General features: G+C 66.7%; 36 protein-coding genes, 1 tRNA gene and 1 pseudogene (1 of these 38 running past the window's edge). 19 read left to right on the top strand and 19 right to left on the bottom strand.

The window, feature by feature from the left end:
- Positions 1 to 85 precede the first annotated feature (85 nt).
- Positions 86 to 1,387, bottom strand: coding sequence for an aminotransferase class V-fold PLP-dependent enzyme (locus tag V3B46_RS07920; RefSeq protein ID WP_329891604.1), 1,302 nt, complete (start codon positions 1,385 to 1,387; stop codon positions 86 to 88).
- Positions 1,387 to 3,789, bottom strand: a complete 2,403-nt coding sequence (locus tag V3B46_RS07915) for a TonB-dependent receptor plug domain-containing protein (RefSeq protein ID WP_329891603.1) — start codon at positions 3,787 to 3,789, stop codon at positions 1,387 to 1,389. The genes V3B46_RS07920 and V3B46_RS07915 overlap by 1 nt, the downstream gene beginning before the upstream one ends.
- A gap of 201 nt (positions 3,790 to 3,990) precedes the next feature.
- On the opposite strand from V3B46_RS07915, the gene V3B46_RS07910 reads away from it, so the two are divergent.
- Genes V3B46_RS07910 through V3B46_RS07900 form a run of 3 tightly spaced genes read left to right on the top strand, consistent with a single transcriptional unit; the run spans position 3,991 to position 6,637 of the window.
- A complete protein-coding gene (locus V3B46_RS07910) occupies positions 3,991 to 4,818 on the top strand; it encodes an AraC family transcriptional regulator (RefSeq protein WP_329891602.1) in 828 nt (275 codons plus the stop codon).
- Between the two features lie 13 nt (positions 4,819 to 4,831).
- Positions 4,832 to 5,911 carry an alpha/beta hydrolase family protein gene (locus tag V3B46_RS07905; RefSeq protein ID WP_329891601.1) on the top strand — a complete coding sequence of 360 codons (1,080 nt, stop codon included), beginning with the start codon at positions 4,832 to 4,834 and terminating at the stop codon, positions 5,909 to 5,911.
- A gap of 54 nt (positions 5,912 to 5,965) precedes the next feature.
- The gene (locus V3B46_RS07900) at positions 5,966 to 6,637 is read left to right on the top strand and encodes a VOC family protein (RefSeq protein WP_154264710.1); all 672 of its coding nucleotides are present in this window, start codon (positions 5,966 to 5,968) and stop codon (positions 6,635 to 6,637) included.
- Between the two features lies 1 nt (position 6,638).
- Here V3B46_RS07900 and V3B46_RS07895 read toward each other — a convergent pair whose 3' ends face one another.
- The 3 genes and pseudogenes from V3B46_RS07895 to V3B46_RS07885 form a co-directional block, all read right to left on the bottom strand.
- Positions 6,639 to 7,976 carry a TPM domain-containing protein gene (locus V3B46_RS07895; protein ID WP_329891710.1) on the bottom strand — a complete coding sequence of 446 codons (1,338 nt, stop codon included), beginning with the start codon at positions 7,974 to 7,976 and terminating at the stop codon, positions 6,639 to 6,641.
- Positions 7,977 to 8,044: 68 nt separating this feature from the next.
- Entirely contained in the window at positions 8,045 to 9,883 is a 1,839-nt protein-coding gene (locus tag V3B46_RS07890) for a M3 family metallopeptidase (RefSeq protein ID WP_329891600.1), read from the bottom strand.
- A gap of 73 nt (positions 9,884 to 9,956) precedes the next feature.
- Positions 9,957 to 10,469 (bottom strand): annotated as a pseudogene (locus V3B46_RS07885) (hypothetical protein).
- Between the two features lie 82 nt (positions 10,470 to 10,551).
- Here V3B46_RS07885 and V3B46_RS07880 point away from each other — a divergent pair.
- The gene (locus V3B46_RS07880; RefSeq protein ID WP_329891599.1) at positions 10,552 to 11,178 is read left to right on the top strand and encodes a YiiX/YebB-like N1pC/P60 family cysteine hydrolase; all 627 of its coding nucleotides are present in this window, start codon (positions 10,552 to 10,554) and stop codon (positions 11,176 to 11,178) included.
- A 54-nt stretch (positions 11,179 to 11,232) separates the two neighbouring features.
- Here V3B46_RS07880 and V3B46_RS07875 read toward each other — a convergent pair whose 3' ends face one another.
- The 3 genes from V3B46_RS07875 to ubiA form a co-directional block, all read right to left on the bottom strand.
- Entirely contained in the window at positions 11,233 to 11,394 is a 162-nt protein-coding gene (locus V3B46_RS07875) for a hypothetical protein (RefSeq protein WP_167796845.1), read from the bottom strand.
- A gap of 272 nt (positions 11,395 to 11,666) precedes the next feature.
- Positions 11,667 to 13,091 carry a short-chain fatty acid transporter gene (locus V3B46_RS07870; RefSeq protein ID WP_005411492.1) on the bottom strand — a complete coding sequence of 475 codons (1,425 nt, stop codon included), beginning with the start codon at positions 13,089 to 13,091 and terminating at the stop codon, positions 11,667 to 11,669.
- A gap of 125 nt (positions 13,092 to 13,216) precedes the next feature.
- Positions 13,217 to 14,110 carry a 4-hydroxybenzoate octaprenyltransferase gene (ubiA, locus tag V3B46_RS07865; protein WP_053451059.1) on the bottom strand — a complete coding sequence of 298 codons (894 nt, stop codon included), beginning with the start codon at positions 14,108 to 14,110 and terminating at the stop codon, positions 13,217 to 13,219.
- 149 nt (positions 14,111 to 14,259) lie between these two features.
- Here ubiA and V3B46_RS07860 point away from each other — a divergent pair.
- The 3 genes from V3B46_RS07860 (at position 14,260) to V3B46_RS07850 (ending at position 17,493) form a co-directional block, all read left to right on the top strand.
- Positions 14,260 to 14,336 (top strand) — tRNA-Arg (locus V3B46_RS07860).
- 9 nt (positions 14,337 to 14,345) lie between these two features.
- Complete coding sequence (locus tag V3B46_RS07855; RefSeq protein WP_329891598.1) at positions 14,346 to 15,533, top strand: helix-turn-helix domain-containing protein; 1,188 nt, start codon at positions 14,346 to 14,348, stop codon at positions 15,531 to 15,533.
- 82 nt (positions 15,534 to 15,615) lie between these two features.
- Positions 15,616 to 17,493, top strand: a complete 1,878-nt coding sequence (locus V3B46_RS07850; protein ID WP_154264715.1) for an aspartyl protease family protein — start codon at positions 15,616 to 15,618, stop codon at positions 17,491 to 17,493.
- 77 nt (positions 17,494 to 17,570) lie between these two features.
- On the opposite strand, the gene V3B46_RS07845 is transcribed toward V3B46_RS07850, so the two are convergent.
- The 5 genes from V3B46_RS07845 to V3B46_RS07825 form a co-directional block, all read right to left on the bottom strand.
- A complete protein-coding gene (locus tag V3B46_RS07845; RefSeq protein WP_154264716.1) occupies positions 17,571 to 18,029 on the bottom strand; it encodes a hypothetical protein in 459 nt (152 codons plus the stop codon).
- Positions 18,014 to 22,723 carry an RHS repeat-associated core domain-containing protein gene (locus V3B46_RS07840; RefSeq protein ID WP_329891597.1) on the bottom strand — a complete coding sequence of 1,570 codons (4,710 nt, stop codon included), beginning with the start codon at positions 22,721 to 22,723 and terminating at the stop codon, positions 18,014 to 18,016. Before V3B46_RS07840 ends, V3B46_RS07845 begins: the two co-directional genes overlap by 16 nt.
- 314 nt (positions 22,724 to 23,037) lie before the next feature.
- Positions 23,038 to 24,393, bottom strand: coding sequence for a Gfo/Idh/MocA family protein (locus tag V3B46_RS07835; RefSeq protein WP_329891596.1), 1,356 nt, complete (start codon positions 24,391 to 24,393; stop codon positions 23,038 to 23,040).
- Between the two features lie 65 nt (positions 24,394 to 24,458).
- Positions 24,459 to 27,434, bottom strand: coding sequence for a TonB-dependent receptor (locus tag V3B46_RS07830; protein WP_329891595.1), 2,976 nt, complete (start codon positions 27,432 to 27,434; stop codon positions 24,459 to 24,461).
- Between the two features lie 133 nt (positions 27,435 to 27,567).
- Positions 27,568 to 30,927, bottom strand: coding sequence for a TIM-barrel domain-containing protein (locus V3B46_RS07825; protein WP_329891594.1), 3,360 nt, complete (start codon positions 30,925 to 30,927; stop codon positions 27,568 to 27,570).
- 322 nt (positions 30,928 to 31,249) lie between these two features.
- Here V3B46_RS07825 and V3B46_RS07820 point away from each other — a divergent pair, with 322 nt between their 5' ends.
- The 6 genes from V3B46_RS07820 (at position 31,250) to V3B46_RS07795 (ending at position 38,663) form a co-directional block, all read left to right on the top strand.
- Positions 31,250 to 32,404, top strand: a complete 1,155-nt coding sequence (locus V3B46_RS07820; protein WP_329891593.1) for an SIS domain-containing protein — start codon at positions 31,250 to 31,252, stop codon at positions 32,402 to 32,404.
- Entirely contained in the window at positions 32,397 to 33,335 is a 939-nt protein-coding gene (locus tag V3B46_RS07815) for an ROK family protein (RefSeq protein WP_154264721.1), read from the top strand. The genes V3B46_RS07820 and V3B46_RS07815 overlap by 8 nt, the downstream gene beginning before the upstream one ends.
- Positions 33,336 to 33,351: 16 nt before the next feature.
- On the top strand, positions 33,352 to 34,686 hold the full coding sequence (locus tag V3B46_RS07810; protein ID WP_154264722.1) for a D-tagatose-bisphosphate aldolase, class II, non-catalytic subunit: 1,335 nt from the start codon (positions 33,352 to 33,354) through the stop codon (positions 34,684 to 34,686).
- A gap of 33 nt (positions 34,687 to 34,719) precedes the next feature.
- Positions 34,720 to 35,496, top strand: coding sequence for a DeoR family transcriptional regulator (locus V3B46_RS07805; RefSeq protein WP_014038836.1), 777 nt, complete (start codon positions 34,720 to 34,722; stop codon positions 35,494 to 35,496).
- Positions 35,493 to 36,620 (top strand): N-acetylglucosamine-6-phosphate deacetylase, encoded by a 1,128-nt coding sequence (gene nagA / locus V3B46_RS07800; protein WP_329891592.1) that lies wholly within the window; start codon positions 35,493 to 35,495, stop codon positions 36,618 to 36,620. Before V3B46_RS07805 ends, nagA begins: the two co-directional genes overlap by 4 nt.
- Before the next feature lie 240 nt (positions 36,621 to 36,860).
- The gene (locus V3B46_RS07795) at positions 36,861 to 38,663 is read left to right on the top strand and encodes an MFS transporter (RefSeq protein WP_329891591.1); all 1,803 of its coding nucleotides are present in this window, start codon (positions 36,861 to 36,863) and stop codon (positions 38,661 to 38,663) included.
- 52 nt (positions 38,664 to 38,715) lie between these two features.
- Here the strand turns inward: V3B46_RS07795 and V3B46_RS07790 are convergent, their stop codons facing one another.
- The 5 genes from V3B46_RS07790 to V3B46_RS07770 form a co-directional block, all read right to left on the bottom strand.
- Positions 38,716 to 39,132, bottom strand: coding sequence for a SecDF P1 head subdomain-containing protein (locus V3B46_RS07790; RefSeq protein ID WP_154265007.1), 417 nt, complete (start codon positions 39,130 to 39,132; stop codon positions 38,716 to 38,718).
- Between the two features lie 50 nt (positions 39,133 to 39,182).
- Entirely contained in the window at positions 39,183 to 39,734 is a 552-nt protein-coding gene (locus V3B46_RS07785) for an HdeD family acid-resistance protein (protein ID WP_154264725.1), read from the bottom strand.
- A gap of 58 nt (positions 39,735 to 39,792) precedes the next feature.
- Positions 39,793 to 40,482 carry a ComF family protein gene (locus V3B46_RS07780; protein WP_329891590.1) on the bottom strand — a complete coding sequence of 230 codons (690 nt, stop codon included), beginning with the start codon at positions 40,480 to 40,482 and terminating at the stop codon, positions 39,793 to 39,795.
- Between the two features lie 96 nt (positions 40,483 to 40,578).
- Entirely contained in the window at positions 40,579 to 41,748 is a 1,170-nt protein-coding gene (locus V3B46_RS07775) for an L-dopachrome tautomerase-related protein (RefSeq protein ID WP_329891589.1), read from the bottom strand.
- Positions 41,749 to 41,895: 147 nt separating this feature from the next.
- Positions 41,896 to 43,221 (bottom strand): chloride channel protein, encoded by a 1,326-nt coding sequence (locus V3B46_RS07770; protein ID WP_329891588.1) that lies wholly within the window; start codon positions 43,219 to 43,221, stop codon positions 41,896 to 41,898.
- A gap of 341 nt (positions 43,222 to 43,562) precedes the next feature.
- Between V3B46_RS07770 and V3B46_RS07765 the strand changes: the two genes are divergently transcribed.
- The 6 genes from V3B46_RS07765 to bioC all read left to right on the top strand — a co-directional run bounded on the left by V3B46_RS07765 (position 43,563) and on the right by bioC (position 49,966).
- Positions 43,563 to 44,969, top strand: a complete 1,407-nt coding sequence (locus V3B46_RS07765; protein ID WP_329891587.1) for a hypothetical protein — start codon at positions 43,563 to 43,565, stop codon at positions 44,967 to 44,969.
- Positions 44,970 to 45,127: 158 nt separating this feature from the next.
- Complete coding sequence (gene bioB / locus V3B46_RS07760) at positions 45,128 to 46,171, top strand: biotin synthase BioB (protein ID WP_329891586.1); 1,044 nt, start codon at positions 45,128 to 45,130, stop codon at positions 46,169 to 46,171.
- Between the two features lie 67 nt (positions 46,172 to 46,238).
- Positions 46,239 to 47,462 (top strand): 8-amino-7-oxononanoate synthase, encoded by a 1,224-nt coding sequence (bioF, locus tag V3B46_RS07755; protein WP_329891585.1) that lies wholly within the window; start codon positions 46,239 to 46,241, stop codon positions 47,460 to 47,462.
- Positions 47,463 to 47,480: 18 nt separating this feature from the next.
- Positions 47,481 to 48,260, top strand: a complete 780-nt coding sequence (bioH, locus tag V3B46_RS07750) for a pimeloyl-ACP methyl ester esterase BioH (RefSeq protein WP_329891584.1) — start codon at positions 47,481 to 47,483, stop codon at positions 48,258 to 48,260.
- Positions 48,261 to 48,289: 29 nt separating this feature from the next.
- Positions 48,290 to 49,069, top strand: coding sequence for an SDR family oxidoreductase (locus tag V3B46_RS07745; protein ID WP_329891583.1), 780 nt, complete (start codon positions 48,290 to 48,292; stop codon positions 49,067 to 49,069).
- 12 nt (positions 49,070 to 49,081) lie between these two features.
- Complete coding sequence (gene bioC / locus V3B46_RS07740) at positions 49,082 to 49,966, top strand: malonyl-ACP O-methyltransferase BioC (protein WP_049400863.1); 885 nt, start codon at positions 49,082 to 49,084, stop codon at positions 49,964 to 49,966.
- A 169-nt stretch (positions 49,967 to 50,135) separates the two neighbouring features.
- Here bioC and V3B46_RS07735 read toward each other — a convergent pair whose 3' ends face one another.
- Positions 50,136 to 50,607: the 3' portion of a YdcF family protein gene (locus tag V3B46_RS07735; protein WP_329891709.1), read on the bottom strand. 173 nt of this gene lie beyond the right edge of the window; 472 of the gene's 645 nt are visible here — the last part of the coding sequence; its start codon lies off the right edge, out of view — the gene reads right to left on this strand; the stop codon is at positions 50,136 to 50,138.

Genomic DNA, 50,607 nt, shown 5'->3' with positions numbered 1-50,607 from the left:
GCTCCGCCGGGGGCGCCGGGGTGGGCCGGGCGCGGGGCGGCCCGGGGCTGCCGCGGGGGGGGGGGGCCCCCCCCCCCGCCCGCCACTACCCCAACGCCGCCAGCGCCTGCACCAGCGCATCCATCTGCTCCGGCCGGGTGAACACCGACGGCGTCACCCGCACGCAGGCGCCGGAGTCCAAGCCATCGCGATGGGTGGTGAACACGCGATGCTCATCCAGCAGGCGCTTCTGCAGCGCCAGGTTGTCAGCCACGCTGGTGCGCCCGCGCAGGCGGAAGCTGGCCAGCGCACTGGCCAGCGCCGGGTCCGGCGAGGACAGCACTTCGATATGTGCCATCTGCCGCGCCGGCACGGTCCAGCGCTCACGCAGGAAGCGCAGGCGCGCCTGCTTGTTGGCCACGCCGATGCGCTGGTGCAGGGCGATTGCTTCCGGCAGTGCCAGGTAGGCGGCGAAGTTGACCGTACCGGTGTGCACACGGCTGCCCACCCGGCCATCGTCGGTCTCTCCCATGTAGGGGTCCAGGTCGGTCACGCGCCCCTTGCGCACATACATCGCGCCGACACCGACCGGCGCACCGATCCACTTGTGCAGGTTGATGCCAACGAAATCGGCCTTCAGCTGCGGCACCGCGTAGTCGATCTGGCCAAACCCATGGGCCGCATCAACGATCACATCGATACCGCGCGCTCGCGCACGCTCGGCGATCTCGGCCACCGGCAGCACCAGCCCATGACGGTGGCTGACCTGGGTCAGCAGCACCAGTTTCAGGCGCGGCAACCGCGCGAATGCGGCCTCGTAGGCCTGCAGGATCTGCGCGTGGTCGGGCACTGCCGGCAGCGCGATGCGCTCGACCTGCACGCCACGGCGCTGCTGCAGCCAGCGCATCGCGCCGATCATGCTGTCGTAGTCGATGTCGGCATACAGCACCTGGTCGCCGGGCTTCAGACGGTTGTAGCCGCCGATCAGCGCCAGCATCGCCTCGGTGGCGCCACGGGTCAGTGCGATCTCGTCGGCACCCACGCCCAGCAGGTCGGCCACCTGCCGCTGCACCGCCATGTACTGCGCCGGAAAATCGCGACGGCCATACCACGCGTTGCCACGGTTCACCTCGGCGGTGTGGTGCTGGTAGCTGGCCAGCGTCTCGCGGCCCATCGCCCCCCAGTAGCCGTTCTCCAGGTGGTTCACTTCGTCGGTGATATCGAAGTGGCTGGCCACGGCGGCCCAGTAGCCTTCATCGCGGGCCAGCACGTCCGGCGCCACGGTCGTTGCGGGAATCTGCATGGGCGCAGCGTAGCGCGTGGCAGCCATGGCCGGCAGTGAAGACAGTGCGGCTGCGGCCGGCAGCAGGGTGCCGGCACGTAGCAGGGAGCGGCGCGTGCGATCCATCAGAAGCTCAGCCGGTACTGCGCGTACAGGTTGGCACCATCGGTGTCGTACGGCGCGTTGCGCGAGTAGACCAGGCCGCGGCTGGCCTGGAACACCGCCTCATCCGGATAGCGGTCGAGCACGTTGTCGGCACCCACGCGCAGGCTGTGGTGCTCGTTGATGCGATACCCCACGGCGAAGTCGAGGAAGCTCATCGCGCCGAAGCGCTGGTAGATGTCGCCCACCGCATTGCCGCTGGCGTCGGTCCAGGCACCGTAGTAGCGCATGCGCGCCATCAACGACCAGGCACCGACGTCCCAGCTGCCGGTCAGGCTGCCCTTGTGCTCGGGCAGGCGGTCTTCGAACAGCACGCGCTGGGTTTCGTTGGTGGCCACCGAGGTGCTGCCATTGTCCACCCGCGTACGGTTGTAGTTGTAGGCCAGGGTCAGGGTCATGCGGCCGGCGCCGAGGTCGCGCAGGTAGTTGCCGACCACGTCCACGCCCGTGGTGGTGGTATCGAAGTCGTTGGTGAAGTAGTTCACCGAGGTATAGCCCAGCGGATTGGGAGTACCAGCCGGAATGGCGAAACTGGCCGACTGGCTGAAGCGGTCGGTGAGCTTGATCTGGTAGACGTCCACCGAACCGGACAGGCCCAGGTCGGTGCGCCAGGTCAGGCCCAGCGACGCGGTACGCGATTCTTCCGGCTTCAGCGGCCTGGCGCCGAGCAGCTGCGCCAGCGGATCGTTCGGCGACAGGCGGCCACTGGTGAAGATCTGCAGGGTGCGCGTATCCAGGCCCTGGGTGGTGCTGGTGGTGTTGAGCTGCGCCGGTGTCGGTGCGCGGAAGCCGGTGGACACCGTGCCGCGCAGGGCCACGTCCGGGGTGATCGCGAAGCGTGCCGACAGTTTGCCATCCAGCGTGCTGCCGAAGCTGGAGAAGTCCTCGTAGCGGCTGGCCGCGCCGATGCTCCAGCGCTCGCCCAGCGGCATTTCCATATCCACGTAGGCCGCCTTGCTGCGCTGGCTCCACTGCCCGGCCTGGCTGGCCGAGAAGCCCGGCGCACCGTTGGAATTGGCTTCCAGGCCAGCGGCAGCGCCCGGGCCCACCGCGTACGAAGCCGGATCACCGGCACGCACCTGGTAGGTCTCCTGGCGGAACTCGCCACCGAAAGCGACGTTGATCGGCTTGGACAGCGCAGCCACATCCCACTCGTAGTTGAAGTCGGCGTTGGCGTTCTTCTCGGTCTGGGTCAGGCGGCCGAGATCGAACGCGGTCGGGCTGGCCGGGCCGAGCGAAGCGTTGATGGAGTTCTTCAGGCTGTAGTCGATGGCGTTGCGGCCGTACGACGCGCTGACATCCCAGCGCAGCTTGGGCGTGATCTCGCCACGCAGGCCACCGACCAGCTGCAGGTCATTCTGGACGTTGCCGTACTGCGGGCTGAAGCCCACCGGATAGATCGAACGCAGGTTCCAGCCGGGGAAGATCGCCGTGGTGCGGTAGGCACCGGTGGTGGTGTCCGGGTTGCGCCAGTTGAAATCGCTGACGCCATCGCTGTGGCTGTACAGGCCAAAGGCATAGAGCTCCAGCGTGTCACTGGCATTGGCCTTCACGTTGAAGCCGGCGCGGCGGCTTTCCAGTTCCGGTTGGCCCCAGCGCTGCACCGGGTTGGGTACGTCCAGATCCGGATGCGCGGCCTGGAAGGCGATGGCATCCGGGCGCTGGCGGGTGCGCGAGGTGGCATCGGAGTTGGACGATTCGGCGAACAGCACCAGGCTGCCGTAGTCACCCAGCGACCAGCCGGTGCGTGCACTGAAGTCGCGCGAGGCGCCATCGCCCTGTGCGTACTGCGAGTAACCGGCAGTAATCTCGGTACCGGGGCCATCTTCGAGAATGATGTTGATGACACCGGCGATGGCATCCGAACCGTACTGCGCCGAGGCACCATCGCGCAGCACTTCGATGCGCTTGATCGCACTGGTCGGAATCTGTGCCAGATCGGCCGCCTGCGCGCCACGGTTGCCGAGCAGCGCGCTGCGGTGGAAGCGACGACCGTTGACCAGCACCAACGTCTGATCCGGCGACAGGCCACGCAGCGTGGCCGGGCGCACGAATACCTGGCCGTCCGCCATCGGCAGGCGCTGCACCACGAACGACGGCACCAGCTGCGCCAGCACGTCCTTCAGGTCGGTGGATTCAACGGACTTGATGTCTTCCTTGGTGAACACGTCCACCGGCGCCAGCGTTTCGAACTGGGTGCGGTTGGAGGCGCGGGTGCCGGTGACCAGCATCGCATCGAGCTGGGTGGGCGCCGTACGGCTGCCCGCCGTGGCATCGACCGCATCGGCCTCCGCTGCAATCGCGCCTCCTGCGCTGGCCATGGAAAGGGCAAGGAGGATGGAACGCGAAAGCTTCGAACGATGCACGGCAGGGCTCCGGGAGGACGCGACAGGGCCAGCACCTGCTCGGACACAACAGGCGTGGACAAGGCGCGCAGTCTCGGCGCGATCTGTGAAGGAGCCATGACGTCAGTGCGACAGCTTGATGCCGCTGGAGCGCAAGAACTGCTAAACGAAGCGCCACGCGATCCGCTACTGTGCCCTGCATCGGATTCGGGGAATTGCAGGATGAGCGCGGCAGGCAAGGCGTTGTGGTACATCGAAACCCATGCGGACCAGCCATTGGCACTGGCCGATATTGCCGCCGCAGCGGGGCTTTCGCCGTTCCATCTGTCACGCCTGTTCCAGGCCCGTACCGGCACCTCGGTGGTGCGTTATCTGCGGGGACGGCGCCTGACCGCTGCCGCGCAGCGGCTGGCCAACGGGGCGGGCGACATCCTGCAGGTGGCACTGGGCGCGGGCTACACCACCCATGCCGCGTTCACCCGCGCCTTCAGCGAACAGTTCGGACAGACCCCGGAGCGGGTGCGCGAACAGGGCACCGATGGGCTGGCACTGGTGCAGGCGATCCGCGTGGACGATGCACCGACTGCCTGCGGCGAAGCGCCACGCCTGTTCGATACCCCCGCCTTCCAGGTCGCCGGTATCGGCATGCGGCATACCCGCGACAGCGGTGGTGCGATACCCGGACAGTGGGCGCAGCTCAACCGCGAATGGCCGACGCCAGCACCGATCAGTTTCGGCGTGTGCTGCAACAGCGATGACGACGGTGGCTTCGACTACGTCGCCGCACTGCCGATCAGCGCGCTGTCCACCGTGCCCGCGCATTGGCAGCGGATCGACGTACCGACACGTCGCTATCTGGTGGCGTGGCACGGTGGGCATATCTCGACCATCCGCTCGACCTGGTTCTGGCTGCTGGACCATTACCTTCCCGGTTCCGGGCTCAGCCTCGCCGATGCACCGGATCTGGAACGCTACGACTCCCGCTTCGATGAGCATACCGGCAACGGTGGCGTGGAGATCTGGCTGCCGGTGGACGGACGTCCTCACTGACAAGGAGTTGAAGATGCGCATGATGGACGTTGTGCTGGGAATGTTCCTGATGGCCTCCGTAGGTGTCGCCAACGCCAGCGGGCTCTGGATGGCAGGCGAACGCCACGGCACCACCACGGTGGCCAGCGCCGCGGTGCGCGATGCGCAGCACCGCGACGCCCTGCGCTACACGGTCTGGTATCCGGCGCCCGCTGGCAGTACGGAAACCGCCCTGACCATCGGTCCGCCCGATGCGCCGCTATTCGACGTCGGCCGCTCAGCCATGGATGCCCCGATCGCGGGCAAGCGCCTGCCGACCCTGCTGCTCTCCCACGGCAACGGCGGCAGCGCGCGCATGATGGGCTGGCTGGGCACGGCATTGGCGCGCGCCGGCTATCTGGTGATCGCGGTCGATCATCCCGGCAACAACGGCGTGGAGGAGATGACCCTGCCCGGCAGCGTACTGAGCTGGTTGCGTGCGGATGATCTGCGGGCGGCACTCGCTGCAGTACAGGCCGATCCGCTGCTGGGTCCGCATGTCGACCCTGAGCGACTGGGTGTGGCCGGGTTCTCGGCCGGAGGCTACACCGCGCTGCTGGCCGCCGGTGCACGCCCCGACCTGCAGCGGCTGTTGGCCTTCTGCCGCGCGCATCCGGATGACGGCGTCTGCCGGCCACAACAGGAAACCGCCACGCACACGATGGACGCGCGTGTTGCCGCTGCGAGCTCACCCGCGCTGTCTCCCTGGATCTCCCACGCCAACGACTCGCGCGCGATCCCCGGCGTGCGCGCCGTATTCCTGCTGGCGCCAGCGATCGTGCAGGCGTTCGCGCCCGAGCAGCTGTCCTCGCTGAGGCAACCGGTGTCGATCGTGCTGGGCGAGGCTGACACGGTTGCACCACCGCAGCGCAATGGCGAGGCTGCACAGGCACTGATTCCGGGCGCTGCGCTGCAGCGTCTACCGGATGTCGGTCACTACGACTTCCTGGCGGCCTGTACAGCGATGGGTGTGCAGAGGCTGCCCGAGCTCTGCAGCAGTTCGGTTCCGAAAGCGGGCACCCACGCGCAGGCAGTGGATGCCGCAGTGCGCTTCTTCGCCGAAGCACTTCGGTAGTGGCCGCCGGGCATGGCCCGGCGCTACAGTGGGCGCATCCAAGGAGGATCGGCCATGCGCCTGCTTCACCTCACCCTGCCGGTGTCCGACGTCACCACCGTCGCCGCGTATTTCCACGATGTGCTGCAGCAGCGCGTGGTCGGCAATCACGTGCACATCGGCTGGAGCACGATCGAGCTGCAGCCGGCGGGTGATCATCCGGTCGGTGGCGTGCACCTGGCCTTCAACGTACCGGACAACCGCTTCAGCGAGGCGATGACCTGGTTGCGTGAGCGCACACCGCTGCAACGCAATCCGGCGGGACTGGACTACTTCGCGCTGGAAAGCAGCTGGCAGTCGCAGTCGGTGTACTTCACTGGTCCTGACGGCCTGATCCTGGAACTGATCGGCCGCCGCCGGTTGGCGGCCAGCGCGCGCGAAGGCGCGTTCCACGGCAGCGAACTGACCTGCCTGAGCGAGGTTGGCCTGCCCAGCCACGATGTCGACGCTGTGCGCGAACAGTCCAGCCTGCGGTTCGGCCTGCAACCGATCAGCCCGCCGTCGCCGCAGTTCGCGCCGATGGGCGACGACGAGGGCCTGCTGATCGTGGTTGCGGCGGATCGTCGCTGGTTCCCCGAGCAGAAGGACCTGCCGAACGCGCGCGGCTTGCAGCTGCAGGTCGGCGACGTGGCCGGCCCGGGTGTTGTGGAGGACGCCGCGCTCGGCTGGCGGGTACAGGCGACCTGAACTACCAGCTGCCGGACGCGCCGCCTCCGCCGCTGCAGCCGCCGCCTCCAGACCAGCTGCTGGAGCTGCTCGACGACGAACTGCTTGATGACGAACTGGACGGGCTGCGCTCACGGCGTGACGAAACCCGGCCACGTGCGCGCTCGCCCGGCAACATGGTGAACAACCATACGAAGTACAGCAGCACGCCACACACACCGGACACGATCATTGCCAGCAGCCGTGGATCGTCACCTTCGGCACGATGGATCGCCAGCAAAGCGCCCGCGGCATAGCCGAGGGTCAACAGCACCAGCACCGTCATCCGCACGACGAAGCTGCTGCGGTTCTTCTTCCAGCGTGTGCGACAGGCCTGCACCAGCAGGAACACCATCAGGGTGACAATGCCCGCGGTGACCTGCAGCAGCAGGTGCCGGGCCAGGCTCGGTGGCAGCTGGCCACGAAGCAACGCCTGCACCAGGAAGACCGCGCTGAGCATCAGCATGCCGCACAGGACGATGCGCACCCCGCGGCTGCGACGCCAGCACCAGCCGAGCAGGGCCGCCACCGGCACGCCCAGCACCATCACGAAGCACAGGCCCGGCAGCAGGTGGCGTGGCAGCAGCAACGCCACGGAGAGCACGCCCGCACCCACAACAGCGGTCACCAGCATCGGGCGGCCCCAGGCCGGCAAGGTCGGCCAGCTCGGCCTCGGTGCCGACGCATTGGCGGCCAGTGCCTTGCGCCGCCGCTCCCGACGGCTGCCGCTGAAATCGTCCTCGGTCTTCGCCGGCGGGAGGGGCGGCGGCGAGCGCCACAGCCCGGCCAGGAAGCCGGCCAGCAGGGTCAACGCCACCACCGAGTCTGCGCGTCGCCAGTTCGCAGGCAGCACATTGTTGGCCGTCGGTTCTTCCCATGCCGGCAGGTCCTCGCCATCGATCAACGCCACCATGATCGTCGTGCCATCGAGCACGCCCTGGTTGAAATCACCCTCACGGAAGCGCGGCACGATCGCGTTATCGATGATGCGAGCGGCGTACGCGTCCGGTAGCGCTCCTTCCAGGCCATAGCCGGTCTGGATGCGTACGCGGCGGTCCTGCACCGCCACCAACAGCAGCACACCGTCGTCGACACCGGCGCGACCCAGCTGCCACTGATCGAACACCCGCTGTGCATAGGCCTCGATGCCTTCGCTGCCCACGCTGGGTACCACCAGCACCTGCAGCTGTGCACCTTTCCGCGCCTGCAGCTGCAGCGCCTGCCTGCGCAATGTGGCGCGGGTGTCGGCGGACAACGCGTTGGCCGCATCCACGACCGGATCGTCCAGCGCAGGAACCGGGGTGACCGCCGTCGCCGCCATCGGCAGCAGGCACAGCAGCAACAGCAGCCACACGGTGGCGGCCGCCTGCTGCAAGGGGCGCGCCGGGTTCACGTACCCTGCCCTGCCTCGATCCGCGCATGCAGCGCCTGCAGCTGTGCCGTCGTCTGGTTGAACACCTGCAGATCGGCATCCACCAGGGCCGCCCAGTCAGGCGCGTGCCCCAGCAGTTGCGCCACCTGCTCGTTCGGCTCGCGGTCGAAGCCCTCGCCAAGCACGGCAAGATAGCGCTCACGGAAGCCTTCGGGGTCGCGCTGGTCCTGCACATACAGCTGCACGGCCAGCAGCCCTGCATACAGGTAGTTCACCAGGTAGTTCGGGTCTTCATACATCAGGCGCTTGCCTATCCAGGTGTTGCGCAGCTGCGGGTAGCGCTCCGGTTGCTGGCCGAAGCGCGCCAGCACCTGCCCGGTCAACTCATCCAGATCATCGGCGGTGCCCAAGGTGCCTGCGGCCACACCCCGATAGATCGACTGCTCCAGCTGCGCCTCCTCGGAAGAGGTAAACAGCTGCAGCACCATGTCATCCAGCAGCGACTTCAGGTAATAGGCCTTGGCACGCGGGTCCTGCGCCTGCTGGTACAACTGGTCGCGGAAGCGCAGCTCGTTGTAGATCGCAAACGCCTCGGTCAGCCACTGGCTGCCATTGCGCTGCAGCGACGACGCATGACCGCGCTGCATCCACTCGCCGTGCACGGCATGACCGGCTTCATGGGCGATCTCGACGTCGCTTTCCAGATCACCACGGCGCACGCCAACGAACAGCATTGCCGGCACACCGGGAGCGCTCACCGGGAACGCGTCCTGGCTGCGGTCACCACGTTCGGTGGCCAGATCCATGCGCTGGTTGGCCGGATCGAGCAACGCGCGCAGTTCGGCGACGTACGCCGGCCCCAGGTGCTGCATGGCATCGGCGGCGTTGTCACGCAGCTGCGCCAACGTCAGCACCGGTGGTGTATAGCCGGCATCGGGCACGGTGGTGTCCCAGATCTGCGGCGCGTCGATGCCGGATCGCGCAGCGTGGTGCAGCAGCATCTCCTGGTAGGCGCGGCGGTCTCCCGCGTGCTGTTCGATCGCCACCAGCGTTGCATCCACTACGGCGGTATCCAGCCCCATGCGCTGGTAGCCGTGTGCCGGCGCCGAGCCATCGCCCTGCAGGCGTGCAGCGGCGTCATTCACCTGCACCAGCCCCAGCAGCACCGAGGCCATCGGCTCACGGCGCGAGTGCAGCCCCTGCCAGTAGCCCTTCCAGCCGGCCTCGCGCAGGGCGCGGTCGGGCTGCTGGGCCAGCAGCTGCTTGTCGCGTCCGGTGTCCCAGTGACGCCCGCCGTGCTCGATCTGCGGGTACTCGGCGCTGCGCAGGATCTGCCCGCGCAGGCGCGCGAAGCTGTCCAGCGCCGGATCGGCCAGTGCCTCCACGGCCTCATCCAGCGCGGCGTTGGCCGGGGTGGCAGCCTCCTTCAGCGCCCGAGTGCGCAGGAAGCCATACGGTGCTGCCCACGCCGCATCTGAGGACGCCTCCCGCAGTGCGGCGCGACCACTGCGAGCGATGCGGCTGCACAGCCCCGCTGCCTGCTCCATCGCCTGTGCCAGGCGAAGATCGCGCGCGTTGCGGGCGGACTGCAGATGCAGGTAGCCGAGATGACGCAGGCACTGCGCCTCCAGTGCCGCGGCCTGCTGGAAGCGTTCCACCGGTGCGAGGGTGGACGCCTGCTGCAGGGCCTCGACGCGCTTGCCCAGCGCGTCACGCGCGGTCTGCTCGGCGGTGGCATTGGCGAAGTAGGCGCGGTCATCGGCATGCACCGACTGTGCCTGGGCGCCGCTGAAGGGGGCTATCGCCAATACGGCGGCGACGGCGGCGGTGGTGGTGCGCTTCCTGAAAGCCTGCATCGGCGTCTCCCTGCCTGGACCAGGGATCGAGCCTAGCAGCCGCTGGCCCGCCGCGCCTGTGCCGGATCAGGCTTCAGATCGACTCGTCCTCACGCTTGACCAGCGTCCAGCACGGCGCCTGCGCGAAGATGTAGGTCTGCTGGTCGCTGCTGTCCGGCGTACGGATCTGCACCTGCCGCTACCCATCGGCCAGGGGGCTGACCTGCATTTCGCGGCCCTGCTCGGCCAACGCGGCAGGATCGGGCATCACCGGCCACTCGACATCGGCCAGCGCCAACCGGCTTTCCACCTTGCGCGGTTCTGGCTCGGCCTCGGCATCAATGTAGCTGTCCACCAGCGGATCGGCGGTGGTCTTTTCCTGCAGCGCGATCTCGTTGCCGAAATGCTTCAGGAACGTATCGAATTCCGGGTAGGGACACTCACTGCGTGCAGCCACAGCTTTGGGCTCGGCGGGGGTGGTCGCCGGCGCCGCTGCGGCAGGTGAGGCTTCGGTCGCGGTCTGCGGTGGCTGCGGCGCTGGCGTGCAGGCAACCAGCACCGCGCCACAGACAAGCATCAGCGGTGCGGCACAACGGTAACGAAGCATGGGCTCATCCTGAATCCGGTCCGGTCGCTCCATGCTACAGCGCACCTTACAATTCCGGCATTCCGCCTGTCCGAGAATGCTCATGCATCGCCTCCTGCTCCTGATCGGCCTGCTGCTGCCCACCCTTTGGCCGGCCGTGGCGATAGCCGTCGATGTCCACGAAGGCGACCTGCTGTTCGTCACCGCCGGGCACAGCGGTCTCAGTGCGGCCATTGACGATGCCACCGGCAAGCAGGGCGCGCCCAGCTTCGATCACGTCGCGCTGGTCGCTTCCGCGCCGAAGGGCTGGGAGGTATTGCATGCAGACGAGAAAGGATCTCGCCGGCAATCGCTGGTCGAATTCCGCCAGGAGGCGCGCGCCAAGCAGCGGCAGATCGTGGTCTATCGCCTGCGCGCACCGCAGCAGGCGACGATCAAAGATGCGGTCGCCACCGCGCGCACGATGCTGGGCAAGCCGTACAACACGTCGTATGTGTTGAACGAGGACAGCTATTACTGCTCGGACTTCATCGAGCGCGCCTTCCGTGCGCACCACGTCTTCGCATTGCAGCCGATGAACTTCCGCAACCCGCAGACCGGGGAGATCGCCCAGCACTGGGTGGATCTGTACCGCGGCATGGACATGGAGGTGCCGCAGGATCAGCCCGGCAGCAATCCGAACGACATGTCGGCGGCGCCGGTGTTGCAGCGCATCGGCGTGCTGGAATAAGCAAAGCCCCGCACGGGGCGGGGCTTCGCCGGTCACGTTGCACGCGCAACGCGGTCATTCTTCTTCGTCGTTGCCGCCCTGCTGCTGGTTCTGGTTGCGCTTCTGCTGTTCCTGCTGCTGTTGCTGCTGCTGGTCGCGGCCACGGCCCTGCTGCTGATCCTGCTGGTTCTGCTGGCCCTGCTGCTTCTGGTTCGGGTTCTGGTTCTGCTGTGCCATGTCCGATCTCCAAAGCCACTCGCGGAATGCGGTGGACGTGGCCATCGTCTGCAGCGAATGGTTAATCACGCGTGGGTGGGCGGCTACATCTGTGTGTACGCCTGTGAATGAACGCGCGGAAGCCCTTGTGGCACAAGCGGCTGAAGGATTCATGCGGGTTCGGCATGTGCTCATGCCATCGTCAGCCTGCCCGCATTCATGGCGTTCGCAGCCGGAAACACGCGCTGAACGAGGTTGGCTTCCCCACTGACGCAGGGAAGCCAACCCCGCATTCAGGGCATCACCGGTGGCACATACGCCAGAGTCATGCCCAGCAGCCACAGCAGGCCCAGCACCAGCGGGATGTGCACCAGCAGCTGGATGAAGGTGAAGCCCACGATGTCGCGTGCCTTCAGGCCCAGCACGCCCAGCAGCGGCAGCATCCAGAACGGGTTGATCAGGTTCGGCAGCGCTTCGGCCGCGTTGTAGACCTGCACCGCCCAGCCCAGGTGCGCCTTCAGTTCGTTGGCGGCCTGCATCACGTACGGCGCCTCGATGATCCACTTGCCACCACCGGACGGTACGAAGAAGCCCAGCACCGCCGAATAGACGCCCATCACCAGCGCGAACGTATCGGTGCTGGCCACGTGCACGAACAGGCTCGACAGCCGGTGCGCCAGCGTCTGCCCATCACCACCGGCAGCGTGGGTGAGAATCATCGCGATACCCCCGTACAGCGGGAACTGGATCAGCACGCCGGTGGTGCTCGGCACCGCCTTGGCCACCGCATTGAGGAAACTGCGCGGCCGCCAGTGCAGCAGCAGGCCCAGCGAAATGAACAGGAAGTTGTAGGTGTTGAGGTTGGCGATGGCGGTGACCACCGGTTTGTTGGCGAACTCGTTGAACAGCCAGCCGAACGCCAGGAGCGAGAGCAGCACGGTCAGCAACGGGCTGTACTCCAGCCATTCGCCCGGGCGCGTGCGTCGCTGCAGCGGTTCCGGTTCGGCCTGCGCGGCGCCGGGGAAGTCTTCAGCCGTACGGGCACTGCCGGCGGCCGGCGCGGTCAGCCAGGCGATAAGCAGCGAGACCAGGATCAGCACCGCCGTCAGCGCAATCGACTGCCACAGGAAGATGGTTTCGGTGAACGGCAGAACGCCGGTGATCTCGACCAGCCCCGGCGGCATGCTGGCCGGGTTCGCCTGCAGCTGCGCGGCCGACGAACTCAGCCCCATCGCCCACACCGCACCCAGGCCGAGATACGCCGAGGCACCGGCCGCGCGATAGTCCATGCGCAGTTCGGTACGGCGGGCCAGCGCGCGTACCAGCAGGCCACCGAATACCAGCGAGAAGCCCCAGCTGAGCAGCGAGGCGAGCATACTGACCAGGCCCACGTACACCACCGCACCGCGGCCGGTGCGCGGCACCCGGGCGAGGAAATCGATGAAGCGTGCGACCACCGGCGCCGTCGCCACGGCGTAGCCACCGATGACCACGAAGGCCATCTGCATGGTGAACGGGATCAGGCTCCAGAAACCGTCACCAAAGGCGCTGGCGGTGGCCTGTGGGGTCGAGCCGAAGCCCATCGCGGCCAACGCGACGATGACCACGCCCAGCACCGCGAACACATACGCGTCGGGGAACCACTTTTCCGCCCAGGCGGCCGAGCGCAGCGCAGCGCGCGCCATCCAGCCGTCCTGTACTGCTGCCGTCGAGGCCATCGCCTACCCTCCCAGGTTCGATGGACCGATTCTGGGCGGTGGGGTGCGGGCTGTCAGCCACCTATTGGTCGTAGGTGGCGGGGTCGGATCCCTCTCCACAGGAAAAGGGATCCGACCCCGGGCAATCAACGCAGCGCCAGATCCACGGCGATACCGGCAAACAGCGCGGCGCCCACCCAGTTGTTGTGCAGGAACGCCTTGAAACACGGGCCGCGCTCGCGATTGCGGCAGATCCAGAACTCGTACACCACCAGCACAGTGGCCACGGCCACGCCGGCCAGATAGTAGCCGCCCAGGCCGCCGCGCACGCCAACCAGCGCCATCGTGGCCAGGAACAGCGCGTACAACACGCCCTGGATGACCAGGTCGAGATCACCGAACAGGATCGCGGTGGAGTGCGAGCCCATCTTCAGGTCGTCCTCGCGGTCGACCATGGCGTACCAGGTGTCGTAGGCGGTGGACCACAGGATGTTGCCGGCATACAGCAGCCAGCCCAACATCGGCACTTCGCCCTGCACGGCGGCGAACGCCATCGGTATGCCCCAGCCGAACGACATGCCCAGGTAGACCTGCGGCAGGTGGGTGTAGCGCTTCAGGTACGGGTAGCTGGCGGCCAGGAACACGCCGATGAAGCTCAGGCCGATGGTCAGCCCGTTCAGGGTCAGCACCAGGCCGAACGCCACCAGCATCAGCACGGCGAACAGCACCAGCGCGGCGCGGCCGCTGATAGCGCCGGTGGCCAGCGGACGCGCCTTGGTGCGTTCCACATGCGGGTCGAGCCAGCGGTCGGCGTAGTCGTTGATGACGCAACCGGCCGAGCGGGTCAGCCACACGCCGGCGGTGAACACGAACAGCGTCCACAGCGGCGGCAGGCCGCCGGCGGCCAGCCACAACGCCCACCAGGTGGGCCACAGCAGCAGCAGCGTGCCGATCGGGCGATCAGCGCGCATCAGACTCCAGTAATGCCGCCAACGCGGCGTCGCCGGCGACTGCGGCGAAGTGAGGGGGGTATCAGCCATGGCGATAGGATACTCCTGCCCCTCCGGCAGGGCTTTGCCCGTGGGGGGAGATTTGTTCGGCGAAACTGGATAGAATGCCGATCCCGCACCGCCTCATGGCGCTGCGATGCCCGCTCCGGCACTGGTCGGTGGCGCGGCGGTTCTACAACGCGCCCGTAGCTCAGCCGGATAGAGTAGTGGCTTCCGAAGCCATTGGTCGGGGGTTCGAATCCCTCCGGGCGCGCCATCTTTCCCAGTGTTGCCTGCATGCCGCCAGCCCGCGCTGGACGTTGCCGCGCGCTTCATCAACACTGCGCGCATGGCGCCAGCGGATCTGCTGCAGCTGGCGGCAGGCGCTGCGATTCTGGGCCTGGCCGCCTTGTCCACCGGCGTGAGCTTCGGTCGCGCTCGGCGTGGCAGTCATCTGCTCACCACCTTCTTCGCCTGTTTCGCCGCCGCCAATCTGTTCGGACTGGTGCTGTTGGGTGGCCAGACCTGGCTTTCGCCCGATGCGGTGCGCTGGCTGCGGGTCATCGAAGTGCCGCTGGTCTATCTGCTCGGTCCGCTGCTGTATGGCCATGCGCGTGCGCTGCTGTTGCCCGCATCGGGCCACACTTCGTTGCTGCCGCTCGCGCATCTGCTGCCGGCTGGCCTCGCATTCGTCATTTCCCTGTTGAACGCACTCGCGCCTTTCGAGGGCTCGCCGCTGGGCAAGGTCCTGTTCCCGCTCAGCTTCCATGGCTGGCTGCTGCAGGGCTCACCCTACCTGCTGGCCACGCTATGGCTCTCGCTGCGCACGTCTTCGGCCCCGCGCGGAACCGCCATCCAGCGCAGCGGACTGCGCGGGCTGGCGATCGTGATGGCGGGCTGCTGGCTTGCCAGCGCGATGAACCGGTGGCCGCCGGACGCCGCTCCGCTGCTGGCCAGCATCGGGCTCAGCCTGCTGACCACCGCCGGCATGTATCTGCTGGCGTGCCGGGTCGTACGTCATCAGCTGCGCGTACGTGCGAGCACTGCGGCACCCGTCATGGTGGACATGACCGCGTCCGCCGAGGATACGACCCACGCACGCTACGAACGCTCGGGCATCGACGCAGCACAATGCGCGGCCATCGCCAGCGCGCTGACCGCATTGATGCGGGACGAACGCCTGCATGAAGCGCCCGGGCTGGACCTTCAGTCCCTCAGCCAGCGCAGCGGGTGGTCACCCAACCAGGTCTCGCAGGCGCTCAACCAAGGCCTCGGCCAGAGCTTTTCCGAGTTCGTGAACAGCTTCCGCGTCGCTGCCGCGAGGGCGTGCCTGTCCGATCCGTCCGACTTCCGCAGCGTGCTGGACATCGGCCTGGCCGCCGGGTTCGGCAGCAAGTCGACCTTCAACAGCGCGTTCAAGCGCGCCACCGGGCAGACACCGAGCGAGTACCGCCGCCGCGCCACCGCCGGCTGAACGTCCAATCCTTCACGCCCGGTCGAATATCCCCGGTCCGGGCGCTGCCATCACCTCCTGACCCAACGAAAGAGGTGACGCGATGCGTTTGCGATGGATGCTAGGTGGCCTGCTGTGGATGCTGGCGATTCCGGTACACGCCGCGGGGGTGGATGCTGCCGATGTGCTGGCCCGGGCCCGTGCAGCCAGTGGCGGCGAGCCGTGGCTGTCGGTACAGCGCCTGCAGGCGGAGGGCGAGCAGTCGGTGGGCGGCCTACACGGGCGCTGGCAGCTCAACCAGGACCTGCGTGCCGGGCGCTATGCCGAACAGGCGCAACTGGGAGCCTTCACTGTCGCCCAGGGGTTCGACGGGCACCTCTCCTGGCGGCGCGACTACGGCGGCGAGGTTGGCCTGCTGGACGGCAGCGTGCCACGCCGCACCGCGCGCACGCAGGCGTGGCTGGCCACCCGCGCCTACTGGTCCAGCGCCTATCCGGCCTCGCGCTTTGCGGGCCCACGCACCGAGGCCCACGACGGGCAGCGCTATGACGTGCTGTCGACGACGCCGGAGGGCGCGGACCCGATCGAACTCTGGTTCGACACCCGCAGTGGCCTGCTAGGCCGGGTGGTCATCGCCTCCGCGCGCACACCCACCGCCACCACGCTGGAAGACTACCGGGCGGTCGATGGCCTGCTGCTGCCCCATCGCCTCATCACCGACACCCTCGATGCCCAGGGCCGTGCTGATCCGCGACTGCGCAGCGACGTGCAGGTGCAGCGCTACCGGGTGGATTTCCCTGTGCCGGATGGGTTGTATGCACCACCAGCGATGGCCGACGACAGCTACATCGAGGATGCCAGCGGCACCACCCGCGTCCCGTTCGACCTGATCAACAACCATGTCTACATCGAGGCCGAAGTGGACGGCCAGCCGGCGCGCTTCCTGGTGGACACCGGCGCCATCAACCTGCTGACACCGATCGCCGCCAAACGCTTGGGGCTGACCACAGCGGGCCGCCTGAGCGTGCATGGTGCCGGTGACAACGCCAGCGACCTGGGCCTGGCACAGGCCCGCCACCTGCGCATCGGTGGCGCGCACCTTGCAAACCCGGTGTTCCACATCATCGACCTCGGCCAGCAGATCAACTCGATGGGCGTGCCGCATGACGGCTTCATCGGCTACGAGACCTTCCTGCGCTTCGTCACCACCTTCGACTATGGCGCGCGCGTGCTCAGCTTCACCCGGCCGGGCCACTACCAGCCACCCGCCAACGCGGTGGTGCTGCCGTTCGAACAGGACGACCGCTCACCGGTACTGAATGGCGAGCTGGACGGTATCCCGCTGCGGCTGTGGCTGGACTCCGGCTCACGCAATTCCCTGAGCCTGAGCAGTCCGTTCGTGCGTACCCATGGTCTGTTGGAGAAATACCACGCCAGCGAGGAGGCAGTGCTTGGATGGGGCCTCGGCGGCCCGGGGCGGGCGCGACCGGCCCGGCTCGGTGTGCTGCGCATGGGCAGCATCGAGGTCACCGGCCTGGTCGGTGACTTGTCCAGCACCGACAAGGGCGCGCTGGCCCTGGCCGACTATGGCGCGATTCTCGGTGGCGGCGTGCTGCGGCGCTTCTCCATGGGCATCGACTACGACGCCAAGCGCCTTTATCTGGTGCCCAACGCTGAAAGCACGCAGGCCGATGCCTTCGACCGCAGTGGGCTGTGGCTGCAGGCCGAGGACGCTGCACTGCGTGTGGCCGATGTGGCGCCGTCCAGCGCTGGTGCGCGCGCGGGGCTGCGCAGGGATGATCGCATCGTCATGATTTCAGGCGAGTCGATTGCCACGCGGAGACTGGCGGACTGGCGTGCGCTGCTGCGTGAGCGCCCGGTTGGGACGCGCGTGGGCATCCGTTATCTGCGCGATGGCCGGCAGGCGGATACCGAGCTGGTGCTGGCGGACCGGGTGGCTGCGGGTTGGCGTGCAGATTGAGTAAGTACTGGCGCTATCCCTGCGGAGCACCCGCCACTCACGTGGCGGATGCTCACGCACCACAAAGGCAGTGCCAACTATTTGTCTCTTAAGAAGTTCCTGGGCCGAGCGCCAAGTCTGATGATTTTTCGCGCGGCACCAAGATAGAAGTCACTGAATACAAATGAGAAGGCGGCAGCTGTATAGAAAACAAGTAGTGCCCCAGGAATGGGAATCGCGCGAACGAAGCTATCGCATTCGAGGTTGCGGGCGACCAGCAACCCAATCATGAACATCTCGGCCAGGAAAGCCATAGCGAATGCGAATCGCACTCGCCTAACCGCAACCGACAGAATTCCCCTTCTCGCCAGTTCGAACTTGGAATACACAAGCAGCACCAGCAATGCCACAAAAAGAGCAAACATAACTGATGGAGAGTATCCAACGACTGGACAGCCCATACTCATCATGGACGCAACCAGCGCGCAGCAGATTGCCAATGCTCCAACTGCAGCTGCGCCCTTCATGCACCTTATGAAGATCAATTCGCCGGACATTGGCATTTATTGTAGTTTGACCTGTAGTTCACCATTGCTCCAAGAGGCCCTAGAATCTTCGATCCGCCCCGCAAGAGATTAGCGTTCCCCGCATGCGCCGCAGCTCGATTTAGTCGACCGTTGGCAACCGAGTAATGAATTCCGCGCTCAGCTGCCCCGCGCGTCCTTCTAGCCGCTTTGCCATCCTGACGCGACGCTGCCGCATCCAGCATGTGGCCTGCCGCCGCATACGGAGTCTTTGCACCGTACTCGCCAAAGTGAACGCCGGGATTCTCGTAGAAGTTTATGTCAACACCCACAGAATCCATTGCAAAAGACACCATTGAAGTCAGGGGCACGAGATCTATGAGCAGATCGGCAACAGCCTCCCTCTCGCAGTCGTTGGCGGGAACATAGCCGGTGACGTTGTTCATTTCACCATTATTCCATGGCCCAATGCCCTCGAGACCTTCTGGATCAATCGCCGACTGAGGATTGCTTCCAGCATATGTGAACGTGCTTATTCCCCCCATCAACCCAATCGGATCACTCTGCGAATAGCGCCCCACAGCCGGGTCGTATTCCCGCTGGTAGTTATAGAACAGCCCACTTGCAGCCGTCGCCTGCTGGCCCGGGAAGCGCAGCGCCAACTCGAACGCCACACCATCCCCATCCGGGTCGGCACTCGGAATCTGGTTGCCGAACACCTCGCTCTTGTTGCTCCACTCCCAGACTGCCACATCACGCACCGGGTCGATCACCACGCGCGGTGTGCCCAGATGATCCGGTTGGACATAAGCGAGTTCCGGCACGCCGGTACCAGGCACATTGATCAGCGCCACCGGGTAGTTGTCCAGCCAGATCGCCTGTTGTTGCGCCTGGCCCGTGGCCGAGTAGTTGCCCAGCCACTGCCCAGCCTCGTCGTACAACGTCATCTGTGCTGCGCCATCGGCCGGGGTACGCAGTGCGCGCTCGCCACGATGGTTGTAGCCGTAGCTCTCCAGTGTGGCGTCACCCTGCTTCACCGCGTTCATGCGGTTGGCATCGTTGTAGGTGAACGCCTTGCTACCGATGCTAGTGGTGTTGCCCACCGCGTCATGGTTGCGCGCTTCGCCATCCACTGCGGTCAGCCGGTGGCTGATTGCGGGATAGGTGTAGCTGGCGGTGCCTGCCGAGGTGGTCAGCGCGGTGCGATTGCCGGTGGCGTCATACGCATAGGTTTCAATCGGCGTGCCGGTCGTGCCGTCCTGGGTCTGGGTCAGGCGACCCAGCGCGTCGTAGGCGTACTTGGCCAGCACCGTCGAGCCTGCACCGTTCTTCAGCTCGGTGATCGAGCCGACCGGGTCATAGCCGTAGCCCAGCGACAGGCCGCCCGCGGCCGAGTCGTGCACCGCCTGAGGGCGATAATCCAGATCCAACGGGCGCTGCAGCTGGCGACCATTGCCGTAGGTCCAGCCGGTCGCCGGGCCGAAGGCCGCGTAGGTCACGTTGTTCACCACGATCTGCCGTGCCTGGCCGGGCCGGGTCAGGCCGATCTGGCTGATGCGGCCCTGGGTGTCGCGTACGTAGTCGGCCACGCTGCCGTCGGGGTAGGTCAACGCGGTCAGGCGGCCCGACTTGCTATAGGCGTAGCGCAGCGTGCTGGCAACGCCGTTGACGGTCTGTACCTTGCGGGTGACCTGGCCGAAACGGTCATAGCAGTACTGGGTACTGCCATTGGCGTGCAGCACCTGCCCCAGCCGTCCCTTAGCGAAGCGCTCGTCGGCGGCACAGGCGGCAGGCGCCACGTCATAGCTGTAGCCCGCGTCCAGATTGGGATCCGGGTAGGCGATGCCGATCAGGCGGTTGAGTGCATCGTAGTGATAGGTGGCGGTGACGCCACGCGCATCGGTAGCGGTCTTGCGATTGCCGGCCGCGTCCACGGTGTAGCTGCTGGCACCGCTGTCCGGGCTGACTTGCCCGGTCAGATCACCGAAACCGTTATAGGCATAAGTAGTGTGCAGACCCTTCGGGTCGGTGACCTGGGTGACCTGATCCAGCGCGTTGTACTGGCTGCGGATCTCCGCGGCCACGCCGCCGACGTCCTGCAGGGTCTGCGCCAAGCGGTTCAGCGGGTCGTACTGCTGGCTGGTCACGCGCTGCAGTGCGTCGGTGATCGTCTGCGGGTTGCCGTTGGCATCGTAGGCAAAGCCGGTGGCGTGGTTGCCTGCGTCCTTCAATGCGGTCAGCTGACCAAGCGTGTTGAAGGTGCGTGCCAAGGTGCGACGAAGGGTGCCAGCAGCATCCAGCGTGTCCTCCCTGAGGCGGTTGCCGGCGTTGTCCAGCGCATAGTGAATGGTGTTGCCCGCACTGTCCGCGATGTCCGTCAGCCGCTGGGCGGCGTCGTAGAGATAGGTAACGCTGCTGCCGTCAGGCTCGGTGATCTGTTGCACCTGGCCGGTCGGCCAGTAGCTGATCTGGGTTACCCGGTGCTCGGCTGTGGTGGCACCGCGCACGGTGACCGAGGTCGGCCAGCCGCGCGCATGGTAGGTGTAACCAGTGACCACGCCGTTGGCGTCCTTGACCGACAACGGCCGCCCGAACGCGTCGTAGGCCAAGGTCTCGACCGTCTGGCCCAGCGCATTGGTCACGCTGCGCAGGTCGCCCTTGCGATAACTGCAGGCGCCATTGGCCATGCATCCCGCGTCGTCCGCGGTGTAGTAGGCATAGGTGGAGACATCCGCCACATCACTGCGCGGGCCATCCACGCTGCGCAGCAGTCCCACCAGCGGACACTCCGGCCCTTCGCCCTCACAGTAGGCCTGAGTGGTGACGCGGGTGTCACCGGTCACCATGTCGCGCACGGTAATGGTGGTTGGCTGGAGGCGCGCATTGCGTGTGATGCGGATCTCACGGTTACCGACGGTCTGCTGCACCAGCCGATTGCTGTCCATGGCCACGCGCGTTTCGCTGACGCGCTGGTCCGGAGTACCGGCCGCTTCGGTGGTGGTGGTCACGCTGACAGCACCTGCGGCAGCGTCGCTGGCCTCCGCATAGGCGTAGTTGGTGACGACGCCACGGCGGTCGGTCGCCGACTGCAGCCGGCGCCGGAAATCGGTGCCCTCGGGCAGATAGGTGCGGCTTATGCTGCCGTTGCTCTCGGTGATGCCATTGACCTTGCGCGGAAGACCACTGGAGCCGATGGCGGTCAAGGCGTAGGTGCTCTGCTTGCCCAGTGCGTCGGTGACGATGGTGGTTCCTGCCGGGGTGTACTCCAGGCGCACGCCATCAATGCCTACGTCGGCCTGACTGCAGTCGCCGGAGTGACGGCTGCAGGTGACCCGTCCCTTGGCGTCGTAGCCGTACCAGCTGTAGCGCCGGGTGTCTTCGGCGGTCACGCCGGTCAGGTAACCCGGGAAGCGGGTGTCCTCATAGTGATAGGCGCGGCTGGCGCCGTCTGCATAAGTCGCTCTGATCAGTTCGCCGACCGGTGAATAGGCGTAGCTCACCACAGGCTGGCCGGCGACCACCAGCGCAGAAATCAGTGAATCGTCGCCCGACACCAGGTACTGGACATCCACGCGCCGACCGGTCGAATGGGTGATACTGAGCAGGCGGCCGCGGCCGTCGTGTGCATAGGTCAGCGACGTTCCGTCTTCGAAATCGCGGCGCTGCATCAGGCCGGTGGCATCGAACTGAATGCGCTCCCCGGCACGTGAAAGCTGCCAGCTGGCGCCCTGCTGGACAGCACGATCGCCGCTTCCGTCCATGGCTTCGTAGCCTGCTCCCACCTTCTGGAATGCCGTCTGCCCGCCATCGGCGCCGATCAGCCCAACTTTCAGTTCAGGGCTGGGAGGGAAGGTGGCGTCGTCTACGCCTGCGGTAAGCCGCAGATTGTGGGAATGGGTCCAGCCCGTACCCAACGCGCCGCCCGCCGTGCTTGTCAGGGAGTGATAGTGGCGTTGGAAGCTCACCCATCCAATGTTGAAGTCAGGCTCAGGCTGGGATTTGTCGCCAGTGGTCGGGTCGCACGGGTTGCCCACAGGGCACTGCTGCGGCGGCAGCGGCGTGCTGGTATAGGACAGCATGGGCGCCATGTGCGGTTCGTCCTGCTGGGCCAGGGAGCACATCTGCAGGCCCTCATTCCACGTCAGGGACGGACGATTCGGACAGAGCGCCGTTCTGGCCCGGCGCACATGCTCCCACCCCACTATCGACGAGCATTCTTGAGTGCTCTGGTGATAGAAGTTCAAGGTGTAATGGAAATCCTTCTCCTCGTTGGTGACGCTACCGTCGTCGCCCCTGCCAAGTCCAAGGAGCTCCACCCAAGGATCCTCCGTGAGTGAAGTCGCCGGGCACTGCGGGTCGCTGACGCGGGTAGCGAGGATCACGCTACGAATCTGATCTTCGGTTGAGTACTCCTGCCCTGAGTGGGTGTAGACCCAGTCAGTAGTAACGATCTTCTCGGGTCTCACCCGGTAATCGTAGATGACCTTCTTTCCAAGGACGCGTTGGCGTTTGACATGCCAATCGAAGGGTTTGTCCTTTTCGTACTGGGAAAAGAGCGACTTGATGTCCTTCTGCACCGCCGCTTCGGTGGCTCGCGGCTGGCCCATCGACAGGTAGCTCTCCCACTTCTTCTGCACCTCCTGCGCCTGCGCAACCCAGGGAGCCAAGCTCCCCAGCGCGATTATCGCCAGTGCGGCACACGAAATGGTCTTCAGTCGCTCCAACATCCCTGTTCTCCTTCCTGGACGAACACAGCACCGGCGGGAACGAGAACGTGGGGCCAATGCCTCACCACGTCATGTTTCGGATCGTCCCTGTTCCGGAATGCGGGCTGACCGCACGGGGAACGTTATCTCCGATGTGGTTTACACATTCAAGTCAGAAACTGTGGAATAGGTCGGATTTCAGAGTTTTCTGATAAAGCGGGCGGCCGACCGAACAGGCGGCCGAGCGTGGGCTCGGCGCTACAGGGGCACTACGCCATATACAGCAACGCCGGGCATGGCCCGGCGTTTCCGTCACAGCATGGAAGGGATGAACCTCAGTACTTACCGTCAAACGCGAAGATCGGCTTGCGCGTCTTCCACGCACCGGCGGTGAAATCCGGGAACTCCAGCGTCTGGAAACTGTTGGCGATCGACTGCTCGCTGAGCGGCGTGATTGCGCTCCAGGTCACCGCATCGTAGATGTCGATTGGCATCGGTGCCTTGGCCTTCAGCGCCTCGACAAACGCGTGGATGACGAACCAGTCCATGCCGCCGTGGCCGGCGCTGGCGGCGGTGTCGGCATTCTGCTTCCACAGCGGGTGCTCGTATTCGTCCTGGTACTTCTTGAACTCTTCCCACTGGTGCGGCGGGCTGCGGCCTTCGATGTGGATCGAATGGTTCACGTCCATCCACAGGCCCTTGGTGCCCTGCACGCGGAAGCCCATCGAGTACGGGCGCGGTAACGACGTGTCGTGCTGCAGCAGGATGGTCTCGCCGTTCTCGCAGGCCAGCGTGGTGGTCACGATGTCACCCAGCTTGAACTTCACCTTGGTGCTGGGGTGGGTGGTGCCGCCACTCTTGGCCACGGTGTATTCGTGCAAGCCACGCGCCTTGGTCGCGAAGGCGTTGATGTGGGTGAAGCGGTTGCCGCGGTTGATGCCGGTATACATCGCGCACGGGCCGATGCCGTGGCTGGGGTACAGCTCGCCATTGCGCTCAACCGAATGCTCGGTGCGCCAGCGGGCTTCGCTCCAGCCCTTGGGGCCGAATTCCACGCCGCTGTCGTAGGGCTGGTTCGGGTCGCCGGAATTGAACTTCACGCCGCGCAGGTCGTGCTGGTAGCCGGCCTGCAGGTGCACCAGTTCGCCGAACAGGCCCTGGCGCACCATCTGCAGCGCGGCCATCACGTCGCGGCGGTAGCAGACGTTCTCCAGCAGCATGTATGGGGTGCCGGTGCTCAGTTGGGTCTTCAACACGTCCCAGTGGTCTTGCAGGGTGATGCCGGCCACCACTTCGCAGCCCACGGCCACGCCAGCCTGCATTGCGGCAATCGCCATCGGCGCGTGGTACTCCCACGGCGTGGCGATGATCACGCCATCGATGCCCTTCTGTTCCAGCAGGTGCTTCCAGGCATTGGTGTCGCGGTCCTGGCCATAGGTCTTCGGTGCCGGCTTTCCGGCCTTTCTGACCATCTCCACGGCGCGGCCGAGCATGATCGGCTCGATATCGCAGACGGCGACAACCTCGACGTCATCGCGGCGCACCAGTTCCTTCAGCAGCACCAGGCCACGCATGCCGGTACCGATCATGGCCAGGCGCACCTTGCGCCCGCGTGCCCATGCCGGGGTCTGCGGCAACAGGCTGCTGGCGGCGACAGCGGCACTGGCCGCGATGAATTCCCTACGCTTCATGGCAAACATCTCTCCTCTTGGCAGCGTGCCGGCCACAGCCGGCACGCCAGGTCACGCAAACGGAATTACTTGAACCGGTAGCCGATGGTCACACTGTAACCACGACCGAAGATGGTCGCGTAGTCACTGGAGTCACCCAGGAAGCTGTTCGGATCGTAGAACGGCAGGCGGTTGAACAGGTTCTTGACCGTGAAGCTCAGGTTCCATGCATCATCCGGGCGCCAGGTGACGCTCATGTTGGCGGTCCACCACGACGGTGCACCATCACACTTGCTCTTCTGCAGGGCCAGGTAGCCGCCGGTGCAGGTTTCCTTGTTGTTGCTAACCTCATCAACCTGGTCGGTGGCCCACTTGGTGCCGCCCACGTAGTTCACGAACATGCTGGTGGTCACCTGCTTGTAGGTCCAGTCCGCATTGAGCGTGGCACGCAGGCGCGGGTTGTTGTAGTAGCCCACCACGTCGCCGTAGTACCAGCCGTTCTCGGCGTCCATGTAGAAGCGGTTGCGGTTGGCGATGGTGGCGGCCAGGCCGATGTTCAGGTTGCCCCAGTCACCCAGCGAGAAGCGGCTGCGCGCATCGATGTCGAAGCCGTCGATCAGGGTCTTGCCGCGGTTCTTGTACTGGCCCACCACGCTGGCCACGTTGCCGGCGGAGTAGCCCGGCAGGTTCGCCGGGCAGCTCACGCCGCTGGCCGGGTCGGCACACATCGCCGCCAGCTGCGCCAGGTTGGCACGGTCGCTGTCGGTGATCGGCGAGCGCGACATCGAGATGATGTCTTCCATGCGGCGGTAGTCCGGCGCAACGATTTCATTGTCGCGGTAGATGAACCAGTAGTCGGCCGACACCGACAGCCAGGTCGCCGGCTCGTAGACGAAGCCGAGGGTGGCGATCTTCGCCTTCTCGGGCTTCAGGTCCTTGTTCGGCTGGGTCATGCGGGCCACGGTGCGGCTGCAGTCGACGTTCAGCAGGGTCTTGCCCAGGTCGACATCACCCGGCCGCTGCGAGCGCAGCAGCAGATTGGCAATGGCATTGGTCTCGTTGCAGCGCAGCTCGTCACGGAAGCCGCCGAGCTGTGCGAACACACCGCCATTGCCGGATTCGGCCAGGCTCGGTGCACGGAAACCGGTCGAGTAGGTGCCGCGCAGCATCAGTTGGTCGAACGCCTGGTACTTGAAGCCGACCTTCGGCGCGACGTTGGCGCTGAAGTTCGGGTACTTGTCCACGCGCACCGCCGCATCCAGTTCCAGCTTGTCGGTGATCGGTGCCACGGTCTCGGCGAACAGCGCGTAGGTGTTGCGCTTGCCATCGAACCACGAGCCGCCCTGCTGGGTGATCAGGCCGTTGGCCGCGTCGGCGTTGCCCGGGGTGTAGAAGGTTTCGCGGCTGGCGTTGAAGCCGAACGCGGCGCGCATTTCACCGGCCGGCAGCTGGAACAGTGGGCCCTCGATCTTGCCGTCCAGGGTGTGCAGGCGGGTCCAGGACTGGATGTCGAAGGTCGGGAACGCTTCACGGATCAACGCAGCGTTGGCTTCGCTGATCTCGCCGAACTTGTACGCCGGGTGGTCGGAGATGATCACGCGGCCGGTACCCGGATCGATCGTGTACGGACCGAAGGCCTTCTCGAAGCCCTTGGTGTTGACGTTGATCGTCTGGTAGGTGGTGGAGTGGGTACCGGCGCTGGCGAACGCGGTCTCCCAGTTCCAGTCACCCCGGTTGCCACGCGCACCGGCCAGCACGCGGTAGCTCTTGTCGGTGTTTCGCTGGCCGAAGTAGTTCGGGCCGGCATCCTGCAGCAGGTAGTTCAGGCCGACCACGCCACCCATCATCGCCTTCATTTCCGGGCTGGCGTGGTTGTACTCGTTGTTCGGGCCCAGGAACGGGTACAGGAACTGGTTGACGTTGTTGCCGGTGTTGCGCGAGAACCAGCTGGTCGGGTTGCCGGTGGTGGTGCCGTAGGTGCGCGGCGTACCGCCGTTGGCGCGCAGGTCGATGTCGGTGTAGGTCGCCTCGGCGAAGATCTCGGTGCTGTCACCGACCAGGAACGTGCCGTTGAGGTAGGCGGTGTTGCGCTCGGACTTGGCGCCAGCATCGATCTCGTTGTTCATCCAGGTTTCCCAGACGCAACGCGGACCGGCCGCTTCACTGGTCAGCACGTTCTTGCAGCCCGGTGCGGCTTCCTGCACGCGGCGGCCGGTGACCGGATCGAAGGCGAAGTAGCTGCCCGGGTTGAACTCGCCCGGCTTGCTGCCCACGCCCAGGCGCAGGTTGTTGAGGTAGTTCGGGTTGTTGACGTAGTACTGGTCGGGCCGCTTGTCGTAGAAATCGCTGAGCGGGATCGCGTCCCGGCGGTACATGTTCACCGCGCCGTAGATGTTGAAGCGGTTTTCGGTCAGATCGCCGAAGCCGGCGGTGATGCTGGCCTGGCGCTCGCCGTAGGAGTCGATGCGCGAGGAGGTGTCGTTGGTGAAGCTGACCTCGGCACCCTGGAAGTTGCGCTTGGTGATCACGTTGATCACGCCGGCCACCGCGTCGGTGCCGTACACCGCCGAGGCACCGTCGGTCAGCACTTCCATGCGCTCGATGGCCGCAGCCGGGATCGCATCGATGTTGACGAACTGGGTCTGGAAGCCGGCCGGTGCACCGTAGTACGACAGGCGGCGACCGTTCAGCAGCACCAGCGTGCCCTGTGCGCCCAGACCACGCAGGTTGGCCTGCGAGGCACCGTCGGAGCCGGTGAACAGCGAACGCGCATCCTGCTGCGCCGGGCGTGCAGCCGGCAGGTTGTCGAGCACCTGCAGCAGCGTGCGCGCACCCATGTTCTGGATGTCCTGCTTGCTGATCACCTGCACCGGCGAGGCGGTTTCAACGTCGGTGCGGCGGATGTTGGAGCCGGTGACCTCGATGCGGGCCAGGTCGGTGGCGTTGTCCTTGCTGTCCTGCGCGAAGGCGGGCGCAGCGACCGACAGCAGCGCGCCGGCGATGGCCAGCGACAGCGGAGCGATCGAGCGACAGGGGGGGCGGTGGTGGCGTGCGGGCAACATCGGGGTTCTCTCCTGGCAGGGGTGCGGCGCAAAAAGTGAGCGCGTGGGCGTTCGGCGGGCAAAACGCTCCCGGGCCACGGCCATGAGGGCCGTAGTCGGAATGGGCGGGGGGAGGAGCGGTGTTACGAGGGGGTCATGGGGCGACGATGCTGGCGGAGTCGCCCTCCTGGCCGATCAGCACGGCGTTGGCCCAGTTGGCACAGACCTGGGCGGGTTGGCTGCCCTGCGCACCCAGCGTGCGCAGGCTCAGGGTGGAAAGGCCACGGATGTCCAGCTCCGGCTTGACCACGCCGGGCGCCTTCACCAGGCCACTGTCGTACAGCAGGCGGTTGTCACCCCAGACCTGGAACTGCAGGCCACCGGCAGTGCGGCAGGCGTCGTCGATGCCGAGGTCGGCACGCAGCAGGTGCCAGCCGCCCTGCAGGCGCAGGTCGATGCGGCTGTTGGCGCCCACGCCCAGGCCACGGCGGAACTGCAGGCCGTTCATGCGCATGCCGGCGTCGCCACGGAACGACTGGTCGGTGCGCACCTGGCTGGCCAGCGCGGCCGGCACCGGCAGCTCGGAGAGATAGCGCTGCCGGGCCGGTCGCTCCGGTTCCTGGTGTTCAAGAATGTGGAAGGTGGACAAGGCAATCGGGCCGACATCGCGCGGCTGCAATGCATCGAAGGCGCGGGCGCTGCTCTGTGCGGCGGTAACCATCGGGTCGGTGCTGCTGGCGCCGTCGCCTTCAGGGTTCTGCACGCTCAGCACGCGGAAGCGCAGCAGGCGACCGGCATGGGCCGGGAAGTCGATGCGCTGCAGGCCTTCCTTCAGCTGCAGGCGGCCGCGGGCGATCGGCTCGCCCCACTCGCCGTTGCTGTCACCCAGGTACACCTCGTAGTCGCGTACCTGGCCGTGCTTCCAGTTCTTGTCGTTGCGCGGCGCGATGTCGATGCCGTCGATCATCCTGCGCTCACCGAAGCCGATCACCCACTCATGCGCACCGGTGCGCACGGCCTGGTTGCGCACGCTGCGGAACCAGGTGCCCGGATCCTCATCGAAGGCATTTTCCAGCGCATGGCCGGGTTCTTCGGCCGGGCGATTGACCACCAGCAGGCTGTCGGCGGGCAGTTCGCGGCCCAGCACCGGCGCGGCCGGGTAGGCATCGTCGGCCGCGGCTGCGGCGACTGCGAAGTCCAGCTGCAGCTGCAGCGGTTGGCGGATGTCCTGTGTGGCGGTGCGCACATGCAGCGTGCCGCGGCGCTCCTGGGCATCGAAGTACCAGCCCTCGCTGGCGCTGTTGAAGGCGGCAGCATCGGCCAGCGCCGGCAGCGCGCGGCCACCGGCCTGCACCGCACGCGGCGCCTGGCGACTGAGTACGCGCAGGCCATAACGACGCTGCGCCAGCTGGCCCTTGTATTGGCCCTGCACTGCATCGATCTGCACCTGCACCGGGCCACTGCCCTGCACCGGCGCCTGCACGCGGACCTGCTGCGTGCTCGATTCGTCCTGCTGGTAGCGGCGGGTGTTGCCGTCGTCTTCGTACAGCGTGTACTGCGAATCACCCTGCGGGTACAGGTCGAACGTCACTTCATCCAGCGGCTTCTCGCCATCGAACAGCATCGACGGGTACATCGGCAGGATCGCACCGGCGCGCACGAACAGCGGCAGCGTGGCCAGGTCCACCTGGCGGTCGAGCTGGCGGCCGTCGGCGCCGGCCTGCACGCGGCGGCCATCCCAATAGTCGATCCAGCCGCCGGCCGGCAGGTGGATGTCGCGGCGCCAGCCACGGCTGGCCGCCTGGCTGCGGTACACCGGTGCCACCAGCAGGTCGCGGCCGAGCAGGAACTGGTACTTGTAGGTTTCGTCCTGCGCATGCGGGTCGCGCGGGTTGTCCCACATCAGGCCACGCACCGGCGGTGCACCGGTCTGCGCGGCCTCGTGCACCAGCCCGTACATGTACGGGGTCAGGCGCATCTTCAACTTCAGGTAATCGCGGTTGATGCTTCGGTAGGGTTCGTCGTACCACCACGGATGCTTGCGCGCGTTCGACGACCAGCCGCTCATGCCCATCAGCACCGGGGTGAACGCCTTCCACTGCAGGTCGCGGGTGAAGGTCTCGGCGCTGCCGCCGAAGATCGCGTCGACGTCGCCGCTGGCGTAGGCCATGCCGGACAGGCCCGAACCGACCAGGGTCGGTACGTGCCAGCGGATGTAGTCCCAGCTGCTGCTCTGGTCGCCGGTCCATGCCACCGCATAGCGCTGGATGCCGGCCCAGCCCATCACCGTCCACAGGAACGGGCGCGAATCGGAGTTGTCGAGGATGCCGTTGAAGGCCTGGCGGTTGGCGTCCATCGCGAACTGGTAGCCCTTGCCGGTCCAGGCCACATCCAGCTTCTGCACGCGGCTGCCGGCCTTGCCCACTTCCCAGGCGATCTTGTCGACGCCGTTCTCGGTCCACAGGCCGGTGCGGAAACCGTACGTGGCCAAGCCCTTCACCGTTTCCGGCAACTGCTTGTAACCGCAGCCGTAACCATCATTGGGCAGGATCCAGCCACCGGGCATGTCGTGGGCGCGGTACTGCTTGGCCACGCTGTCGATCACATCCGGGGTGGTGCCGGTCGGGCCGTCGCTCCAGCCTTCGGGTACGGTGCCGGGCTTCTTGCTGTTGTCGCCGTCGTTGTAGCAATCGGCATCGCCGTAGGACAGCGCCCAGCGCGCGACCATGTTGGGGCGGCCGGTCAGCTGGGTGTAGCGCTCGATCAGTTTCGGCAGGTCGGCGCCGACGAAGTAGTACGCATCGAAGCGGTCTTCGCGATGCAGCAGCGTGGCCTGGTCGGCCTCGCGCAGGTCGTAGCTGCCATCACTCCACGTGTTTCGCAGCATGCCCCAGCCGCGGCTGCTCAGCAGCATCGGGGCCGGGCTGGGGCGGTCGCCCTCTTCCCAACCGCCGGAATAGGACACTTCCAGCTCGCGGCCCTTGAACTGGTAACGGCCGTTCTGCTGGCCGCCGCCGTAATAGCCTTCGTCGGCCTGCGAGGACAACACCTGCACGCTCTGCGTGGCATCCAGGTCCAGCGGCTGCAGCTCCTGCCAGAGGGCGGTGGGCTGGCCGTTGTCCAGGCGTTCAAGGCGCATGCGCAGCGGCTGCCGTTGTACATGCAGCACCAGTGCATCGGTGCGCACGCGGATTTCCTGCGCGTCTTCTTCCAGCTGCGCCTGCACGTTCGCCTTGGGCTGCGGCAGTACGATCGTTGCGGCCTTGTCGCCTGCAACGGTGAGCGTGCCGTTGCGGCCGGCCTGCACGCGGATGATGTCGGTGGCCGGCAGTTCGATGCGGATGCGCGCGCCCTTGTCTGTCTGCAGATCCCAGCCCTGCACGCCGTCGCGGCTGGCGCTGGCGCTGACCGAACGCAGGTTGCCGACCGGCTCGGCCCGGGCCGGCATGGACGCCAGCATCAATGCCGGCAACAGGGCCAGCATCAGCGGCGAGCGACGAACGCAGATTTCCACGCGGACTCCCAACCCGTTCACAGGGCGTTTCGAAAGCGATTGGGCCGACTCTAGGGCAGCGATTCGAAAGATGTCAACAAATTGAAAGGAAAAAGGAAGATATATTCCATTGAAACGAAAGTTGTTGCACCGCAATACTTTGTGTAAGCGCTTGCAGACGCCTGTTAAGCATTGTGCGATACGGCATTCGGCTCGTTCTTTCGTTTTTCGGGGCACTCCACGGCGGGAAAAGTCATCACCTCATTTTCTTTCTTTTTACTTTCGCTATTTGACATTTCGAAAGAAAACACAGATGGTGCGCTGGCCCAACTGGAACCTCCGAATGGACGTCACCCTGCTTTCCGATGTGTCCGCCTGGCAGCGCCTTGGCGGAGCCGATACCGCTACCGAAATCGCCCAGCAGCCTGCGCTGTGGGAAGCCCTCGCACAGGATCTGTCGCGTGCCCGCGACCGCCTGCAGGCCTTCCTCGGCGACAGCCTCAACGATCCCAACCAGCGCGTGCTGTTCACCGGCGCCGGCAGCTCCGGCTTCATCGCCGAAATGGTGGCCGATGCAATCAACGCGCAATGGCCGGCCGATGTGCGCGTGGTGCACACCACCAGCCTGCTGACCCACCCGGTGCTGTACCTGCAACGCGACCGCCCAACCCTGCTGGTCTCGTTCGGCCGCAGCGGCTCCAGCCCGGAGAGCGTGGCGGCAGTGGACCGCGTGCGCAGCGACGTGGACGACGCGCGCTTCCTCGACATCACCTGCAATGCCGATGGCGAACTGGCCCGTCGTGGCGCCGGCCGTGCCGATACCTGCACCCTGCTGATGCCTTCGGCCAGCTGTGACCGTGCCTTCGCCATGACCAGCAGCCTGACCTGCATGCTGCTGGCCGCACTGACCGTGTTCGACCGCTCGCCGTGGGATGCGCGTATCGCACGCCTGAAGCAGATCGCCGCGCTGGCCCGCGAAGGCCAGGCACAGTGGGATGCACCGGTGGCGGCGCTGGCGCAGCGCCCGTTCAACCGCATCATCTACCTCGGCAGCGGCCCGCTGGAAGCGCTGGCACGCGAGTGCGCGCTGAAGGTGCTGGAACTGACCGCCGGCCGCGTGCTGGCACTTGCCAACACGCCGCTGGGCTTCCGCCACGGCCCGAAGTCGACGCTGGACGGCAACACCCTGGTGGTGGTGCTGCGCAGCGTGCAGCCGCTGGCGCGCCGCTACGAACAGGACCTGCTGGAAGAACTGCGCCGCGATGGCGTGGCCGGCCAGGTACTGGCAATCGGCCCGCATTCGGACATCGGCGCCGATGACGAGTACACCCTCACCGTACCGGCACTGGACGATCCGTGGCTGGCACCGGTGTGGCTGGGCTTCGCGCAGCTGTTCGCGCTGCAGCGCTCGGCCGCGCTGGGCCTGACTCCGGACAACCCGTTCCCGGACGGCACCGTCAACCGCGTCGTCAAGGGCGTCACCATCCACCATGGCTGAGCTGATCGCCCACGCCTGCTACGGCATCGACATCGGCGGCACCAAGATCGAGCTGGTGGCGTGCGATGCGGCGATGCAGGTCACCTGGCGCCGCCGGGTAGCCACGCCGCAGGGCGACTATGACGGTTTCCTGCAGGCGGTGGTGACCCTGGTCGCCGAGGCCGATGCCGCGCTGGGCCGCAGTGATGCGGCGATCGGCATCGCCCTGCCCGGCGTGCGCGACCGCCGCAGCGGCCGCCAGCTCAGCGCGAACGTGCCTGCGTTGACCGGCCACAGCGTGGCCGCCGACCTGCAGGCGCGCCTGCAGCGGCCGCTGCATTTCGGCAACGACCTGCAGTGCTTTGCCCTTTCGGAAGCACACGGCGGCGCCGCCGATGGCTACCACAGCATGTTCGGCGCCATCCTCGGCACCGGCGCTGGCGGTGGATTCTGCCTGCAGGGCCGCCTGCTGTCCGGTTTCAACGGGCTGGCCGGCGAATGGGGCCACTGGAGCGTGCCCGGCCATCTGCTGCAGCGCCACGGCCTGCCGCTGATCGACTGTGCCTGTGGCCTGCAGGGCTGCGTGGAGCGCTATGTCTCCGGTAGTGGCGTGGCGATGATCGAACGCCACCTCGGTGGCAACGCCGCCGACGCCAGCGCGGTGATCGCCATGGCCGAAGCCGGTGATGCGCGTGCGCGCAAGGCGCTGGATATCCATCGCGACCTGCTCGGCCACAGCCTGGCCGCACTGGTGCTGGCGCTGGACCCGCACGTGATCGTGCTCGGCGGCGGTCTTTCGCAGTACGCGCCGCTGTACGAGCAACTGCCCGCCGCCATCGCCGCCCATCTGTTCAAGGGTGTGCAGGTGCCACCGATCGTACCGCCACGCTTCGGCGATGCAGGTGGCGCACGTGGTGCCGCCCTGCTCGCCTGCCAACCCTCGTTTTCCTGATGTCCGGAGCTTGACCATGTCCCCGTTGCAGACCCTGCTTGCTTCCCACCGCGCCGGTGCCAACGTCGGCCTGTACAGCGTCTGCTGCAGCAACGAGCAGGTACTGCGCGCGGCCATGCACGTGGCGCTGGCACACGGCACCGTGCTGCTGATCGAGGCCACCTCCAACCAGGTCGACCAGTTCGGCGGCTACACCGGCATGACCCCGCCGCAGTACCGCGATTACGTGGGCACGCTGGCCGATGAAGAAGGCTTCCCGCGCGAACGGCTGATCCTGGGCGGTGACCACCTCGGCCCGAATGCCTGGCAGAAGCGCCCGGCCGCCGAAGCGATGACCCACGCGCGCGTGCTGATCGAGGCCTACGTCGCCGCCGGTTTCCACAAGATCCACCTGGACTGCAGCATGTCCTGCGCCGATGACCCGGTGCCGCTGCCCGATGCCATCGTTGCTGCGCGCTCGGCCGAGCTGGCCGAGATCGCCGAACGCACCGCCGCCGAACACGGCCTGCCGCCGCCGGTCTACGTGATCGGTACCGAAGTGCCGATTCCCGGTGGCGAAGCCTCGCTGGCCGGAGGCCTGCAGGTAACCACGCCGGCCGCCGCCGCGCAGACCCTGGCGATCCACCAGCAGGCGTTCGATACGCCGCAGCTGCGCGATGCATGGCAGCGCGTGATCGCGATGGTGGTGCAGCCGGGCGTGGACTTCGACCACAGCAGCGTGCACGAGTACGACGCGACCGCCGCCAGCACGCTGGCCGGCTTCCTCGAACAGCAACCGCGCATCGTGTTCGAAGCGCATTCCACCGACTACCAACGCGAAAGCGGCCTGCATGCACTGGTGCGCGATCACTTCGCCATCCTCAAGGTCGGCCCGGCGGCGACCTTCGCCTATCGCGAAGCGCTGTTCGCGCTGGCCGCGATCGAGGCCGAACTGCTGCCGGCCGCGCAGTGCTCGCGCCTGCCGCAGGTGCTGGACGAGGTGATGGTGGCGCAGCCGAAGTACTGGCAGTCCTACTACCAAGGCGATGAGGCGGCACTGCGCCTGCTGCGCAGTTACTCCTTCAGCGACCGCTGCCGCTACTACTGGGGCGAGCCAGCGCTGGTGCAGGCGGTGCAGACCCTGTTTACCAACCTGGAACAGCATGCGCCGCCGCTGGTGCTGCTCAGCCAGTACCTGCCGGAGCAGTACCGCGCGGTGCGCGAAGGCCGCCTGGCCAACACCCCCACCGCACTGGTGCAGCACCGCATCGGCCTGTGCCTGGGCGAGTACGCACGCGCCTGCAGCGCCAACCAGGCCGGAGCCCGCGTGCAGAGCGCAGGTTCGGCTCCCGCCGTTGCTGCGAACGGCTAATCTCTACCTTTTCCCGCGAAACCGAGAATGGCCATGCGCAACACCCGCTCCCGCCGGCAACAGATCCTGCAGCTGCTGATCGAGCACGGCTCGGTGCAGGTGGCCGATCTGGTCGAGCGCTTCGGCGTGTCGGCGGTGACCATCCGTGCCGACCTGACCCACTTCGAGTCGCAGGGCCTGGCCAACCGCACCCACGGCGGTGCCACGCTGGTGCGCACGCCGCCGCAGGAACAGGACATCCATGAGAAGGATGCGCTGAACCTGCCGCTGAAGGAATCGATCGGTGCCCGCGCCGCGCGCCTGGTGCAGCCCGGCGACAACATCATCATCGACTCCGGCTCGACCACGATGACCCTGGCCCGCCACCTGCGCGCGCATCGCGACGTGACGGTGATGACCAACGGCCTGAACATCGCCTGGGAACTGGCCAATGCGGCCGGCATCACCGTGCTGCTGACCGGTGGCCTGCTGCGCCAGCAGTCGCTGTCACTGCAGGGTAGCCAGGCCGAGGCCAGCCTCAACTCGTACAGCTTCGACACCCTGTTCCTGGGCGTGGATGGCCTGGACCTGCAGTTCGGCCTGACCACCCACGATGAGGCCGAAGCCCGCCTCAACCATCGCATGGTCGAGCGCGCGCGCCGCATCGTGGTGCTGACCGACGCCTCCAAGTTCGGCCGTGTCAGCCTGCACCGCATCGCCCTGCTGGATCAGATTCACGCCATCATCACCGACGCCGGCATCGACGATGCAACCCGTGAAGGGCTGCAGCGGCTGGGCATCGAAGTGATCATCGCCGAGCCCACCGCATGACCGACACCCGCACCCTGCATGGCCGCATCCTCACGCCGCTGGGTTGGCGGCGTGGCCACGTCCACTTCGATTCGCACGTACGCCAGCTTCTGGTGGACGATCACAGCGGCGCTGACGACCTGCAGCTGCCGGTGATCCTGCCCGGCTTCATCGACCTGCATGTGCATGGCGCGGCCGGCGTGGACCTGATGCAGGGCGGTGACGTGGCACGCACCATCGCCCGCACCCATCTGCGCTTCGGCACCACCACGCTGCTGGCGACCACCATGACCGCCGGGCTCGACGAGATCGAGCACGCGCTGCAGGGCGTGGCCGCCACCATGGCGGCGCCCGATGCCGATGCCGCCTGCATTGCCGGCGTGCATCTGGAAGGCCCGTTCATCAGCCCGCAGCGGCTGGGTGCGCAACCCAACCGCACCATCGAGGCGACGCTGGCACTGGTAAAGCAGCTGCACGCGCTGGCACCGATCCGGGTGATGACGCTGGCTCCGGAGATCGGCGAGCACACCGCGCTGATTCCCGCGCTCTCGGCGATGGGCATCCGCGTGCAGCTTGGCCACAGCGCTGGCACTTACGAAGAAGGCGTGGCCGCGCTGCAGGCCGGCGCCTCCGGCTTCACCCACCTGTTCAACGGCATGACCGGCGTCGATCACTATCGCCCGGGCATTGCAGCGGCGGCGCTGGCACATGCGCAGTACGCCGAGATCATTCCCGACCTGCAGCACATCCATCCCGGCGTGATCCGTCTGGCCGCGCGCGCGATTCCGCGCCTGTATGCGGTGACCGACGCCACCGCCGCCACTGGCATGCCCGATGGCGAGTACGCGCTGGGCGAACAGCGCGTGCACAAGTGTGGCGGCTGCGTGCGCCTGGCGACCGGTTCGCTGGCGGGCAGCGCACTGACCATGGACCAGGCGCTGCGCAATCTGGTTCGCGTCGGCCTGGAGCTGGCCGATGCCTCGCAACGTGTTTCCACCTTCCCGGCGGACTACCTGGGCCTGGACGATCGCGGCCGCATTGCGCCCGACGCCCGCGCCGACCTGGTGGTGCTCGACGCCGAGCTGCGCCTGCAGCAGGTGGTTGTCGGCGGGCGGGTAGTCGATTTGAACGCCACAAACGCCTGATATCTACGTTTTTGTAGAGTCGAAGGCAATGGCAGGAGCCATTGCCAACGTCGCTTGCGACGGCCCGGAGGGTGCCGATCAGGACGATCGGCATAGCCATGCTCGGCTCACCGCGCCAAGCGCGGCATGGAGAACCTCGATATCGGAACGGAAAGCAGCCGAGCATGGCTCGGCTCTACATAAGCGCGCAAGCGCAATGCCTCAGCCCCGCACCATCCCCGTTATTCCAGGAATACGCCGATGACCGCAGCCGCCGCACCTGCCGTACCCGCTTCCACCGCTCCGCGCTGGCCCGTACGCTACCTGCTCTTCATCGGCGGCCTCGGTGGCCTGCTGTACGGCATTGACATCGGCATCATCGCCGGTGCCCTGCCCTATCTTGAAGCCACCGCCAGCCATGCCTGGCAGCTCAGCAGCCAGCAACTCGGTTTTGTCGTGGCTGCGGTGCTGCTGGGCAGCGTGCTGTCCTCGCTGTTCGCCGGCATGGTCGCCGACCTGATCGGCCGCCGCGGTGCGATGCTGCTGGCTGGGCTGCTGTTCACCGCCTCGATTCCGATCATGGCGCTGGCCTCCGGCTACACGCCGCTGCTGCTGGGACGCCTGCTGCAAGGCATCAGTGGCGGTTTGATCGGCGTGGTGATTCCGCTGTACCTGGCTGAAGTGCTCAGCCCCGAACGACGCGGGCGCGGTGCGGCGATGTTCCAGCTGCTGCTGACCGTTGGCCTGGTGCTGGCAGCCCTGATCGGCCTGTACCACGCCCACGCCGTGGATGCCGCCGCCGAAGCCGTGCGTTCGCTGCCGGTCGCGCAGCAGGCGCAGGAACTGTTCACGGTGAAGGACCACGCCTGGCGCACCATCTTCTGGACCTGCCTGGCGCCAGGCCTGCTGTTCTGCGCCGGTATCTTCTGGCTGTCCGAATCGCCACGCTGGCTGGTGCGCCGCGGCCGCATCGATGACGCGCGCCGCAGCCTGCAGCGCGTGCTGCCCGCTGCGGAGGTCGAGCCGACGCTTGCACAGATCCAGGCACCGGAATCGAGCAGCGGCAGCGGCAAGCGCGACCCGCTGCTCAGCCGCCGCTACGTGGTGCCGTTCCTGCTCGCCTGCGTTGTGCTGGCCTGCACCCAGGCCACCGGCATCAACTCGGTGCTGGCCTACGCGGTGAACATCCTCAACCAGGCCGGCCTGTCCGGCTCGGTGGCCAACGGTGCCGACGTGGCGATCAAGCTGCTCAATGCAGTGATGACCGTGGTCGCGCTGCTGCTGGTCGACCGCAAGGGCCGCAAGTTCCTGCTGATGCTCGGCAGCGGCGGCATCTGCGTGGCCCTGCTGGCAGGGGCGACGCTGTTCTTCCAGGCCGAACGCGGCCGCACCGACGTACAGCCGCAGCTGCAGGCGGCAGTCAGCGGCGATGGCCTGCAGCTGGTGCTGGATGACGCGCAGTGGCAGCGCCTGAGCAATGGCATCGACAGCCAAGGCCGACCGATGCAGCTGACCGTCTCCTACGCCTACGGCGACTTCACCAATGTGCGTGCCCTGCGCAGCGACAACCTGACCGACCGCGAGCTGCGCATCGAGCGTGCCGGCACCGTGCAGCCGGACAGCGTGATCGGCGCGTTCTTCCGCAAACTGCATCTGAATCCGTTCGCCGACCCGGCCAGTGCCGCGCAGGCGCCGCTGCGTATCGAGCAGGCCCGCATCGGCCCGGTGCCGCCGCCGGCCCATGGCTGGGCCGTGGCCGCCTGCATCCTGGTGTTCGTCGCGTTCTTCGCGGTCGGCCCCGGCGTCTGCGTGTGGCTTGCGCTGTCGGAGCTGATGCCGAACCGTATCCGCTCCAACGGCATGAGCATCGCGCTGCTGATCAACCAGTTCGTATCGACCACCATCGCCGCGATCTTCCTGCCCACGGTGGGCCACTACGGCTACGCCAGCATGTTCGTGTTCTGGGCGGCGTGCACGTTTGTGTTCTTCCTGGTGGCTGCGTTCTGGCTGCCGGAGACCAAGGGCAAATCTCTGGAAGAGATCGAAGCCCGCTTCGCCCGGTAGCGGCCGACCTGGGTCGACCTCCGCGCGCAGCGCGGGGGTGTTGGCGCGCCGGTCATTCGCCGGTGATGTGCCTGGCCAGATCCCGCGCCTCGGCAACGCTGGACAGCCCGCTCAACATCATCGATTCGCCGAACGGCCCCTGCACCGTCGCCACCATCAACACGCGGCCGTCCACGCTGAGCGCCGCGCGCTGGCCCACCAGGGCTGCGGTGCCATCGTGGATGCGTTGATGCGCCTCCGGCCGATAGCGGATCTGCAGGCCGGGCTGCTTGCCTTCATCCAGCACATAGCGCACATCGGCGATGTCCGCGCTGCCGGCAATCGGTGGCTCGCGCAGCGCCAGGGTCTCGCCCTGCCACTGCGCGGGCGTACCCTTGCCGGCTGCATCGACCGCGCTCAAGCGCACGTCCACACCGGCGCGCGGCGCATGATCCTTGCCTGCCAAGGCACCGGGTGTGGCACCCGGCATGCATCCGGTCAGGATCAACGCCATGCCCAGTAACAGGCGAAGCGCAGCCCTCACTTCAGCTTCCGCAGCTTGAATGCCACCAGCACCTGCAGCAGCCCGTACAGCAGGCTGCCGATGCCGATCCACAGCGTGGTCACCGCCACGCCTGCATACGGATTGGCCGCAAACAGCAGGCCCAGCACCACCGCCAGCACGCCACTGAGGATCAACAGCCACTCACCCTGGATCTGCTTGCGCACACGGATCGCGAACACGATGCGATAGATACCGGCCACCAGCAGCCACGCTGCCAGGAACAGCACCAACACGCTGGCGGTGGCCAGCGGATTGATCACTGCCAGGATGCCGAAACCCAGCGAAGCGATGGCATAGAGCGCCAGCCAGCCGCGCGGGGCACCACTGCCACCGCTGATCAGTGCGAACAGGCTGATGACACCTTCAACGATGGCCATCACACCCAGCGTCCACGCCAATGCCATGGCTGCAGACAGCGGCCAGCCTATGGCGATGACGCCGAAGCCGAGAGCGACCAGGCCATACAGCAGGAGGATCCACCAGCTACGGCCAACCGCCGACAACAAGGGAGACAGGGGGGAATTCATGGCCACTCCTTCGATCCGGAACCGGGTTCATCCTAGCCCCTGGGGATGAAGAGGGCGATCACGGCGCCCGCGCACAGACCCAGACGCGCACCTCCGCAGCGCCCACCAGGCGCAGCGTCTCGGCAACCTCCATCACCGTGCTGCCGGTGGTCATCACGTCGTCCAACACGGTCAGCCGCGAGGGCACCGGACCACGAACCGCAAACGCATTGAACAGATTTTCCCGGCGCTGCTCGGCCGTGCGTTCGGACTGCGGTGCGGTATGCCGCCGCCGGTACAGCCCCTGCCAGACCGGCATCGGCAGCAACCGGCACAGTTCGCCCGCCTGGTTGTAGCCGCGCTGGCGCAACCGGCGATTGTGCAGCGGCACCGGCACCAGTGGCGGACACCACCACGGCGGCGGTACGCGCTGCATCAGCTGCGCCAGCAGGCGCCCGGCCGCCAGATCCTGATGGAACTTGTAGCGGACCAGCAGCTGGTCGACCGGTGGCAGGTACAGCAGGCTGGCATGCGTGGCGGCCTGCGGTGGCGCTTCCTCGCGGCAGGTGCCGCAGACGATCAGGGCGTTCCCAGGTAACGGGAGTGCGCAGCGCAGGCAGGCGCGGCCAGCCCAGGGCAGTCCGGCCAGGCAGGTATCACAGAGATCGAGTCCATCGTGGCCCGGGTCACCGCAGACCAGGCAGCGGAGCGGTAGCAGCACACGAAGTGCGGCCTGCACGTGGCGGACTGGGTTGAAGAAGGCAGACATGCACTTCAGCATGTCGACGCCGTCAGCGCGTTGCCATCGGGGGCGCCCTCAACGACCCGTAGGCATTTTCACCGCCCACCTTCTGCCCCGATCACTTCACCGCGTTGGCGCAGGCTTCGCATCCACCCGGGTGCGGTACACCATGTACGGCGTCTGCCGGCGATCAATGCCGCCATTGAATCCGGCCTGCCGATGCAGCTGGTTGGCGGTGAAGTACAGGTAGCCATCCGGCCCCATCGACAAGGTATCCGGCCACAGGATGCGCGGGTCGTGCACCACGGTCGTCCAGCGCCCCTGCGCATCGCGGGCGTGGATGGCGTTGTGCTCGTAGTCGCTGGCATACAGCCGGCCGTTGGCGTCCATCTCCATACCATCGGACGCGCCCTTGTCGCCGAGGTCAACCACTGCCGCAGCCAGCTCCGCTTCACTTACCTTGGGATCGCGCAGCAAGGCAGTGGGCACGCTGTACAGATGGCGACTGGACAGCGGGGTATAGAACAGCGTCGCGCCATCCGGCGACAACGCAATGCCATCGGCAGCCACGGTGAACGGCTGCGTCGAACCATCCGCGTTACGCAGCCGCATCTGCTGTCCTTCCACGATCGGTACGAATGCCGGATCCGCCGATGTGGACACATGACCGATCAGGCGCTTGGACGCGGCGCCGGTAGCGAGGTCGATCACGATGATGCCGCCGATGCCGCTCAGCGACGAGTCGGTCACGTAGGCCACGCCCTCGCGACCAACACGGAAATCGAAGCGCATATCGTTGACGTAGGTGCGCGCGTCGATGACGTTGGCCGGAAACACCAGCGTTCTGGCCACGGTGTTGGTGGCCAGATCGATCGCCACCAGCTTGGCGCCGCCGGCCTGTGGCGCAGAGAACCCGGGCGCAGCGGTGTCCAGCACCCACAACCGGCCCTGGCCATCGGCCACCACGCTCTGCACGCTGATGAAATGGGCCGCCGGATCGGGACCGTCCTTGCGGTTGATGCGCGCATCCGGATAGGGCACGGCGCGGCCGTCGCGCCACTCGGCTACGCTGTAGGGCACCTCATCGCCCCAGCGCGGGAAGTTGACGAAGATCCGCCCGGTCTCGGACACCGCCACGCTGGTGGGCATCGCACCTTCGAAACGCGCCACCGGCTCGATGGCACCGATGCTGCGTTCGCTGGGCAGCACAGGCGTGCCTGCCAGCGCCAGCGCGGGGGAACTGGCCAGGGCCAGCACGGCAGCCGCCAGGCGGCGGATACGGCAGTTGATCATGGTTGCTCTCGATGCAGGTCCGGGTGCAGCCCCGGCGTGGATGCATCTTCAGCGGCGCACCTGGCATCGGGTAGACGGCGCAAGGGGAAATCAGCTTCACTACAGGAGTGAAGATTACGACCTGATTGATCCTGTTGATCAAGGTAATCAGCGATGCCTATCAACTGGCTCTGCTTGCGGCATCATCAACAACTCCGCCAACCCGCGGTAGATCGGCACCCGGCACACCAGCCCGGACACGCCACGCGCGATCAGCACCGTGGCCAGGATCGGCAGCAGCAGATCGCCGCTGTCGGTCAGCTCCAGCGAGATCACCGCCGAGGTCAGTGGCGCCTGGGTGACGCCGGTCAGATAGGCGCACATGCCCAGCAGCACGAACGCACGCGGATCCACACCCGGCATCAACACCGCCAGGTTATGCCCAAGGCCGGCACCGACCGCCAGCGCCGGCGAGAACAGGCCGCCGGGGATGCCCGCCACGTAGGACGCCAGATTCGCCAGCAGCTTCATCAGACCGAATTCATGGCCCACCATCGCCTGCCCCTGCACCAGGCTGCGCGCCTGCTCGTAGCCGGTGCCGAACGCGCCTTCGCCGAAGACCAGGGCGAGCAGTACCACCACCAGACCGCAGCCTGCAGCCAGCAGCACGGGATGCCGCTGCCGCAGTTGCCCGAGCCAACGCGGGCGGCCGGCCGCACTCGCCAGCACCGCACGCGCGAACAGGCCTCCCAGCAACCCGGCCACCACGCCACACAGCAGGATCGCGAGCCAACCCTGGCCCAGCGGCAGCCGCGCGCTTACATGGCCGAAGTAGGTGTAGTTGCCCAGCAGTCCGAGCGATACCACGCCGCCGACGATCACCGCGGTCAGCAAGGTGCCTGAGAAACGATGTTCGAAGCGGCCGCTGAGCTCCTCGATGGCGAAAACGATACCGGCCAGCGGCGTGTTGAACGCCGCCGCGATGCCCGCCGCGCCGCCCGCCAGCAGGAAGTGCGAGAGCTCGCGCGGATCCTTGAAGCCGAACCAGCGGCCGAACAGATACATCAGGCTCGCGCCCACATGCACGGTGGGCCCCTCGCGCCCGACCGAGGCGCCACCGAGCAGCGACAACGAGGTCAGCAGCAACTTGCCGGCCGACACCGCAGGCGACAGGTTGGTTTTCCGGAACGACTCATCGGGCTTGTCCAACGCAGCGATGACCTGCGGAATGCCGCTGCCGCGGGTGGGTTTCAGCACGCCGGCGGTCAGCCAGGCCAACAGCGCGAAGATGCCCGGCGTGAGCAGCAGGGCCCACCACGGCGAGTGCGAGGTGATGCGCTGGAACAGGTGGAAGGCCGCGTCGCTGGCCTTGGCGAACAGGATGGCCACCAGTGCCACGGCCACAGCGCCGCCCCAGAGCGCGGCACGGCGACGCCAGGCCTCGCTGAGAACCAGCGCGGTGATGCGGCCGCGGAGACGATGGAAATCGGTCATGGGGCAGAGTCTGCGCGCCAGCGCTTTGGTTGGGCAGCGGCCACTGTGGCCGAAGGCCTTGCAGGATGTGGTGAATACGCTCACGCGCCGGGAACCGCATGCTTTGGCAGCAATGGCACGCCGTCCCACATGCGTGAAGGCCGGCCGATTCCTGCCGGGTTCGTCCACCGCGCCTCGTGGAGGTAGCATTGCAGCCGCTGCCCTCTGGGGAGGGGTGCAGCTCCGCCGGCAACGAAAGGCCGCCACCGCTCGTCATCGCGGTAGCGCTTGCCAGCACCTGCGTGCCGACATCTGCGTGAATTGCTTCGTTCTCGACATCCTCAATGACAATGGAGTGTGAGATGAATGCCTACGACCCGCTGGATCACATCATCCATCTTCGTGATGGCACGTTGCAGGAATCAGACCTTCGCCGGATTGTCCGTCGCGCGCTGCAGGCCAGGTCACCCTCCGGAATCGTCATCCATGTACATGGCGGCCGCGTTTCGCAGAAGCGTGGACGGCGCATCGCAGAAACCCTGCATGACCCCTATGTGCGGGCACAGGCCTACCCCTTGTTCTTCGTCTGGGAAACGGGTGACATCGAAGCTCCGTTGAACAACCTGGGCGAGATCCTGGGTGCAGTACTCGCCAAACTGCTCTTCAGGAAAGTCCACGACAAGATCCTGGAAAAGCTCGGCGGTGAACAGGCATTCACGCCCGGCATGAAGATCCTCAACGCCGCGCCACCCGACGAGGAAAGCCTTTCGGCAGATCTCGCACAGGAGTTCGCTGAAGATCCCGAGGTGAACCAGGCCCTTGCCGAGGCCCGGGAGGATTACAGGGAGGCGACGCTGACGCCCGTAAACAAGATGCTGGCACATGAACCGCCAGCCGAATACGCGGCCATCGTCAACGAGCGCACGGCAATGGAACTGTTTGGCACTCCGTCACCCAACAAGGCCATGGCATTGAATTGGATCGCGCTGGCCATCAAGGTGGCCAGACTGGTGATACGTGTATGGCAACGCCAGCACAGTGGTCGAGGGCGGCCAGGTGCCGTCTCCGCCGTGATCGTGGAAGAAGTACTGCGAGAGTTCTACCTCGATGACGTGGGGCGCATCGGCTGGTGGAATCCCATGAAGAAGGATGCACAGGATTCATTCGACGGCCCGGCATCGGGTGGCGTCAGATTCCTGCGTGAGCTGCACAGGCAGTTGCAGTCCGAAGCCTCTGTTCCCCGCATCACGCTCGTCGGCCACAGCGCCGGCAGCATCTTCCTGTGTGAGCTGTTGGACCAGGCAGCGCAGATCCTTCCGGATCTGACGTTCGACCTTATTCTCGAAGCGCCTGCGGTGACGTGTCGTCGGTTCGCGCATGCCATCTCGAAGCACGAGAACCGCATCGGGAGGTTCCGGCAATTGGCGATGAGGGATGCCGACGAAGCCAGCGAGCGCTCACTGTTCTTTCCCGGTTCGCTGCTCTACATCGTGTCCAACATCTTCGAAGATGCTGCCGATGAGCCTCTGCTCGGCATGGAACGCTTCTTCACCCGGGAGAACGTCTATCGCAACTCTGCGGCGTGGGCAGACATCTCGGCGTGCCAGGCGTTCTTCGCCCGGAAGGGAAAAAGCGCGGTGAGCTGGTGGACCCTTGATGACCTCAATGCCGACCAGCGCGATGGTTGGGGCCACGGCTACTTCGATGACGGTCCCTTCATCCTCGGCAAGGTGACCGCGCTGATCAGCGAAACACCGCACACGCCCTGATGCCGACCGCTTTTCGCGCTCGACGACAGAAGCAACGCTCCGGGCGGGATCGCCCGGAGTGCAAACACTGTAAACCATGTGAACATGAATATTGTTGACAGCCTGTGCACACCCACCCACACTGCCGCCCTCGCTCCACTCGTATCCAAGGTCCCGCCATGGCTGCTGCCATCCGCCACGACTGGCAACACGACGAACTGCAGGCACTGTTCGATCTGCCGTTCCCCGAGCTGCTGTTCCGCGCCGCAGCGGTCCACCGCGAGCATTTCGACCCATCGCAGGTGCAGGTGTCCACGCTGCTGTCGGTGAAGACCGGCGGCTGCCCGGAAGACTGCGCGTACTGCCCGCAGGCGCAGCGCTACAGCACCGGGGTGAACGCGCAGAAGCTGATGGACACCGATGCGGTGCTGGCCAAGGCACGCCAGGCCAAGGCCGCCGGTGCCTCGCGCTTCTGCATGGGTGCCGCATGGCGTTCGCCGAAGGACCGCGACATTCCGAAGGTGGCGGCAATGATCGCCGGGGTGAAGGCACTGGGCCTGGAGACCTGCGCCACGCTGGGCATGCTCAGTGGCGAGCAGGCGCGTGCGCTGAAGGACGCCGGACTGGACTACTACAACCACAACCTCGACACCGCGCCGGACTACTACGATTCGATCATCCACACGCGCCAGTACCAGGACCGCCTGGACACGCTGGAGCACGTGCGCGATGCCGGCCTGAAGACCTGTTGCGGCGGCATCGTCGGCATGGGCGAGACGCGCGCGCAGCGCGTCGGCCTGCTGCTGGCGCTGGCCACGCTGCCGGCACACCCCGATTCGGTGCCGATCAACAAGCTGGTGCAGGTAGCGGGCACGCCGCTGCATGGCAGCGCCGAACTGGACCCGTTCGAGTTCGTGCGCATGATCGCGGTGGCACGCATCGCCATGCCGCGCTCGATGGTGCGGCTGTCGGCCGGGCGCGAGGCGATGAACGATGAGCTGCAGGCGCTGTGTTTCCTGGCCGGTGCCAATTCGATCTTCTATGGCGACAAGCTGCTGACCACGGGCAACCCGGAAAGCGAACGCGACCTGGCCTTGGTCGCACGCCTGGGCCTGCAACCGATGACGGTGCAGGTGGATGCCGAGGGCCACGACCACGGCGGCACCGTGCACGCCGATATCAGTGCCGATACGCCCGGCCGTGGCTGCGCTCACGCGGCCTGAGACGGGCCGCAAGCAGGCGTCGCGGCAACGCGCTACCCTAGCCGCCCCGTCGACGCATTCAGCCACCATGGCCCGCCCCGACCTGACCGCCCGCCTCCACGCCCAGCGCGCCCTGCGCGATGCCCAAGGCCGTCGCCGCCCGCGACGCACGGTCAGCCGTCGTGATGGCGTGCGCCTGGAAGTGGACGGCCAGTGGCTGACCGGCTTCTGCAGCAATGATTACCTGGGCCTGGCCCAGCAGTTCAGCGTGGTCAATGCGCTGCAGGATGCTGCCGCGCGCGAAGGTGCTGGCGCCGGTGCCTCGCACCTGGTCTGCGGCCACCATGCCCTGCACGAGGTGCTGGAACGCGAGGTGGCCGAGTGGCTGGGCTATCCGCGTGCGCTGCTGTTCGGCAGTGGCTTCGCCGCCAACCTGGCGGTGCAGCAGGCATTGCTGAGCGAAGAGAACGATGTCTGCGTACAGGACAAGCTCAACCACGCCAGCCTGCTCGATGCGACGCGGTTGGCCGGTGCACGCCTGCGCCGCTATCCGCATCTGGACGCGGAAGGCGCGATGCGTCAGCTCAAGCACGCGCCCGATGGCGCGGCCATGCTGGCCACCGATGGTGTCTTCAGCATGGATGGCGACATCGCACCGCTGCGTGCATTGTCGCTTGTGGCACGCCTGCAGCAGGCGCTGTTCTACGTCGATGACGCGCACGGCGTGGGCGTGGTCGGTGATGGCCGTGGTGCCGTGGCCGCCGCCGGGCTGGGCGTGGACGATGTGCCGCTGCAGCTGGTCACGCTGGGCAAGGCACTGGGCGGTTCCGGCGCACTGGTGCTGGGCCGCGACGACCTGATCGAGCATCTGGCCGAAACCGCGCGCCCGTACATCTACACCACCGCAATGCCGCCGGCGATGGCCGCTGCTGCACTGGAAGCAGTGCGCCTGGCGCGCCGCGACCACTGGCGCCGTACCAAACTGACCGACCTGATCGCGCTGTTCCGCACTGAAGCGCGTCGCCACGGCCTGGACCTGATGGCTTCGGAAACGCCGATCCAGCCGCTGCTATGTGGTGATGACCATACCGCCGTGGCGATGTCCAAGGCGCTGGAACAGGCCGGCTGGCTGGTCGGCGCGATCCGCCCACCGACGGTGCCGGAAGGCAAGGCGCGCCTGCGCGTGACGCTGTCCGCGCTGCATACGCCGGAACAGGTGCGTGGCCTGGTCGAGGCCATCGCCAGCGCGCGCGATCGCGTGACCCTGGCCGTGCGTGAAGCCGCGCCACCGCCGCTGCCTGTCTTTGCCTGAGCCTGTTGCCGTTTTCCCATGCATATCGACGTGACCGGCCAAGGGCCGGACCTGGTACTGATCCATGGCTGGGCCCTGCAGGGCGGTGTGTTCGCGCCGCTGGTACAACGCCTGGCCGATCGCTTCACCCTGCATCTGATTGATCTGCCCGGCCACGGCCACAGCCGCGAGGACAGCACGCCACTGCGCCTGCCGTTCGTGGTCAACGCCATTGCCGCGGCCACGCCGCCGGCGGTGTGGTGCGGCTGGTCGCTGGGTGGCCTGTTCGCGCTGCACGCGGCGGCGACGCTGCCAAAGGTGCGCGGGCTGGCGATGATCGCCGCGACGCCGCGCTTCGTGCGTGGCGAAGACTGGCCGCATGCGGTGGAACCGGCAGTGTTCGAGCAGTTCGGCCGCGAGCTGGCCAACGATTTCGGCGGTACCCTGGAGCGCTTCCTGGCACTGGACGTGATGGGCTCGGCGCACGCCCGCGAGGAGCTGCGCACGCTGCGCCAGCGCCTGGTCGAGCGCGGCGCCCCCACTGAACGCGCCCTGCTGGAAGGCCTGCGCCTGCTCGAAAGCACCGACCTGCGCGGCGCCCTACCGACGCTGGGCAAACCCAGCCTGTGGATCGCCGGCCAACGCGACCGGTTGGTCTCACCGGCGGCAATGCAGGCCGCAGCGGCACTGGCCCCGCATGCGCAGGCGCTGACCATCGCCCATGGTGGCCACGCGCCCTTCCTCGGCCATGCCGATGAGGTCGCCGCCGCCCTGCAACACTTCGTTGCCGGCCTGTCACCGGCCGATGGCGGACAATGAGCCCCCTCCGAATTCCGCAGGATTGACGCATGGATCTGGGCATCAATGGCCGCTGGGCACTGGTCTGCGGCGCAAGCAAGGGGCTGGGCCTTGGCTGCGCGCGTGCGCTGGTGCGTGAAGGGGTCAACGTGGTGATCGTGGCCCGCGGCGAAACTGCGCTGCAGGCCGCCACTGAAGAACTGCGTGCCCTGCCCGGCGCTGCTGAGGTGCGCGCGGTCGCCGCCGATGTCACCACCGAGGCCGGCCGAGCCGCGGCGCTGGCCGCATGCCCGCAGGTGGACATCCTTGTCACCAATGCCGGTGGCCCGCCGCCGGGCGACTTCCGCAATTTCGAGCGCGACGACTGGATCGCCGCGCTGGACGCCAACATGCTGGCGCCGATCGCGCTGATCCGCGCCACCGTCGACGCGATGATCGAGCGCGGCTTCGGCCGTATCGTCAATATCACCTCGTCGGCGGTGAAAGCCCCGATCGATATCCTGGCGCTGTCCAACGGCGCGCGCAGTGGCCTGACCGGTTTCGTCGCCGGCCTGTCGCGCCGCACCGTGGCCCACAACGTCACCATCAACAACCTGCTGCCCGGCCAGTTCGACACCGACCGCCTGCGCGCCAACTTCGCCCACGGTGCGGGCAAGGACGGCGATGCCGGCGAAGTGGCCGAACGCCGCCGCCAGCAGATCCCCGCCGGCCGCTTCGGTACACCCGACGAATTCGGCGCCGCCTGCGCCTTCCTGTGCAGTGCACAGGCCGGTTACCTCACCGGGCAGAACCTGCTGATCGACGGCGGCGCCTACCCCGGTACGTTCTAAGAGACTTTCGCAATGCCGTCCCACTTCGATGCCCGCCACGTCCGCCGCGCGTTCGCCCGTGCCGCCAACAGCTACGACGCCGCCGCCGCCCTGCAGCGCGAAGTGCAGTCGCGGCTGATCGAATCGCTGGACTACCTGGAGGCACGCAAGCCGGAGGTGGTGCTGGACATCGGTGCCGGCACCGGTCATGCCAGCGCGCTGATGAAGAAGCGCTGGCCGAAGGCGCAGGTGATCGCGCTGGACGTCGCGCTGCCGATGCTGGACCAGGCCAAGCGCCAGGCTGGCTGGTGGAAGCCGTTCCAGCGCCTGTGCGGCGACGCCGCCGCGCTGCCGCTGGCCGACAACAGCGTGGACGTGATCTTCAGCAACCTGTGCCTGCAGTGGGTGGACGACCTGCCGGCGGTGTTCGCCGGGTTCCGTCGCGTACTCAAGCCGGGCGGCCTGCTGGTGTGTTCCACTTTCGGCCCGGAAACCCTGATCGAACTCAACGAGGCATTCGCCGCTGCCGATGACCGCCCGCACGTGAGCCGCTTCGCGCAGATCGCGCAGTTCGGCGATGCGTTGATGATGGCCGGCTTCCGCGACCCGGTGCTGGACCGCGACCTGTTCACCCTGACCTACGACGATCTGCCGTCACTGATGCGCGAACTGCGTGCGATGGGCGCGACCAATGCCCGCGTCGACCGTCGCCATACGCTGACCGGGCGCGGCCGCTTCGCTGCTGCGGCAGCGGCGTATGAACCGATGCGCCGTGCCGACGGCAAGCTGCCGAGCAGCTGGGAAGTGATCTACGCCCACGCCTGGGCACCGGACCCGGGCGCACCGATCCGCGAAGGCGGGCATGACGTGGCCTCGGTGCCGGTGTCGGCGATTCCGATCCGGCGCAAGCAGACCTGACCACGCGATCGCGCGCCTGCTTTTGGCAGGTGCCAACCTTGGTTGGCACACCCCATCAGATCGCGGTGCCGCCAGCATTGTGCCGACCAAGGTCGGCACCTACCAAAGGCGGGTATGGGCCGGCATTGTGCCACCCAAGGTTGGCACCCACCCCAAACAGGATTCCGCCTCAGGTATTGGCCGGCGAACTCAGCGGCGGGCGCACCAGGTCGCGGTGGAAGAAATAGATTTCCTGCACCAAGAAGCGCCAGCTGGTGTGGAAGCTGCGGAAGCGCGTGCTGGGCGTGGACGAGGCCAGCGCATCGATGCCCAGCGCCCTGCTCAGGCGCAGCGCGCGCGCCATGTGCAGCGGGTCGCTGACGATGATCACCCGGTGCAGGTCGCGCTGGTCCATCAGCCGCTTGGCTTCAACCAGGTTCTGCACGGTATTGCGCGAAGCGGTTTCGATCAGGATCGCATCGTCCGGCACGCCATGCTTCAGCGCATAACGCCGCGCCACCTGCGATTCGGAAAAACGCGCACCGGTGCCACCGTAGCCGCCGGTGAAGATCAGCAGCGGCGCGTACCGGGCCTCGTACAGGTCCAGCCCATGCCGGATACGCTCTTCGAACACCGGTGACGGTTTGGCGTCATAGGCCGCC

The sequence above is a fragment of the Stenotrophomonas sp. SMYL11 genome, from assembly GCF_036320005.1.
In the GTDB taxonomy this organism is placed as follows: domain Bacteria; phylum Pseudomonadota; class Gammaproteobacteria; order Xanthomonadales; family Xanthomonadaceae; genus Stenotrophomonas; species Stenotrophomonas maltophilia_A.
Note: the sequence above shows the minus strand (reverse complement) of the source record. Positions and strands in the feature narration are given on the sequence as shown.

Bases quoted from the DNA above. Each gene is read 5' to 3' on its own strand.
- V3B46_RS07920 (WP_329891604.1), bottom strand. From the start codon at position 1,387: ATGGATCGCACGCGCCGCTCCCTGCTACGTGCCGGCACCCTGCTGCCG.
- V3B46_RS07910 (WP_329891602.1), top strand. From the start codon at position 3,991: ATGAGCGCGGCAGGCAAGGCGTTGTGGTACATCGAAACCCATGCGGAC.
- V3B46_RS07905 (WP_329891601.1), top strand. From the start codon at position 4,832: ATGCGCATGATGGACGTTGTGCTGGGAATGTTCCTGATGGCCTCCGTA.
- V3B46_RS07900 (WP_154264710.1), top strand. From the start codon at position 5,966: ATGCGCCTGCTTCACCTCACCCTGCCGGTGTCCGACGTCACCACCGTC.
- V3B46_RS07895 (WP_329891710.1), bottom strand. From the start codon at position 7,976: ATGGCGGCGACGGCGGTCACCCCGGTTCCTGCGCTGGACGATCCGGTC.
- V3B46_RS07890 (WP_329891600.1), bottom strand. From the start codon at position 9,883: ATGCAGGCTTTCAGGAAGCGCACCACCACCGCCGCCGTCGCCGCCGTA.
- V3B46_RS07880 (WP_329891599.1), top strand. From the start codon at position 10,552: ATGCATCGCCTCCTGCTCCTGATCGGCCTGCTGCTGCCCACCCTTTGG.
- V3B46_RS07875 (WP_167796845.1), bottom strand. From the start codon at position 11,394: ATGGCACAGCAGAACCAGAACCCGAACCAGAAGCAGCAGGGCCAGCAG.
- V3B46_RS07870 (WP_005411492.1), bottom strand. From the start codon at position 13,091: ATGGCCTCGACGGCAGCAGTACAGGACGGCTGGATGGCGCGCGCTGCG.
- ubiA (WP_053451059.1), bottom strand. From the start codon at position 14,110: ATGGCTGATACCCCCCTCACTTCGCCGCAGTCGCCGGCGACGCCGCGT.
- V3B46_RS07850 (WP_154264715.1), top strand. From the start codon at position 15,616: ATGCGTTTGCGATGGATGCTAGGTGGCCTGCTGTGGATGCTGGCGATT.
- V3B46_RS07845 (WP_154264716.1), bottom strand. From the start codon at position 18,029: ATGTCCGGCGAATTGATCTTCATAAGGTGCATGAAGGGCGCAGCTGCA.
- V3B46_RS07840 (WP_329891597.1), bottom strand. From the start codon at position 22,723: ATGTTGGAGCGACTGAAGACCATTTCGTGTGCCGCACTGGCGATAATC.
- V3B46_RS07835 (WP_329891596.1), bottom strand. From the start codon at position 24,393: ATGAAGCGTAGGGAATTCATCGCGGCCAGTGCCGCTGTCGCCGCCAGC.
- V3B46_RS07830 (WP_329891595.1), bottom strand. From the start codon at position 27,434: ATGTTGCCCGCACGCCACCACCGCCCCCCCTGTCGCTCGATCGCTCCG.
- V3B46_RS07820 (WP_329891593.1), top strand. From the start codon at position 31,250: ATGGACGTCACCCTGCTTTCCGATGTGTCCGCCTGGCAGCGCCTTGGC.
- V3B46_RS07815 (WP_154264721.1), top strand. From the start codon at position 32,397: ATGGCTGAGCTGATCGCCCACGCCTGCTACGGCATCGACATCGGCGGC.
- V3B46_RS07810 (WP_154264722.1), top strand. From the start codon at position 33,352: ATGTCCCCGTTGCAGACCCTGCTTGCTTCCCACCGCGCCGGTGCCAAC.
- V3B46_RS07805 (WP_014038836.1), top strand. From the start codon at position 34,720: ATGCGCAACACCCGCTCCCGCCGGCAACAGATCCTGCAGCTGCTGATC.
- nagA (WP_329891592.1), top strand. From the start codon at position 35,493: ATGACCGACACCCGCACCCTGCATGGCCGCATCCTCACGCCGCTGGGT.
- V3B46_RS07795 (WP_329891591.1), top strand. From the start codon at position 36,861: ATGACCGCAGCCGCCGCACCTGCCGTACCCGCTTCCACCGCTCCGCGC.
- V3B46_RS07790 (WP_154265007.1), bottom strand. From the start codon at position 39,132: ATGCCGGGTGCCACACCCGGTGCCTTGGCAGGCAAGGATCATGCGCCG.
- V3B46_RS07785 (WP_154264725.1), bottom strand. From the start codon at position 39,734: ATGAATTCCCCCCTGTCTCCCTTGTTGTCGGCGGTTGGCCGTAGCTGG.
- V3B46_RS07780 (WP_329891590.1), bottom strand. From the start codon at position 40,482: ATGTCTGCCTTCTTCAACCCAGTCCGCCACGTGCAGGCCGCACTTCGT.
- V3B46_RS07775 (WP_329891589.1), bottom strand. From the start codon at position 41,748: ATGATCAACTGCCGTATCCGCCGCCTGGCGGCTGCCGTGCTGGCCCTG.
- V3B46_RS07770 (WP_329891588.1), bottom strand. From the start codon at position 43,221: ATGACCGATTTCCATCGTCTCCGCGGCCGCATCACCGCGCTGGTTCTC.
- V3B46_RS07765 (WP_329891587.1), top strand. From the start codon at position 43,563: ATGAATGCCTACGACCCGCTGGATCACATCATCCATCTTCGTGATGGC.
- bioB (WP_329891586.1), top strand. From the start codon at position 45,128: ATGGCTGCTGCCATCCGCCACGACTGGCAACACGACGAACTGCAGGCA.
- bioF (WP_329891585.1), top strand. From the start codon at position 46,239: ATGGCCCGCCCCGACCTGACCGCCCGCCTCCACGCCCAGCGCGCCCTG.
- bioH (WP_329891584.1), top strand. From the start codon at position 47,481: ATGCATATCGACGTGACCGGCCAAGGGCCGGACCTGGTACTGATCCAT.
- V3B46_RS07745 (WP_329891583.1), top strand. From the start codon at position 48,290: ATGGATCTGGGCATCAATGGCCGCTGGGCACTGGTCTGCGGCGCAAGC.
- bioC (WP_049400863.1), top strand. From the start codon at position 49,082: ATGCCGTCCCACTTCGATGCCCGCCACGTCCGCCGCGCGTTCGCCCGT.